At 66.5% G+C, this 56,163-nt stretch carries 54 protein-coding genes and 2 tRNA genes (2 of these 56 running past the window's edge); 16 read left to right on the top strand and 40 right to left on the bottom strand.

Annotated elements, in window-relative coordinates:
* The 4 genes in view from ASD71_RS03260 to ASD71_RS03275 are tightly spaced (at most 17 nt apart) and all read left to right on the top strand, a layout consistent with a single transcriptional unit that may run on beyond the window.
* On the top strand, positions 1–261 hold the final stretch of the coding sequence (locus tag ASD71_RS03260) for a tripartite tricarboxylate transporter substrate binding protein (RefSeq protein ID WP_056559820.1). 729 nt of this gene lie to the left of the window's left edge; the window shows 261 of its 990 coding nt (coding positions 730–990); the start codon falls outside the window, past its left edge; its stop codon occupies positions 259–261.
* 17 nt (positions 262–278) lie between these two features.
* Entirely contained in the window at positions 279–1,784 is a 1,506-nt protein-coding gene (locus tag ASD71_RS03265; protein ID WP_056559822.1) for a class I adenylate-forming enzyme family protein, read from the top strand.
* Positions 1,781–2,569, top strand: coding sequence for a citryl-CoA lyase (locus tag ASD71_RS03270; RefSeq protein WP_056559823.1), 789 nt, complete (start codon positions 1,781–1,783; stop codon positions 2,567–2,569). The genes ASD71_RS03265 and ASD71_RS03270 overlap by 4 nt, the downstream gene beginning before the upstream one ends.
* On the top strand, positions 2,566–3,393 hold the full coding sequence (locus ASD71_RS03275) for an SDR family NAD(P)-dependent oxidoreductase (protein ID WP_056559825.1): 828 nt from the start codon (positions 2,566–2,568) through the stop codon (positions 3,391–3,393). Before ASD71_RS03270 ends, ASD71_RS03275 begins: the two co-directional genes overlap by 4 nt.
* Positions 3,394–3,402: 9 nt before the next feature.
* On the opposite strand, the gene ASD71_RS03280 is transcribed toward ASD71_RS03275, so the two are convergent.
* Complete coding sequence (locus tag ASD71_RS03280; RefSeq protein WP_056559826.1) at positions 3,403–4,395, bottom strand: tripartite tricarboxylate transporter substrate binding protein; 993 nt, start codon at positions 4,393–4,395, stop codon at positions 3,403–3,405.
* A 52-nt stretch (positions 4,396–4,447) separates the two neighbouring features.
* The gene (locus ASD71_RS03285) at positions 4,448–5,545 is read right to left on the bottom strand and encodes a mandelate racemase/muconate lactonizing enzyme family protein (protein ID WP_056559828.1); all 1,098 of its coding nucleotides are present in this window, start codon (positions 5,543–5,545) and stop codon (positions 4,448–4,450) included.
* Positions 5,546–5,652: 107 nt separating this feature from the next.
* Here ASD71_RS03285 and ASD71_RS03290 point away from each other — a divergent pair, with 107 nt between their 5' ends.
* Complete coding sequence (locus tag ASD71_RS03290) at positions 5,653–6,609, top strand: LysR family transcriptional regulator (protein WP_056559830.1); 957 nt, start codon at positions 5,653–5,655, stop codon at positions 6,607–6,609.
* A gap of 5 nt (positions 6,610–6,614) precedes the next feature.
* Here ASD71_RS03290 and ASD71_RS03295 read toward each other — a convergent pair whose 3' ends face one another.
* A complete protein-coding gene (locus ASD71_RS03295) occupies positions 6,615–7,409 on the bottom strand; it encodes a MetQ/NlpA family ABC transporter substrate-binding protein (protein ID WP_056559832.1) in 795 nt (264 codons plus the stop codon).
* A 187-nt stretch (positions 7,410–7,596) separates the two neighbouring features.
* Between ASD71_RS03295 and ASD71_RS03300 the strand changes: the two genes are divergently transcribed.
* Complete coding sequence (locus ASD71_RS03300; RefSeq protein ID WP_056559833.1) at positions 7,597–8,670, top strand: DUF6817 domain-containing protein; 1,074 nt, start codon at positions 7,597–7,599, stop codon at positions 8,668–8,670.
* A 7-nt stretch (positions 8,671–8,677) separates the two neighbouring features.
* Here ASD71_RS03300 and ASD71_RS03305 read toward each other — a convergent pair whose 3' ends face one another.
* From ASD71_RS03305 to hemA, 5 genes are all read right to left on the bottom strand, one after another.
* Complete coding sequence (locus ASD71_RS03305; RefSeq protein ID WP_056559835.1) at positions 8,678–9,238, bottom strand: UbiX family flavin prenyltransferase; 561 nt, start codon at positions 9,236–9,238, stop codon at positions 8,678–8,680.
* A gap of 7 nt (positions 9,239–9,245) precedes the next feature.
* The gene (grxD, locus tag ASD71_RS03310) at positions 9,246–9,572 is read right to left on the bottom strand and encodes a Grx4 family monothiol glutaredoxin (protein ID WP_056319914.1); all 327 of its coding nucleotides are present in this window, start codon (positions 9,570–9,572) and stop codon (positions 9,246–9,248) included.
* A gap of 267 nt (positions 9,573–9,839) precedes the next feature.
* Entirely contained in the window at positions 9,840–10,673 is an 834-nt protein-coding gene (prmC, locus tag ASD71_RS03315; protein ID WP_056559837.1) for a peptide chain release factor N(5)-glutamine methyltransferase, read from the bottom strand.
* A gap of 10 nt (positions 10,674–10,683) precedes the next feature.
* The gene (gene prfA / locus ASD71_RS03320) at positions 10,684–11,766 is read right to left on the bottom strand and encodes a peptide chain release factor 1 (protein WP_056559838.1); all 1,083 of its coding nucleotides are present in this window, start codon (positions 11,764–11,766) and stop codon (positions 10,684–10,686) included.
* Between the two features lie 85 nt (positions 11,767–11,851).
* Positions 11,852–13,126, bottom strand: a complete 1,275-nt coding sequence (gene hemA / locus ASD71_RS03325; protein WP_056559840.1) for a glutamyl-tRNA reductase — start codon at positions 13,124–13,126, stop codon at positions 11,852–11,854.
* A gap of 335 nt (positions 13,127–13,461) precedes the next feature.
* Between hemA and ASD71_RS03330 the strand changes: the two genes are divergently transcribed.
* The 3 genes from ASD71_RS03330 to ASD71_RS03340 all read left to right on the top strand — a co-directional run bounded on the left by ASD71_RS03330 (position 13,462) and on the right by ASD71_RS03340 (position 16,508).
* A tRNA-Phe gene (locus ASD71_RS03330) sits at positions 13,462–13,537 on the top strand.
* A 186-nt stretch (positions 13,538–13,723) separates the two neighbouring features.
* Positions 13,724–13,799 (top strand) — tRNA-Phe (locus ASD71_RS03335).
* Between the two features lie 246 nt (positions 13,800–14,045).
* Complete coding sequence (locus ASD71_RS03340) at positions 14,046–16,508, top strand: mechanosensitive ion channel family protein (protein WP_056559841.1); 2,463 nt, start codon at positions 14,046–14,048, stop codon at positions 16,506–16,508.
* A gap of 16 nt (positions 16,509–16,524) precedes the next feature.
* On the opposite strand, the gene ASD71_RS03345 is transcribed toward ASD71_RS03340, so the two are convergent.
* The gene (locus tag ASD71_RS03345; protein WP_056559843.1) at positions 16,525–16,995 is read right to left on the bottom strand and encodes an Lrp/AsnC family transcriptional regulator; all 471 of its coding nucleotides are present in this window, start codon (positions 16,993–16,995) and stop codon (positions 16,525–16,527) included.
* Positions 16,996–17,199: 204 nt separating this feature from the next.
* Between ASD71_RS03345 and ASD71_RS03350 the strand changes: the two genes are divergently transcribed.
* Positions 17,200–17,844, top strand: coding sequence for a LysE family translocator (locus tag ASD71_RS03350; protein ID WP_082578768.1), 645 nt, complete (start codon positions 17,200–17,202; stop codon positions 17,842–17,844).
* A gap of 61 nt (positions 17,845–17,905) precedes the next feature.
* Positions 17,906–18,811: an EamA family transporter gene (locus ASD71_RS03355; protein ID WP_056559845.1), complete on the top strand. Its 906-nt coding sequence runs from the start codon at positions 17,906–17,908 to the stop codon at positions 18,809–18,811.
* 286 nt (positions 18,812–19,097) lie between these two features.
* On the opposite strand, the gene ASD71_RS03360 is transcribed toward ASD71_RS03355, so the two are convergent.
* The 13 genes from ASD71_RS03360 to ASD71_RS03420 all read right to left on the bottom strand — a co-directional run bounded on the left by ASD71_RS03360 (position 19,098) and on the right by ASD71_RS03420 (position 34,426).
* On the bottom strand, positions 19,098–19,673 hold the full coding sequence (locus ASD71_RS03360; protein ID WP_056559847.1) for a hypothetical protein: 576 nt from the start codon (positions 19,671–19,673) through the stop codon (positions 19,098–19,100).
* A gap of 124 nt (positions 19,674–19,797) precedes the next feature.
* Positions 19,798–20,769: a tripartite tricarboxylate transporter substrate binding protein gene (locus ASD71_RS03365; protein WP_056559849.1), complete on the bottom strand. Its 972-nt coding sequence runs from the start codon at positions 20,767–20,769 to the stop codon at positions 19,798–19,800.
* 44 nt (positions 20,770–20,813) lie between these two features.
* A complete protein-coding gene (otnI, locus tag ASD71_RS03370) occupies positions 20,814–21,599 on the bottom strand; it encodes a 2-oxo-tetronate isomerase (RefSeq protein ID WP_056559851.1) in 786 nt (261 codons plus the stop codon).
* Between the two features lie 81 nt (positions 21,600–21,680).
* Positions 21,681–23,693: a TonB-dependent receptor domain-containing protein gene (locus ASD71_RS03375; RefSeq protein WP_156395167.1), complete on the bottom strand. Its 2,013-nt coding sequence runs from the start codon at positions 23,691–23,693 to the stop codon at positions 21,681–21,683.
* 219 nt (positions 23,694–23,912) lie between these two features.
* Complete coding sequence (locus ASD71_RS03380) at positions 23,913–24,962, bottom strand: ABC transporter substrate-binding protein (RefSeq protein WP_056559855.1); 1,050 nt, start codon at positions 24,960–24,962, stop codon at positions 23,913–23,915.
* A gap of 90 nt (positions 24,963–25,052) precedes the next feature.
* Positions 25,053–26,036, bottom strand: coding sequence for a GTP-binding protein (locus ASD71_RS03385; protein WP_056559857.1), 984 nt, complete (start codon positions 26,034–26,036; stop codon positions 25,053–25,055).
* Entirely contained in the window at positions 26,036–27,694 is a 1,659-nt protein-coding gene (locus ASD71_RS03390) for an amidohydrolase family protein (protein WP_056559859.1), read from the bottom strand. Before ASD71_RS03390 ends, ASD71_RS03385 begins: the two co-directional genes overlap by 1 nt.
* A gap of 5 nt (positions 27,695–27,699) precedes the next feature.
* Complete coding sequence (locus ASD71_RS03395) at positions 27,700–28,947, bottom strand: amidohydrolase family protein (RefSeq protein ID WP_056559860.1); 1,248 nt, start codon at positions 28,945–28,947, stop codon at positions 27,700–27,702.
* Positions 28,948–28,974: 27 nt separating this feature from the next.
* The gene (locus ASD71_RS03400) at positions 28,975–29,856 is read right to left on the bottom strand and encodes an ABC transporter permease (protein ID WP_056559862.1); all 882 of its coding nucleotides are present in this window, start codon (positions 29,854–29,856) and stop codon (positions 28,975–28,977) included.
* Positions 29,857–29,864: 8 nt separating this feature from the next.
* On the bottom strand, positions 29,865–30,911 hold the full coding sequence (locus ASD71_RS03405; RefSeq protein WP_056559864.1) for an ABC transporter ATP-binding protein: 1,047 nt from the start codon (positions 30,909–30,911) through the stop codon (positions 29,865–29,867).
* Positions 30,912–30,914: 3 nt separating this feature from the next.
* Positions 30,915–31,724, bottom strand: a complete 810-nt coding sequence (locus tag ASD71_RS03410) for an ABC transporter permease (protein WP_156395064.1) — start codon at positions 31,722–31,724, stop codon at positions 30,915–30,917.
* A 277-nt stretch (positions 31,725–32,001) separates the two neighbouring features.
* A complete protein-coding gene (locus ASD71_RS03415) occupies positions 32,002–33,096 on the bottom strand; it encodes a M14 family metallopeptidase (protein WP_056559868.1) in 1,095 nt (364 codons plus the stop codon).
* Position 33,097: 1 nt separating this feature from the next.
* Entirely contained in the window at positions 33,098–34,426 is a 1,329-nt protein-coding gene (locus ASD71_RS03420) for an MFS transporter (RefSeq protein WP_056559870.1), read from the bottom strand.
* Between the two features lie 165 nt (positions 34,427–34,591).
* On the opposite strand from ASD71_RS03420, the gene ASD71_RS03425 reads away from it, so the two are divergent.
* Both ASD71_RS03425 and ASD71_RS03430 read left to right on the top strand, forming a co-directional pair.
* Positions 34,592–35,500 (top strand): LysR substrate-binding domain-containing protein, encoded by a 909-nt coding sequence (locus tag ASD71_RS03425; RefSeq protein WP_056559872.1) that lies wholly within the window; start codon positions 34,592–34,594, stop codon positions 35,498–35,500.
* 92 nt (positions 35,501–35,592) lie between these two features.
* Positions 35,593–36,300, top strand: coding sequence for a FadR/GntR family transcriptional regulator (locus ASD71_RS03430; RefSeq protein WP_056559874.1), 708 nt, complete (start codon positions 35,593–35,595; stop codon positions 36,298–36,300).
* Positions 36,301–36,333: 33 nt separating this feature from the next.
* Here ASD71_RS03430 and otnK read toward each other — a convergent pair whose 3' ends face one another.
* From otnK to ASD71_RS03495, 13 genes are all read right to left on the bottom strand, one after another.
* Entirely contained in the window at positions 36,334–37,587 is a 1,254-nt protein-coding gene (otnK, locus tag ASD71_RS03435) for a 3-oxo-tetronate kinase (RefSeq protein WP_056559876.1), read from the bottom strand.
* Complete coding sequence (ltnD, locus tag ASD71_RS03440; RefSeq protein WP_056559877.1) at positions 37,584–38,492, bottom strand: L-threonate dehydrogenase; 909 nt, start codon at positions 38,490–38,492, stop codon at positions 37,584–37,586. Before ltnD ends, otnK begins: the two co-directional genes overlap by 4 nt.
* Positions 38,493–38,538: 46 nt before the next feature.
* Entirely contained in the window at positions 38,539–39,513 is a 975-nt protein-coding gene (denD, locus tag ASD71_RS03445) for a D-erythronate dehydrogenase (RefSeq protein WP_056559880.1), read from the bottom strand.
* A 10-nt stretch (positions 39,514–39,523) separates the two neighbouring features.
* Positions 39,524–40,309 carry a 2-oxo-tetronate isomerase gene (gene otnI / locus ASD71_RS03450; protein WP_056559881.1) on the bottom strand — a complete coding sequence of 262 codons (786 nt, stop codon included), beginning with the start codon at positions 40,307–40,309 and terminating at the stop codon, positions 39,524–39,526.
* Between the two features lie 39 nt (positions 40,310–40,348).
* Positions 40,349–41,680: an MFS transporter gene (locus ASD71_RS03455; protein WP_056559884.1), complete on the bottom strand. Its 1,332-nt coding sequence runs from the start codon at positions 41,678–41,680 to the stop codon at positions 40,349–40,351.
* A 74-nt stretch (positions 41,681–41,754) separates the two neighbouring features.
* Complete coding sequence (locus ASD71_RS03460) at positions 41,755–42,393, bottom strand: aldolase (RefSeq protein WP_056559886.1); 639 nt, start codon at positions 42,391–42,393, stop codon at positions 41,755–41,757.
* Positions 42,394–42,540: 147 nt separating this feature from the next.
* The gene (locus ASD71_RS03465; RefSeq protein ID WP_056559888.1) at positions 42,541–43,695 is read right to left on the bottom strand and encodes a hypothetical protein; all 1,155 of its coding nucleotides are present in this window, start codon (positions 43,693–43,695) and stop codon (positions 42,541–42,543) included.
* The gene (locus tag ASD71_RS03470; protein ID WP_056559890.1) at positions 43,692–44,831 is read right to left on the bottom strand and encodes a hypothetical protein; all 1,140 of its coding nucleotides are present in this window, start codon (positions 44,829–44,831) and stop codon (positions 43,692–43,694) included. The genes ASD71_RS03465 and ASD71_RS03470 overlap by 4 nt, the downstream gene beginning before the upstream one ends.
* Before the next feature lie 12 nt (positions 44,832–44,843).
* Positions 44,844–45,182 (bottom strand): multidrug efflux SMR transporter, encoded by a 339-nt coding sequence (locus tag ASD71_RS03475; protein ID WP_056559891.1) that lies wholly within the window; start codon positions 45,180–45,182, stop codon positions 44,844–44,846.
* A gap of 2 nt (positions 45,183–45,184) precedes the next feature.
* Entirely contained in the window at positions 45,185–46,066 is an 882-nt protein-coding gene (locus ASD71_RS03480; protein WP_056559893.1) for a decaprenyl-phosphate phosphoribosyltransferase, read from the bottom strand.
* Positions 46,063–46,686: an HAD-IB family hydrolase gene (locus tag ASD71_RS03485; RefSeq protein ID WP_056559895.1), complete on the bottom strand. Its 624-nt coding sequence runs from the start codon at positions 46,684–46,686 to the stop codon at positions 46,063–46,065. Before ASD71_RS03485 ends, ASD71_RS03480 begins: the two co-directional genes overlap by 4 nt.
* A gap of 300 nt (positions 46,687–46,986) precedes the next feature.
* Positions 46,987–47,412 (bottom strand): carboxymuconolactone decarboxylase family protein, encoded by a 426-nt coding sequence (locus ASD71_RS03490; protein ID WP_056559897.1) that lies wholly within the window; start codon positions 47,410–47,412, stop codon positions 46,987–46,989.
* Positions 47,413–47,559: 147 nt separating this feature from the next.
* Positions 47,560–48,006 (bottom strand): hypothetical protein, encoded by a 447-nt coding sequence (locus ASD71_RS03495; protein WP_056559899.1) that lies wholly within the window; start codon positions 48,004–48,006, stop codon positions 47,560–47,562.
* Positions 48,007–48,133: 127 nt separating this feature from the next.
* Here ASD71_RS03495 and ASD71_RS03500 point away from each other — a divergent pair, with 127 nt between their 5' ends.
* Positions 48,134–48,529 carry a hypothetical protein gene (locus ASD71_RS03500; protein ID WP_056559901.1) on the top strand — a complete coding sequence of 132 codons (396 nt, stop codon included), beginning with the start codon at positions 48,134–48,136 and terminating at the stop codon, positions 48,527–48,529.
* Between the two features lie 177 nt (positions 48,530–48,706).
* A complete protein-coding gene (locus ASD71_RS03505) occupies positions 48,707–50,800 on the top strand; it encodes a PhoX family phosphatase (RefSeq protein WP_056559903.1) in 2,094 nt (697 codons plus the stop codon).
* Positions 50,801–50,894: 94 nt separating this feature from the next.
* On the opposite strand, the gene ASD71_RS03510 is transcribed toward ASD71_RS03505, so the two are convergent.
* Genes ASD71_RS03510 through ASD71_RS03530 form a run of 5 tightly spaced genes read right to left on the bottom strand, consistent with a single transcriptional unit; the run spans position 50,895 to position 55,851 of the window.
* The gene (locus ASD71_RS03510) at positions 50,895–51,677 is read right to left on the bottom strand and encodes an enoyl-CoA hydratase/isomerase family protein (RefSeq protein WP_056559905.1); all 783 of its coding nucleotides are present in this window, start codon (positions 51,675–51,677) and stop codon (positions 50,895–50,897) included.
* A gap of 17 nt (positions 51,678–51,694) precedes the next feature.
* Positions 51,695–52,927: a CaiB/BaiF CoA-transferase family protein gene (locus ASD71_RS03515; protein ID WP_056559908.1), complete on the bottom strand. Its 1,233-nt coding sequence runs from the start codon at positions 52,925–52,927 to the stop codon at positions 51,695–51,697.
* A gap of 21 nt (positions 52,928–52,948) precedes the next feature.
* Complete coding sequence (locus tag ASD71_RS03520) at positions 52,949–53,902, bottom strand: tripartite tricarboxylate transporter substrate binding protein (RefSeq protein ID WP_105241026.1); 954 nt, start codon at positions 53,900–53,902, stop codon at positions 52,949–52,951.
* Positions 53,903–53,943: 41 nt separating this feature from the next.
* Complete coding sequence (locus tag ASD71_RS03525; protein WP_056559910.1) at positions 53,944–54,894, bottom strand: LysR family transcriptional regulator; 951 nt, start codon at positions 54,892–54,894, stop codon at positions 53,944–53,946.
* A gap of 3 nt (positions 54,895–54,897) precedes the next feature.
* Positions 54,898–55,851: a tripartite tricarboxylate transporter substrate binding protein gene (locus ASD71_RS03530; RefSeq protein ID WP_235512014.1), complete on the bottom strand. Its 954-nt coding sequence runs from the start codon at positions 55,849–55,851 to the stop codon at positions 54,898–54,900.
* Between the two features lie 181 nt (positions 55,852–56,032).
* Here ASD71_RS03530 and ASD71_RS03535 point away from each other — a divergent pair, with 181 nt between their 5' ends.
* Positions 56,033–56,163, top strand: partial view of an acyl-CoA dehydrogenase gene (locus tag ASD71_RS03535; RefSeq protein WP_056559912.1) — the 5' end (the start) only. 2,194 nt of this gene lie beyond the right edge of the window; 131 of the gene's 2,325 nt are visible here — the first part of the coding sequence; its start codon is at positions 56,033–56,035; the stop codon falls past the right edge of the window.

Below are 56,163 nucleotides of genomic sequence, written 5' to 3' on the forward strand. Positions count from 1 at the left end.
GAATCCGGCCTGCCGGATTTCGACGTGGAGTCGTGGTTCGGCCTGGTGGCGCCCGCCGGCACGCCCCGACCCGTCATCGACCGCCTGAATCAGGCGCTGAACAAGGCGCTGGCCAGCCCCGCGCTTCAAACCTCCTACAAGCAGGGCGGCTTCTTTGCGCCGCAACAGCCCAACACGCCGGAGACCTTTGCCAAGAAGATCGCCAGCGAGATCGACAAGTGGGGCGCGGTCGTGAAGAACGCCAACCTCAAGGCCAATTAGCCAATCAAGGAGCACAGGTGTACCCGATTGATTTCTTCTTCCGCGCGGCCGGGGTGTATCCGGACCGCGTGGCGCTCGACGGCCCCGATGGGCAGGTCACTTACGCGCGGCTGGCGGCCGACACCCGCGCTCTGGCCGCCGCCCTGCAGGATCTGGACCCCGAGCCGCAGACGCGCGTGGCGATCTGCGCCGGCAACTCGGCGCGCCACATCCTGGCGCTGCTAGCGGTATTGGCCAGCGGCAAGGTCTGGGTGCCGCTGAACTACCGCAGCACCGCGCGAGAGATCGGCCGCATCCTGGATGCGACCGAGCCGACCATCGTGATCGTCGACGAGGTGGGCGCGCCGCTCGTGCCGGTGGGGTCCGAGCGTCGCATCGTGCTGGACGACGCGGCCGCTGACCTGGCGCTGGACGCGCTGCTCGCGCGCTTTGCAGACCACGTCCCCACGCGCCATGCGCTACCGCGCGACGCCACGCAGGCCATCAAGTTCACGGGCGGCACCACCGGCCTGCCCAAGGGCGTGATGCAGCCGTATCACGCGTGGAATGCGGGCATCGTCAACCAGATCCTCAACTGGGGCCTTACCGCCGAAGACCGCTACGTGGTGTCCGCGCCCATCACGCACGGCACGGGCACCTATCTGTTGCCGGTGCTGGCGCAGGGTGGCGCGCACCTGCTGCTGGACAGCGTGTCGCCCGCCACCATTACCAAGGCATTTCGCGAGCGCGGCGGCACGCTGAGCTTCATGCCGCCCACGCTGATCTACATGATCATGGCGCAGCCCGGCGTCACGCGCGCGGACTTTCCGCGGCTGCGCAACCTGATCTACGGCGGCGCGCCGATGCCGGTCGAAAAGATTGAGCGTGCGCGCGCCTTCTTCGGCCCGGTGCTGGGCACGACTTACGGCCAGACCGAGGCGCCGCAGATCGTCACGGTATTGCGGCCCGCCGACCTGGAAGTGCCGGAAAACCGCGCGTCGGTCGGCCGCGTCACGCCGCTGTCCGACGTGGCGATCATGGCGCCCGACGGCACGCTGCTGCCGCGCGGCGAGATCGGTGAAGTCGTGGTCCAGGGCGATCTGGTGATGACCGGGTACTGGCGCCTGCCCGAGAAGACCGCCGAAACCATCGTCGACGGCTGGCTGCACACCGGCGACACGGGCCTGATCGACGCGCGCGGCTATCTGTTTCTGAAGGACCGCCTGCGCGACGTCATCATCACCGGCGGATTCAACATCTATCCCGTGGACGTCGAGAACGCGCTGTCCGCCCACCCGGCCGTGTACGAATGCTCGGTGTTCGGCGTGCCCGATGACAAGTGGGGCGAAGCGGTTCACGCGGCCGTCCAGCTTGAACCCGGCGCGCAGGCCGATGGCGACGCGCTCAAGGCGCACGTGCGCGCGCTGCTGGGCCCGGTGGCCACACCCAAACACATCCATTTCCACGACAGCCTGCCGCGCTCGAGCGTGGGCAAGGTGCTGAAGAACGCGGTGCGCGACGCCGCATTGAAGGAGACGCCATGAACAAGCCCGAAACCCGCCTCTGCGCCCATCACCTCACCGGCATGTCGTATCGCGACGTCGATCTGGTTGAAGACCTGATCGGCAAGAAGTCCTTTACCGAAGTCATGATCATGCAGATCCTCGGCCGCGACGCGCGCCCCGTGGACATGCGCATCGTCGACGCGGTGCTGGTCACACTGATGGAGCACGGCATGACGCCCAGCGCGATCGCCACACGCCTGATCTACATGAGCGCACCCGAGAATCTGCAGGGCGCCGTGGCGTCCGGCCTGATGGCCGTGGGCAGCCAGTTCGTGGGCACCATGGAAAACTGCTCGCGTCTTCTGGACCGCATCCGGCACGCATCCGACGGCCCTGCGGAAGCCTTGGCGATTGCCCGCGAACACCGCGCGTCGCGCAGCCCGCTGCCCGGCTTTGGCCATCACCTGCACAAGCCGGACGATCCGCGCGCGATCAAGCTGCTGGCGCTGGCCGAAGCCGAGAACGAGCTGAGCGGCGAGTCTGTCCAGGCGCTGCGCTGGCTGGCCAGCGCCATTGACGAGACCTACGGCAAGCACATCACCATCAACGCGACCGGCGCCGTGGCCGCGCTGCTCAGCGAGATTGGCGTGCCGACCGATCTGATGCGCGGCTTTGCCGTGATTTCGCGCGCGGCGGGCCTGGTATCACACGTGGCCGAAGAGCAGCAAAGTCCTTCCGGGCGGTACATCTGGGAAACCATCGACCACGCCATTCCGTACGTGGGCAAGGGCAAGACCCACCAGCAAGACGGCGGGCAGTCGTGAGCGCGGGATCCGGCGCCTCCCATTCCCATGCGCGCCTCGCCGGCAAGGTGGCGCTGGTTGCAGGCGCGGGCGCGTCGGCGCCGGGCTGGAGCATCGGCAAGGCCAGCTGCGTGACGCTGGCGCGCCAAGGTGCGGCCATCATCGCGCTGGACGCCAACCTGACCGCCGCCGAAGAAGCCGCGCATGAAGTCGAATCGGCCGGCGGCAGCGCGCTGGCGGTGCAGGCCGACGTGGCTGATGCGGACGCGATGCAGGCGGCGGTCGATGCTGCGTTGAAGCGCTTTGGCCGCATCGACATCCTGCAGGCCAACGCGGGCATCGGCAAGGTCGGCGGCCCTGAAGACATCTCGATAGCGGACTGGGACCGCATCCAGCAGGTGAACGTGACCAGCCTGCTGATCGCCACGCGCCTGCTGGCGCCCGTCATGCGCGCCCAGGGCGGAGGCGCCATCGTGGCCGTCTCTTCCATTGCGGGCATCCGGTACACCGGCTATCCGCATCTGGCCTACAGCGTCAGCAAGGCTGCGGTCATTCACTTTGCGCGGATGGCCGCGCAGCAATACGCCGCTGACCGCATCCGCGTGAACACGGTCATTCCCGGACTGATCGATACGCCACGTGTCGCCGGCAACGTCGCCAAGATGTTCGATGCAAACGACCTGGACGCCGCGCGCGCGGCGCGCGACCGGCAGGTGCCGATGGGACGCATGGGTACGCCGTGGGAAGTCGCCAATGCGGTGGCCTTCCTGGCGTCGGACGAGGCGTCCTACATCACCGGCACCGAACTGCTCGTGGACGGCGGCCTGACGGGCAAGTACGCCTGATGCGCAGTCCTACTCGGCCTTGATGTTGCCGCGCTGGACGACGGCGGTCCACTTGGCCACGTCGTCGCGGATGCGCTTAGCGAACTCCGCCGGCGTGCTGCCGACCGGCTGAAAGCCCAGCCCGGCCAGCTTGTCGCGCAGCGCGCCGTTGCGCACGGACTCGCCCAACGTCTGCGACAGGCGTTCGATGATCGGCTCGGGCACGCCGGCCGGCGCAATCACGCCGAACAGCGGCGAGATATCCACACCCGGCAGCCCCGCCTCGGCAAACGTTGGCACGTCTGGCAACTGGCTGGTGCGTTGCGGACTGGTGACCGCCAGCGCGCGCAGCTTTCCGGCCTTGATGTGTTCGAGCAGCGTTGGCACGGTGGCAAAGCCAAACTGCACCTGGCCGCCCAAGAGGTCCGTGATCACGGTGCCGCCGCCGCGGTACGGCACGTGCAGCACATCCACGCCCGCCTGCTGGCGCAGTTGCTCGCCGGCCAGATGCGGCCCGCTGCCTACGCCGGCCGACCCGAACGACAACGTGCCCGGCTGCGACTTGGCCAGCGCCAGGAACGACGCAATGTCGGTCGCCTTGACCGACGGGTGCACCACCATCACGAAGGGCGCCGTCGCCATCAGCGAGATCGGCGCGAAGTCCTTGATAGCGTCGTACGGCTGGCGATCGCCCAGCAGCGCGGGATTGATGGTGAACGTGGAGTCGACCATGCCGATGGTGTAGCCGTCCGGCGCCGACACCGCCAGCGCACGCGTGCCGATCGTGGTGCCGCCACCGCCGCGATTTTCCACGACAAAGGGCTGGCCCAGCGCCTCGGCATACACCTGACCCGCCATCCGGCCCAGCGTGTCGGTCGCCGCGCCCGGCGGGTACGGGATATACAGACGGACCGCCTTGTCCGGGTACTGCGCGGCGCGTGCCGCGAAGGACCACGGCAACACGGCGGCGCCCGCTGCCATGGCGGCGTTGTTGATCAGAAACGCTCTGCGCGATGGGTGCATGTCTTTGTCTCCTGGTTCATGTTCTTTGCGGCCTCTGGGGGCCTGTGGTGTTTCAGGCGCTGTACCGGCCCTCGGCAAGTTCCGCCTCCGGATCCGCGCCCAGTCCCGGGCCGTCCGGCACGTTGACCCAACCGTTCTCGATCGGCACGCGCTTTCCGTACGGCACGTGCGCCAGCTCGACATATAGGCGTTCCAGCGATACCTCGGCCTGCTGCGCGGCGATCAGGTGCAGGCTGGCGAGATAGCCAGGGCCAAAAAACGCTACCTGCGGCGCGCAGATGACGCTTGAGTCCGAGCACTTCTGCGCAATCCGCCACGCGGCGGTCAAACCCAGTTTGATGACGCTGGGCTGCACGTATTGCGCCGCTTCCGTGTCCACTACGCGCTCCAGGTCGGTGGCGCTGCTGGCGTTCTCGCCCACGGCCAGGGGAATGCCGCAGGTCTGCTTCAAGCGGGCCAGCGCGCGATCGTCTTCCGGCGGCCACAAGGGTTCTTCGATCCAGAATGGATCATGCGGACGCATGGCCGCGATGGCGGCTTCGGCTTCGCCCGGCTGCCAGGCGCAGTTGGTGTCCACCATGATCGGCACGCCGGGTCCCGTGCTACGGCGCACGGCGGCCAGCGCGTCGGCGGTGCGCTCGTGCAGCTTGATCTCGGTATAGCCTTCGTTCAGCGCGCGCGTGGTCACGGCGTCCAGGCGTTCGGCGTTGCCGTAATACTGCAGCAAAGACGCATACACGCGCACCCGCTCGCGGCGCTTGCCGCCTAGCAACGCATACAACGGCACCCCCGCGCGCTTGGCGCGCAGGTCCCACAACGCGATGTCCAATCCGGCCAGCGCGTGCACCACCGGGCCGGACCGCCCCAGATTGTGCAGCGTGCGCTGCATGCCCGGCAGCAGGGTGTCGTCGTCCGCGTCGCGCCCGCAGGCCAGCGGCGCGATCAGCGTCTCGAAGATGGCGGGCAAGGCGCGCGGCTCCACGCAATACGACTCGCCCCAGGCCACCGTGCCGTCTTCGGTCTGCACCCGCACCAGCGCGCTGTCCAGCTTGTCGCGCGGGCGGCCAGCAAACAGGGGCGACGGGCTCCAGTGATGGAACGGCAGGCGCAAGGGAATGCAGGTGACGGAAACGATGGTGTTGGCGGGCATGGCAGTGTGGCGTCGAGATGCGGAATGCAGGATGCGATGGGCTATTCTGGCGGCCGCCCGTTCATATGGTCAAATAGATGAATTGACTATTTCCATATGAATTCCATATGTTCAATCGGCGAGAACTTCTGCTGCTGCGCGCCATGTACCGGCTCGACACCGTCACCGCCGCGGCCGCCTCGGTCAACATGACGCAGCCCGCCGCCAGCGCGCTCTTGCGCGACATGGAAACGCGGCTGGGGTTTGCGCTATTCAGCCGCGAGAACCGGCGGCTGCACCTGACCAGCCAGGGCCGCGCACTGATACCCGAGGTGCTCAATGCGCTGGCTGGCATCGAGGCCGTGGACCGGCTGGCCGTCGACATCCGCCAGGGCGCTCTGGCGCGATTGGACGTGGGCGCCGTCGCCATCGCCGCGTCCAGCCTGCTGCCCCCGGCCCTGGCCGGCGTGCGCCGCGCGCATCCGGCGGTGGCCGTTACCGTGCGCGCCGGCACCGCGCTGGAAATCATCGAGATGGCCGTGGACCACCGCATCGACCTGGGCATCATCATCGGCTCGCCCCCGGATATCGACCGCGTGTCCAGCCTGCGACTCGCCCCGTTGGGACTGCATGCGGTCATGTCCAAGGACCATCCGTGGGCGAAGAAAGCCACCCTGACGCTGGACGAGGTGGCCGAGGCGGGGCCGATCGTGCTGGCCCCCGCCCTGCCCGCCGGCCGCGCGACGCGCCAGGCGCTAGAGGCGCGCGGGCTGCCTTATCGGCCGATCATCGAAGCGGCGCAGTCGTCAGCCGCGTGTGCGCTCGCTGCAGAGGGGCTGGGCGTCGCCATCGTCGAAAGTCTGGGCGCGCATTACGCCGAACGCCAGGGCCTCGTGGCGCGCCAACTGCTGGCGCTGGAGGATCCGGTGCTGGCGGTGGTGTGGTCGCGCGACCGGGCCATGAGCGCGCCGGCGCAGTTGTTGCAGGCGGGCTTGGAGGAAGAGGTTCGGACGTGGCTCGCGCGCGCGGATGCGCGGGCTGACGGACGCCAGACGGCGCGCGACCGGCGTCGCAAACCTCGCTAGCAGGCTTACCAGGAGGTCGTGTAGGCGCCGGGGAACTGCTTGGCGACAAAGGCTTTCACCTCGTCGGACTGGTAGGCCTTGATGAAGCGCACAATGCGCGGATCGTTCTTGTTGTCCTCGCGCGCGGCGATGACGACGGGCGCGAACGGCGCGTCCTTGCTTTCCAGCACCAGCGCGTCCTTGGCGGGCGACAGGCCGGCGGGGATCGCGTACGCCGAGTTCACGGCCGCGGCGTCCACGTCCTTGAGCGAGTGCGGCAGTTGCGCGGCCTCGATTTCGACGAACTTCAGGTTCTTCGGGTTCTCGGCGATATCGAAGATCGACGCCGTCACCGTCACGCCGTCCTTCAGCTTGATCAGCTTGGCCGCCTGCAGCACCAGCAGCGCGCGGGCGCCGTTGGTCGGATCATTCGGAATGGCCACCTTGCCACCCTGCGGCAGGTCGTCCAGCGACTTCACGCGCTTGGAATAGATGCCCATCTGCTGCACCACCGCGGTCGCCACCGGCACCAGCTTGTACCCGCGCGCCTTGTTCTGCGACTCCAGGAAAGGCTTGTGCTGGTAGATGTTTACGTCCAGCTCCTTGGCGTCCAGCGCGGCGTTCGGCTGGATGAAGTCGCTGAACTCGATCAGCTTGACCTTCAGGCCCTGCTTGGCGGCGACCTGCTGCACGACTTCGCCGATCTGCGCGTGCGGGCCGACCGTGACGCCCACTTTCAGCTCGGCGTCCTGCGCCATCGCCGAGGTGCCGGCAAATCCAAGAATGGTGGCGAAAACGGCGAGGGAATGGCGAAGGCGCATGGAAGTCTCTACAGGTTTGAAAGATTGAGGGTTCGAACATTGCTCCCGGATTCTAGTAAGGCCGCTTCAAAACCGGAAGCGATCAATATTCATATTGATATGCGGATTTCGATATAAACACCGCGATGACAGCGCCGGCGCATGCGGACACAATAGAGCCTGCTTTCATCCACCCGACCCGCCAACCATGTCCACCACCCCCGAACTCCATCCGCACGCGCGCGCGCTGCTGGCCGATCACTACGCCGCCGTCGACGCCGACCTGCCCGTCCTGCTCGACCTGCTGTTCGCGCGCAGCGCGGGCGAAGACTGGCACAAGGCCGGCACGTTCAAGCATCACCTGCTGGGCGTCTACCGCACGCTTGCGCTGTGGAACCAGCCGCGCGAAGTGCGCCTCTTGGGCCTGTTCCATAGCGTCTACGGCAACGAATACGTGGACCTCACCTTGTTTGACCGCGAACGCGAGCGCAACACGCTGCGCGACGTGCTGGGCGCCGAAGCCGAGGAATGGGTCAGCCTTTTTTGCGCGATGCCGCGCACGCGATTCGTGCAGGCCATCCTGCAAGGCCAGGGCACGGGACCGGAAGGGCTGACGCTGGAAGGCGCCGATGGGCAGGTCTTTACCTTCACGCCGCGCCAGGTCGCGGCGTTCACCGTCGTGTCCGCCGCCGACATCGGCGAGCAATGGCATAGCTGGCAGGACGAGATTTTCGCGGGCTATCCGCAGCAGCAGCGCCGCGACCTGAAAACGAACTGGGCCTCGTCGTTGTGGCCCGGCCCGCTGAAACCGCCGTCGAACATCCTGTCGATGCTGTCGCATCTGCTGGCGCCGCTCTCGCGCATGCCGCAGGACACCGGCATTCCCATCCCGCCCGCCTTTGACAATTGCCGCGCCACGCTCAGCCCGCGCGACGAAGCGGCGGCCAGCGCGCTGTATTGGCAGGTCATCACCCGCATGCACCCTCTAACCGAAATGGACAGCGCGCGGCACATGCTGGAGGCGGCAGTCGAACACAACCCGTGGGTCGGCGAGCCGCGCCTGCTGCTGGCGCAACTGGCGCTGACGGCTGGCGACTTCGAGGCCGCGGAGCAGCACGCTGCCGCGGGACTGGCCGCGCTTCAGGCGTGGGGCACCGCGTGGGACAAACGGATTGAATGGGCCGGATGGATGGCCTGGGCGCGCATCGAACTGCAAAATGCCCGGGCGCGCAAATGGCCGGAAAACCTGGCCGCACTGAACGGAATGGGCCTGGTGGAATAACGCCCGCCTACGTCCCTTCCCAGTGCGGACCGGGCACGACGATGTCGAACAATTCCAGGACGCGGGCCACGGTGTGGTCCACCATTTCCTCGATGGACGCGGGCCGGTGATAGAACGCCGGCAGCGGCGGAAACACGATGCCGCCCATTTCGGTCACGGCCGTCATGTTGCGCAGGTGAGCCAGATTGAATGGCGTCTCGCGCACCATCATCACCAGGCGGCGGCGCTCTTTGAGCGTGACGTCGGCGGCGCGCGTGATGAGGTTGTCGGACAGGCCATGCGCCACCGCCGCCAGCGTGCGCATGGAACACGGCACGATCACCATGCCCGCGGTCTGAAACGCGCCGCTAGCCAGCGTGGCGCCCACGTCGCGCACGCTGTGCACGTGGTCTGCCAGCGCATAGACGTCCTGGCGGCTGACATCGAGCTCATGCTTGATGTTCAGCACGCCAGAGGCGGACACCACCAGATGCGTCTCGACGTCTTCGACGTTGCGTAGCGCCTGCAGCATGCGCACCGCGTAGAGCGCGCCGGTGGCGCCCGTGATGCCGACGACGAGCCGCCGCATGATGGCGTTAAGCCGTGGCGCCGGATTGCTCCAGCAGCGTCTTCAGTTCGCCGGACTCGTTCATTTCATTCATGATGTCCGAGCCGCCGATGAACTCGCCCGACACGTACAACTGCGGAATGGTGGGCCAGCTGGAGAATTCCTTGATGCCCTGGCGGACTTCGTCGTCCTCGAGCACGTTGACCGTGACCAGCTTCTTCACGCCACAGCCTTTCAGGATTTGAATGGCCTTGCCGGAGAACCCGCATTGCGGGAACTGGGCGGTGCCCTTCATGAACAGCACGACGGGGTGCTGGGTAACGGTTTCGCGGATGAATTCTTGAACGTCGCTCATGGTGGTCTCTTGGACAGGCAAAACGGAATGGGTCAATTATAGGTACAGCCGGGAAAAGCGCCCGATTACCCGGGCGCGGCGCCGGTATATCCGGGGCAAACGCAACAACACGTGTCGGACCGGGCGAGCCGCGCGGGAAGGTGTCAGACACCCGGGTGACGGCGCGGCAACCTGAACGGGCATATCCAGGGTGTCAGACACCAGAGGCCCGGGTGTCTGACACCCCGACGAGAGGTTCTATGCCTTGAACGGGCGCATCGCGGGGTGTCAGACACCTGCGATCGGCAAACGCCCGCCCGAGATCCGCTCGATCCCCGCCAAATCCTGCCGGCTGTGCACGTCTGCAAACCCGGCCTGGCGCAGCATGTCGCGTACCTGCTCCGCTTGATCCCAGCCGTGTTCCATCCACAGCGAGCCGCCGGGCTTCAGGTGGGCGCCGGCGCCTTCGACAATGCGCGCCAGATCCTCCAGCCCGCCCGCGCCATCGGTCAGCGCGCCGCGCGGCTCAAAGCGCAGGTCGCCCCGGTCCAGATGCGGATCGTCGCTGGCCACGTAGGGCGGATTGGAGACGATCAGGTCAAAGCCCTCGCCGGCGGGCACGGCCTCGTACCAGCTTCCTTCCACAAAGCGCACCGCAGCCGTCAGATCCCAGGCGTTGGCGGCGGCCACGGCCAGCGCGGCCGGGCTGACGTCCGACGCCATGACCCGCGCGTCGCGCCGCGCCAGCGCAATCGACACCGCGATCGCGCCGCTGCCCGTGCCCAGGTCCAGCACCATCGGCCCGGTCAGGCCATCGATGCATTCCAGCGCGGTTTCCACCAGCACCTCGGTATCGGGCCGCGGAATCAGCACGTCGGGCGTCACCCGGAACCGGTGCCCCATGAATTCGCGATGGCCCAGCAGGTAGGCCATGGGTTCGCCCGCTAGCCGGCGCTGCGCCAAGGCCTCATACGCCGCCGCCACCTCCGGCGCCAGCGCATCGGTGTCGTGCGCCAGCAGCCACGCGCGCGGCTTGTTCAGCACGTGCTCCAGCAGCATGCGGACCTCCAGGCGCGGCAGCCGCGCGTCGAGCAGCAGACTCTTGATCTGAAGCGCGGTCATGGCGTCGGCCTTAAATATCGTCGCCCAGCGCGGCAAGCTGCTCGGCCTGATGCTCGGCGATCAGCGCGCCGGTCAGTTCCTCGAGGTCGCCTTCCATGATCTGCTGCAGCTTGTACAGCGTCAGGTTGATGCGGTGATCGGTCACGCGGCCCTGCGGATAGTTGTAGGTGCGGATGCGCTCGGACCGGTCGCCCGAGCCGATCAGGCTCTTGCGCTCGGCCGCTTCCTTGCTCTGGCGCTCGCGCTCTTCCTTGTCCTTCAAGCGCGCAGCAAGCACCTGCATGGCCTTGTCCTTGTTGCGGTGCTGCGAACGGTCGTCCTGGCATTCCACCACCAGCCCCGTCGGCAAGTGGGTGATGCGCACGGCCGAATCGGTCTTGTTGATGTGCTGGCCGCCCGCGCCGCTGGCGCGGAAGGTGTCGATGCGCAGGTCGCTGGGATTGATGACGATCTCCGACATCGCGTCGGCTTCGGCCATGATGGCCACCGTGCAGGCCGACGTGTGGATGCGGCCTTGCGCCTCGGTCGCCGGCACGCGCTGCACGCGGTGCGCCCCCGATTCGAACTTCAGCCGGCCATACGCGCCGTCGCCGTCGATGCGCGCGATCACTTCCTTGTAGCCGCCCAGCTCGGACGCGCTTTCCGACATCAGCTCGACGCGCCAGCCGCGCTGTTCGGCGTAGCGCGTGTACATGCGCAAGAGGTCGCCGGAGAACAGCGCGCTTTCGTCGCCACCCGTGCCCGCGCGAATTTCCAGGAACACGCTGCGCCCATCGTTGGGGTCGCGCGGCAGCAGCAAAAGCTGCAGCGCCGCTTCCAGCGTTTCCAGCTTGCCGCGCCCTGACTTGATCTCTTCCTCGGCCATGGCCTTCATGTCGGGCTCGGACAACATCTCCTGCGCGGTCGCGATGTCTTCCTCGGTGCGGGCGAACGCGGTGAAGGCTTCGACCACCGGGTCCAGTTCGGCGCGCTCGCGGGAAAGCTTGCGGAAGCGGTCCATGTCGGACGCGGTTTCCGGTTCGGCGAGCAGGGCATCGACCTCGATCAGGCGATGGCACAAATGCTCCAGCCGGCTGCGCATGGAAGATTTCATGAGGGGAAGACCAAGAGAGAAAACAGAAAAAGCGGGCGCCCACAAAGCGAACGCCCGCCATGAGGCGGGACGTGGGGCAACGCCGCTAACGGCGGGAGTCGCGGCCGGGGAAGAGGCGCGGCATCCAGGCAAGCAGTTGCTTGCGATCGTCGCCTTCGCTGCGGTTCAGCGCCGCAAGCGGGCCGTGCAGGTACTTTTGGGTCAGGCCGTGCGCCAGTTGCTCGAGCACGGCTTCGGGCGATTCGCCCCGCGCCAGCAGACGGCGGGCGCGTTCGAGTTCAGCGGCACGGACGTCTTCGGCGGCCTGGTGCAGGTCGCGGATGACGGGCACCACTTCGCGGGACTGCATCCAGTGCATGAAGCCCTGGACGCGGGTTTCGATGATGGCCTCGGCCTGCACCACCGCGGCGCGGCGCGCGTCGGTGCCAGTCTGCACCAGCCGGCCCAGGTCATCCACCGAATACAGGTAGACGTCGTCCAGGCGGCCGACTTCGGGCTCGATGTCGCGCGGCACGGCCAGATCGATCATGACCATCGGGCGGTGACGGCGCAGGCGCGTAGCCCGTTCAACCATCCCCAGGCCGAGGATGGGCAGGGAGCTTGCCGTACAGGAAACGATGACGTCGAACTCGGACAGCCGCTCGGTCAGGTCGGACAGCTTCATCGTGCTGGCCGAGAAGCGGTTGGCCAGCAGTTCGGCGCGCTCGGCCGTGCGGTTGGCCACCACCATGCTGCGCGGACGTTGCGCGGCAAAGTGCGTGGCGCACAATTCGATCATTTCGCCCGCGCCGATGAACAGCGTGCGGGCCTGGTCCAGATTGCCGAACACACGCTCGGCCAGGCGCACCGCGGCGGCGGCCATGGACACGGATTCGGCGCCGATGGCGGTCTGCGACCGGACTTCCTTGGCGACCGAGAAGGTGCGCTGGAACATCTGGTGCAGCAGCGTGCCGAGCGATCCGGCTTCGCCGGCGGCGCGCACTGCATCCTTCATCTGGCCCACGATCTGGGTTTCGCCCAGCACCATGGAATCGAGGCCGCTTGCCACGCGGAAGGCGTGACGCACGGCGTCGTCTTGATGATGGCGATAGAGGTGCGGGCGCAGCGTGCCGGCGTCCAGACGGTTGTGTTCAGCCAGCCAGGCGGGCAACTGATCCGCCACGTGGCCGTCGGCCGCGCAGTAGATCTCGGTGCGATTACAGGTGGACAGGATGGCGGCTTCGCGGACAGAGCCGCCAAATGCCGAACGCAAGCCTTCGAGGGCGGGCTTGACCAGATCGACGGGCATGGACACGCGTTCGCGGACCGACACCGGCGCGGACGTGTGATTCAGACCGAAGGCAAGGACAGCTACCGACATGTGTGAGGGATGGCGGAAAGCCACCCGCGGCTAAGCGTTAAGTACTGCCACTATAAGATCAATGCGTCGCAGCCCGCTTGTCGCGCATCAAAGGTGCGAAAGCATCCGGCTGTAACAACAAAACCGCTGGTGATTATACTCCTGCGGGTTATCCCCAGGCCATTCCCGGCCCCAATTGCGGCCAGATGGCGTCCATTCGTGCCCTGGAGCCAACAGTCGGGGGCTTTGCTGCCCGTCCGCCGCCCAGTGTCGTGCTCGGGCGCGAAAAAAAGAGACGCGTCACCCAGCCCGGCTGGCACAACCGAAAAAAATTGTGTATAGTTGCGGACTTCGTTGGCCTGGTAGCTCAGTCGGTAGAGCAGAGGATTGAAAATCCTTGTGTCGGTGGTTCGATTCCGCCCCAGGCCACCAAAAGAATTTCCGGGAGCTTCGGTTCCCACAAAAAGCCCAGCCTTGCGCTGGGTTTTTTGTTGGTGGCGGCGCTGCGCCGCACGTGTTTTATTGGTGGCGGCGCTGCTCCGCTACGAGTTTTGTTGTTGGTGGCGGCGCTGCGCCGCCACGTGTCCCGACATTTTGTGTATAGTGGCGGGCTTCGTTGGCCTGGTAGCTCAGTCGGTAGAGCAGAGGATTGAAAATCCTTGTGTCGGTGGTTCGATTCCGCCCCAGGCCACCAAAAGATTCAAGCACTTAGCCCCGCCCGGTTCTGCCAAGGCGGGGCTTTTTGTTTGGCGCGCCCGTCTGGCAACGCTTCTTACGTTCGCTTTTGCCGTTGGCGGTCTTGCAGCCATTCGCGAAATGCGAATGACGCCCCTCCCGCACCGCCCCCTTCTTGCCCGCCGCATTTCGCGATATCGTGACATGCCGTCCCGCAGCTGAATCCCCGTAACCGCACGCCCGTCCCCCACCACGGAGTCGCGATATGCGCGCCCGCGCACGAATAGTCTTCTGCCTCTTTGGCCTGGCCCTGGGATGGGCGGGCGCGGCGCTTGGGGCGGAGCCGCCGGCGCCCGCCACGCAAACGCCGGCCGCCATCCAGATGGCCGAGATTCCCCTGCGGGCCGACACCGATTTGCGCTACGCCGAAGGCGTCCTGCAGCGCGCCTCCACGGCGGATCCCGTTTCCGCGCTGATGCCGCCGCTGGACGCCATCGCCAAATCCGCCGACGAAAAGCTCTACGAATTCCAGCCGGCGCAGCTTCGCAACTTTCCGATCATGCGGCTCGAAAGCCTGGAGCGGCACTGGATTTTTGATGTGCGGCGGCTGGCGCGGTGGCAGGTCGAGATGCGGCAGGCGACAGCGTGGTACGCCAGCGATGCGGCCGAGTTGCTGCGGCGGCGCACGGCTTGGCAGGCGATCAAGGATGCGCCGGGGGCATCTGGGCTGCCTGCCGCGTTGGCTGAGCGCATCGACGCGGTGATCGCGCAACTGGCGGCGGCCAGTCAGGCGCTGTCCGGGCCGCTGTCGCGCCAGGTCGAGCTGGAGCAGCGGGCCAGCGCGATCGAGGAACAGATCAAGGCAGGTCAGCGCCAGGTGATGGACGCGATCGATTATGTCGACGCGCGGCTGCTGCGTGTGGATTCGCCGCCGCTTTGGGCGTTGGACTGGTCCGGAAGATCCGACCAGGACACCATGAATCTCCTGCGCGAAGGCCTGGACATCGAAGTCCGGTTTGCGCGCGACTACGGCGCCGCCGGCGCCAGCAATCAGCGCGCCCTGCACACCTTGCAACTGCTGCTGCTGCCGCTCCTGCTGTGGCTGGCGCGCAAGAGCCGCAACGCCATCCGCACTGGCGTCATGAGCGAAACGGCCGCCGGCGTGCTCGGCCGGCCCATCTCCACCTGGGTTTTGCTGTCCATGATGGGCGTGCTCGCCCTTGAGCCGGACGCGCCGTTGATGGTCCAGCAGATCGCTTTGGTGCTGGCAGCGGTGCCGGTGATGCGCCTGCTTCCGCCCGCCAGCCGCCGATATCTGGATCACTGGCCGCGCGTCATCACCGCCCTGTTCCTGGCCGAAAGGCTGGGATTCCTGTTTCTGGCCAACACCCTGTTCTACCGGTTGTCGACCGTGGCAGCGGCGTTGGCGGCCCTGGCGGCCATCCTCTGGCTGCTGGCGCGCGGGCGCCGCCAGACCTATCCGCCCGGATCCGAGCGACTGGTGCGCGCCTTGCGCGGCGTGGCCTGGGGCGCCGCTGCGTTGCTGTGCATGTCGCTGGGTGCGAACCTGATCGGCAATGTGTCGCTGTCCGAAATGCTGACCAGCGGCATCATCGGTAGCGGCTACTTCGGGCTAGTGCTGTACGCGGGCGTCACCGTCATCATCACCCTCCTGCAGCTATTGCTGGCGCGCCAGGGCATCTCGCGCTTCCGGCTCGCGCGCGAGCACGCGCCGCCGCTGGTCCAGCTGCTGATCCGTTTATTGAGCGCTGCCGCGGTCGTGGGCTGGGCGGTGTACACGATGGATCGCTTCCGCGTGCTGCGCTCGACTTACGCCTTCGTGACGCAAGTGCTGTCCTACACGCTGGAAGTCGGCGAGGTCTCGATCAGCCTGGGCAACATCCTTGTCTTCGCGATCTCGGTGCTGATCGCCTTTTGGGCCGCCCGCGCCGTCCGCATCATCCTGCACGACGAGGTGCTGACCCGCATGTCGCTGCCGCGTGGCGTCGGCAACAGCATTGCCTCGCTGTCGTACTACCTGGTGCTGCTGCTGGGGCTGGGCATCGCACTGTCCGCTGCGGGGTTTCAGACCAGCCAGCTCACCATCGTGTTCGGCGCCCTGGGTGTGGGCATCGGCTTCGGCCTGCAGGGTGTGGTGAACAACTTCGTGTCCGGGCTGATCCTGATGTTCGAGCGGCCGATCCAGCCGGGCGACGTGGTGGAGATCAGCGGCACGTCGGGTCAGGTGCGCGACATCGGCATGCGCGCCACGCGCATCAAGACCTTTGAAGGCGCCGACGTGATCGTGCCGAACGGCACGCTGCTGTCCGAGAAGCTCACCAACTGGACCATGCTGGACCGCAGCCGCCGTATAGAGGTCAGCATCGGACTGGCCTACGGCACCGATCCGAGGCAGGTGCTGGAACTGCTGGATGGCGTGGCGCGGCAGACGCCGGGCGTGGTGACCGAGCCCGCGCCGATGGTGCTGTTCATGGGATTCGGCGCCAGCACGCTGGATTTCAGCTTGCGGGCGTGGACGTACGACTTTGACCGCTGGATCGAGATCCGCAGCGACATGATGGCGCGGATGTACGACGCGCTGCGGGAGGCGGGCATCCAGATTCCCTTTCCGCAGCGGGATCTGCATTTGCGCAGCGTGTCGGAGGAGGCGAGCCGAACCTTATTCGACGCCAGGCCGCCTGGACCGGACGCCCCGCATCCGGGGTGAACCGGCACTCCCGCCGTCAGGCGGGAACCATCACCGGCACCGTCAGCCCATTCTTCACCCGGCTCATCACCACCAGCGTCGAAAACCGCTTCACATTCGGATTGCCCCAGAAATGGCGCTGCGCAAACACTTCATACTCGGCCATGTCGCGCATGGTGAGCGTCAGCACGAAATCGACTTCGCCCGTCACCGACAGGCACTGCATGATTTCGGGCGCGGTCTGCATGGCGCGTTTGAAATGGTCGAGCTTGTCGGCGCGCTCGCTTTCCAGCGATACCAGCACCACCATCGTGATTCCGCGCCCGACCGCGGCGGGATCGACCACCGACACGTCCGCCGTCACCACCTTGGATTCGCGCAGCCGCTTCATGCGCCGCAGGCAGGACACCGGCGACAGGTTCACGCGTTGCGCGACGTACTGGCTGGTGCGCTGGTTGTCTTCCTGCAGGCTTTGCAGGATCTGCAGGTCGAAATCGTCTAGTTCCATAAGGCGCTCGGAACGCGTGTGCGGATGGAGAGTGGCGCGGAAGGCGGGTATCGGTTGATTCTAATCGCGGCCGCGATGCGAACCGTCGCGAATTCGACGGGAAACTTCATTTCGAGCGTGCCGGACGCAGGAATTATTCAAGCGGCTTGCTTACACTGGGAGCCCTCAGCCCGCGCCGCCGGGAATTTCCACGCTGCACCCGCAATGCCCTCACTCCAGCTTTTCCTGCTTTTCCTGGCCGCCGATGCGGCCTTGAAGCTCACGCCCGGCCCCGACATGGCCCTCACGCTGTCGCGCGGCATGACGCAAGGGTTTCGTCCCGCCTTCCATAGCGTGCTGGGCAACGTGGCCGCCGGTTTCATCCAGGTTCCGGCCGTCGTGCTGGGACTGGCCTCCGTGCTGCGGACCTTCCCCACGCTTTTCGTGGGCATCAAAGCCGCGGGCGGCCTGTATCTGGGTTACCTGGGCGTCAAGGCGATGATCCGGTGCGCGAACGCCGCCGAAGTGTCGCTGGCGGCCCGGCCGGGCGACGCGCGCGACGCCTTCTGGCAGGGATTCATCACCAACCTGCTCAATCCGAAGGTGCTGCTATTCATGATCGCCTTCCTGCCGCAGTTCACTTCGCCGGACAATGGCCCGGTCTGGATCCAGATGCTGGTACTGGGCGTGACGATGAAGGCGCTCAGCCTGCCCTACGGCAGTTGCTTTGCGTACGGCGCGTCACGCATCCGCGGCTGGGTCGCGCGCAATCCGTGGTTCCTGCGCGCGCAGCAAGGCATTCTGGGCGCGATCATGCTGGGGCTGGCGATCTACGTGCTGGTATCCACGGCGATGAATCCGCAACCCTGACCGTCCGCCCCCGCGCCGAATCACCCCAGCACAAGCGTTATTTCACAAGCCCCGTCCTTCCATGACTGCCGCCACCTTGAACAACGGACACAACAGCGCCGCGTCCACCCTGCTTCCCACCTTGTCGCTGATCGGCGCCATGGCCTCGCTGTGCGTGGGCACGTCGTTCGCGAAATCGCTGTTTCCGGAAGTGGGCGCGCAGGGCACCACCGCGTATCGCATCGTCATCGGCGCCATCATCCTGCTGGCCTTCTGGCGGCCGTGGCGCTTTCCGCTGACGCGCCGCAACGCCGCGAAGATCGCCCTGTACGGCGTGACGCTGGCGTGCATGAACCTGCTGTTCTACATGGCGCTCAAGACCCTGCCGCTGGGTATTGCCATCGCCATCGAATTCACGGGACCGCTGACGCTGGCTGTCGTGCTGTCGCGGCGGGCCATCGACTTTGTGTGGATCGCCTGCGCGCTGGCCGGCCTGATTCTGCTCATCCCCACCGGCCAGTCCGTCCACGACCTCGATCCGCAGGGCATCGCGTACGCGCTGGGCGCTGCCGTGTGCTGGGCGCTGTACATCATCTTCGGCAAGATGGCCGGCAACGTTCACGGCGGCCAGGCCACGTCGCTGGGCCTGCTGGCGGCCGCGATGGTCGCCCTGCCCGTCGGCGCAGCCCACGCGGGCATGGCGCTGTTGGATCCCAAGCTGATCCTGGCCGGCGTGGCCGTCGGCATCCTGTCCAGCGCACTGCCGTATTCGCTGGAAATGGTGGCGCTGCGGCGGCTGCCCCAAAAGACCTTCGGGGTGCTGCTCAGCATGGAGCCCGCAATGGGCGCGCTGGCCGGTGTCGTGGTCTTGAACGAACACCTGTCGCAGACGCAGTGGCTGGCGATTCTCGGCATCATCGTCGCGTCCGCCGGCTGCGCCGCGACGGCGCAGCGCAGCCGCAAGGCGCCGGTCCCCGCGCCAGATTGATCAGACGGACGGTGTCTCACCAGGTGTCTGACACCCTGGGGAGAGGCTCGTCAGTTTGCAGCAGCATCTCAAAGGGTGTCAGACACCTTCGCAAAAGGTTTCTCATCAAGTGTCTGACACCCCGGGGAGAGGCACGTCAGTTCGCAGCAGCGTCTCAAAGGGTGTCAGACACCTTCGCAAAAGGTGTCTCATCAGGTGTCTGACACCCTGGGAAGAGGCTCGTCAGTTCGCAGCAGCGTCTCAAAGGGTGTCAGACACCTTCGCAGCAAATCTCGCCAGCTCGCCATTAACCAAAGCCCGCCTCGCGCTGCGGCAGCGATAGCGGGTCGAAGTCTTCCCAATGGTTGTTGCGCCAGCGGCCGTTGGCATGTTCCACGTCGGCGCCGCCGGCATCGCGCAGGATGCGGCATGCCAGCAACTCGCGCTGCGGCCGGACCCGCACGGCGACCATGACGCCGGCCTGGCGGACCTCGGCATGGGAATCGGGATTGAAGTGGCCGTGCTGCGTGGTGCCGTGACCCGTCACCCAGAGCGCGCCAAACAGCGACCCGAGATACGCACCGACACCCGCCGCGGCCAGGATTGCGGCCGTGGAGTCGCTGAGTTCCGCCGCGACGAATCCGCCGAACACCGCAAATACGGCCCCCACGCCGCCGGCGCCCAGATAGGCGCCCATGTCGGCGCGCCCCGCGTCCGGATCGGAACGCCGGTCGCCGCCATACGGAAAGCGGCCGTGCTCGCCGGCGGGATTGACGTAGAAGGTATGGATATCCCAGTCGGGAAAGCCGCTGGTGGCAAGGCGGCTGGCGGCGGCCTTGGCGGCTTCGAAGCCCTCGAAGCGGGCAGCTACGATCAAAGACATGGCAGTCTCCTCGCCCGCGGTCCGGGCCGGATGCGCATTGTTTTATCGTACGCCCGCGCAGCCGCCGTGCACGCCCGCGTTACACCTTGCCGCCGCTGTTACCCGGCCGCTGTTACCCGGCGCCCTATTCCGCGGAAAGCCCCTTGCCCTGGATGACCGCGCCCCAACGCTGGTGCTCCTGCCGCGCATAGGCACGAAAGGCGTCGGGCGTGCTGCCGGCCGGCTCCATGCCCTGCAGCGTCAGTTGCTTGACGACGTCCGGCGATTCCAGCGCTTGCCGGATCGCCTGGCTGAGCTGTTCAACGATGGGTGCGGGCGTCCCGGCCGGCGCGACCACGCCCTGCCAGGCCGCCGCCTCGAAGATCGGACCGCCCGCCTCGGCAAAGGTCGGCACGCCCGGCAATTGCGCGGACCTGTTGGCGGACGGCACGGCAATCGCGCGCAGCCTGCCCGCCTGGATCAGCGGGCGGGCGGCGGCAAGGTCCGCCATCATCAGCGGCACCACGCCAGCGGCCACATCCTGGAGCGCGGGCGGCGACCCTTTGTACGGCACCGCCGTCGCACGGCCACCAACGGTTTCCATGAACAGTTCCATCGCCAGATGATGCGGACTGCCCACGCCAAGCGATGCATAGCTGCCGCGCGGCTCGCGTTTCAGGTACGTCTTGACGTCGTCCAGCGTGTGCAGACCCGAGTCCGGCGCGGCCACCAGCACGATGGGAAGCGCCACCAGCGTGGACACCGGCGTCAGGTTTTTCTGCGGATCGTAAGGCAGATCGTTGTACAGCCACGGGTTGAGCGCCAGCGTGCTCATACCCGCGGTCAGCACCGTGTAACCGTCCGGCTGGGCGCGCGCGGCCTCTTGCGCGGCGACGATGGTGGCGGCACCCGGACGGTTCTCGACCACCACCGGCTGCCCCAGCGTCTCGCCGACATGGCGGGCCACGATGCGGGTCGCCAGATCGCTCCCGCCCCCCGCGCTGAACGGCACCAGCCACCGGATGGGCCGATCGGGATAGTCGGCCGCCCACGACGCGGCTGGCATGGCCGCGGCCAGCGCCGCCGAAAACAGCATGCGCAGCATGCCCTGGAACATGACGCTCACTCCTTTTGAACTTCAAATACGCCGATTGTTGCCGATCAGGCGCGCGCCGCGCTCAGCCAGCGCAAGCCGGCTGACGTGGAACCTGCGGGACGGTACTCGCAACCGATCCAGCCGGTGTACTGCAATTCGCGCAGCACGCCGAAGATCCAGCCATAGTCGAGTTCGCCCCGGTCCGGCTCCTGGCGCAGCGGCACACCGGCGATCTGCAGGTGGCCCACGCGCCCGGTGGGCAGGTACTCGCGCAGTTTGGCGGTGACGTCGCCCTCGACAATCTGGCAGTGGTACAGGTCCATCTGCACCTTCAGGTTGGGCGCGTTGACCGCCTGCACGACGGCATGTGCGTCCTCTTGGCGGTTCAGAAAATAGCCGGGGATGTCGCGCGTGTTGATCGGCTCGATCAGCAGCGTGACGCCGGCAGAGCGCGCCTCACGGGCGGCCCAGTCGAGATTGGCGTGATAGTAGTCCAGCATCGCCTCGCGCGATGCATCGGGCGGCGCAACGCCCGCCATCACATGCACATTGGAACAAGATAAAGCGGTGGCATACGAGAGCGCCTGCTCGATGCCGGCCTGGAACTCGGCCTGCCGGCCCGGCAGCGCCGCCAGCCCGCGATCGCCCTGCGCGGTGATGCCGGGCGGCGCGTTGAACAGCACCTGCGCCACCCCGGCGGCATCCATGCGCTCGCGCACGAACGCCGCGGGCGCTTCATACGGAAACATGCACTCCACGCCCGCGTAGCCGTCGGCCGCGGCCGCCGCATAACGGTCCAGGAACGCATGTTCCGTGTACATCATCGACAGATTGGCGGCGAACTTCAGCATGACGGGCTCCTGGCGCGAGGTGCCGCCGCGGACGGCGGCACCTGCCGAAAATAGCACAGGCCAGCGCCGCCCCCAACCCGATCAGTACGTCATGCGCACGCCCAGCAGCACGCTGCGGCCGGGCAGCGGCGCAACCGTCGAGATGAACGAGGCGTGGTTGTAAGCCAGCTTGTTCAGCAGGTTGGTGCCGCGCAGGAAGACCTCGTAGCCGGTGGCGCCGTACTGGCCGCGATACGCGACCACCGCGTTGACCATGTTGTAGCCCGGCGTGGTGTCTTCATAGGCCGCGATGTCCTTCTGCGCGAACACGCGTGCGTATTCGACGCCGCCCGACCACTGCTGCCACTTGAAGTTGCCCCGCACGCCCGCGCGCCCGGCCGGAATGCGCGGCAGATTGCCGTCGCCACCCGTCAGCTTGCCGCGCACGTAGTCGCCGAACACCGCCGCCGAGAAGATCGGCGTGAACTGGTGCCGCAGCTCGCCTTCCACACCCGTGAACTCCGCGTCCTGCTGCGTGTATTCGATCAGGCGGAAGTCCTCGTAGCGGTCCAGCGTGTTGGCGTAGATGTAGTTCTTCACGCGGTTGTGGAACACGCTGGCCGAGAACGTCGTGTCGCCCGAATGCTTGCGCAGGGTCAGGTCGATGTTGTGCGACGTTTCACGCGTCAGGTCCGGGTTGCCCAGTTCATACGTATTGGTGGCGATGTGGATACCATCCGCATACAGCTCCTGCGCGTTGGGCAGGCGCTGCGAGCGCGACAGCGACAGCGCCACGGAATACTGCGGCGCAAAGTCCCAGATCGCGGCGGCCGACAGCGACGTGCCCGACAGGCTGCTGCGCGACGCGCCACCCGACGGCGACACGCGCTGCCAATCCTGGCGCGCGCCCAGTTCGAAGCGCCAATCGTTCAACTGGTATTCCTCCAGCAGGAACACCCCGGTCGAGCGGGTCTTGCTGGGCGGCAGGAACGCTTCTTCGCCTTCGGCGCTGAAATCGCTGTACGCGTTCTGCAGGCCGATCACGCCGCGCCAGCCGGCGATGGGCTTGTGCTGCAGCTCCACCCGCATGTCGTAGCCCTTGTTCTTGAAGCGCGTGCCGACCTCGCCGCCCTCGATCTCGTCGTGCTGGTAATCCGTCAGGCCGCCGCGGAAGCGGATCTTCTCGAAGCCGGCAAACGGATCCTGATACTCGGCGCGCAGATCCATCCGGTTGCTGCGCAACTTCACGTAGGGAACGCCGCCATGCTCGTGATCGTGGTCGTGGCCTTCCTCGCCTTCGTCCCCATGATCATGGTCATGGCCGCCGCAGTGCAGATGCGTGCCGTGCGGGTGGCAGCCTTCGTATTCGTGGTTGTGGCCGGGCAGACCGTATTCGCTTTGCAGATGCGTGAACGCCACGCCCACATAGCCGCGCGGCGTGATCCACGACATGCCCACCGAGCCCTGCGTCGACTCGCTGTACGAGCCTTCCAGCTTGCCGCCGGGCCAATCGGGAACGTCGTAGTCGCTGGTGCGCCGCTTCATGCCTTCGACCCGCACCGCGAACTGGCCTTCGCCCGCCGTGATGCCCACCGCGCCGGCGCGCTCCTTGGTGCCGGTGGCGCCGCGCAGTTCCGCTTCGGCCGCGATGCCCTTTTCCGGCACTTCGGTCGGGATCTTTTTGTCCACCACGTTCACCACGCCGCCGATCGCGCCGCCGCCGTACAGCAGCGTGGCCGGGCCGCGCAGCACTTCGATGCGGTCGGCCAGCAGGGGCTCGACGGTGACCGCATGGTCGGGGGAGATGGCCGAGGCGTCCATCACTTCGGACCCATCGGACAGCACCTTCACGCGCGGCGCGGTCTGTCCGCGGATTACCGGCCGGCTGGCGCCGCCGCCGAACGTGTCGCTATTGACGCCCGGCAGGTTCTTCAGCGTTTCGCCCAGCGTGCCGTTGCGCTGCTCGATCAACGCATCGCCTTCCAGCACCGAGGCCGGCAGCGTGGTGCTGTTCAGGTCCAGACCCAGCGGATTCGCGGAGACCGTGATCGGCGCCACGGTCTGCGTGCGTGCCTCGCCTTCGGTCTGCGCCTGGGCGACGGGCGCCATCAGCATCAACGAGCACACTAGCGGCGCTTTCCCCATCCCCAGCTTCTTACTGTTCATCTTTACTCTCTCGGATGTTATATCATTACAAACCAGCAGCCGGATGATATAACATTTCATAGCCCATGCACCGTCATCCAGAAACGACAAAGCGCGATTCCCCAGCAGGAATCGCGCTTCGGTGACGCGGTCACTGGTGCAATGCGGGGCACGGCGCCCCGCCCGCGATCATCCCGCCTTGAACTCCTTGTTCCAGAACTCCAGCATGTCCGCCTTCTTTTCGGTCAGCGCCTTCAGGTCGTATGCGTGCAGCAGCTTGACCTCGGCGTCCGAGAAGCCCACGCGCTTCAACGCCTCCGGCAGCGACGCGTTGGTCACGGTAGGCGCATAGCCCATCTTTTCGGCAAAGCCGATCTGGCCCTGGGGATCGAGCATGGCGTTCAGGTAGGCCCACGCCGCATCCTTGTTGCGGCTGTTCTTGGCAACGGCGGCTTCAAACGACACCGGCACCGACCCTTCCTTCGGGATAACGAAGCCCAGCGGCAGCCCGCTGTCCTTCCATTGCAGCGCGCGCGCCTTCCACATGACGGCGATCGCGATCTCGCCGGACTTGAAGGCGGCCGCGACGGCTTCATTGGACGGGTAGATGCGGGGCGCGTTGGGCTTGAGCTTGGCCAGGAACCGCTTGCCGCCCTCAAAATCCTTGGTGGTGCCGTCCGCGCCCAGGCCCACGAAGACCGAGTTGTAGAGGTAGAGAATGTCGGAAAAGCCGACCTGGCCCTTCCACTTGGGATCCAGCAACACCTGCAGCGAATCGGGCGGCGTCGGGAATTTCTCGGTGTTGTAGACCAGCGTCATCGCGCTGAAGATGTGCGGAATCGAGTACGGCGTCTTCAGCGTGTCGATGGCATTGGCCAGGTTGGGCAGCTTCTTGACGTCCACGGGCTCCAGCGTGCCGGAGCGCTCGGCGTCATACATGTCGACTTCACCCAGCAGCGCCACATCCATGCTGCCGCGGCGCGAGTTCTTTTCGGCGCGCAGTTTGGTGACCCGGCCCACGGCATTGCCCGTGTCGTAGACCACCTTCACGTCCTGCTTGGCGACGATGGGGTTGATGATCTGCTGCAGCAGATTTTGGTAATCGCCGCCCCAGGTGCCGACCACGATTTCCTTTTCGGCGGCGTGGGCCATGCCGGGCAGCCAGCCCAGGGCGGGCGCAAGCGCCAGGCCGGAGGCGGTCTTGATGAAGCCACGGCGATTCAGGTTTTTCTCTTGCATGACAACCTCGTATCGAAGGGAACTGACGACTAGCTACGATGCACCGCGCGGCAGGCCAGTCTGGCCGCGCGACCTTGGGTTCAAAGGAATTCAGACCAGCATGTCGATCAGCGCATGCGGCGCGGAGGCGCGGATTTCTTCGGCCTCGATGTCGCGCGCAATCACGATGATCGCGTCGCGCGCGTCGGGCTGCCGCGTCAGCCGCTGCGGCAGGCTGAAGGTCGAGCCGACCGACTGGATCAAGATGGGTTCCTCGCAATCGCTGACGCGCACCACGGCCTTCACGCGAAGCAGGCGGTCGCCGCACAGGCCGGCCAGGTTGTCCAGCCATTCGGAAAAATCGGTCCAGCTGATGCCGGCCTGCGCGCGCGCCGCCATCACGCGGATGCGCGGATGCGCCGCCCCCTGCCCGCCTGCCGTCAACATCCGCGCCGCCAGCCCCGCCAGATCGGACGTGCCTTGCGATGGCGCGAAGGCGGCCTGCACGGCGCGGCTGCGATCCGGCTCCGCGACAACGGCGGCCAGCGGATTCAGCGCCTCGGCGCGCGCCGCGCGAGCGCCCAGCGCACCGGGAACGGCCGGCAGCAGATCGGTCTTGGTCAACACGATGCGATGCGCCGCGCCGAACTGCGCCATGGCCTCGTCCATCTCGGCCAGCGCATCGGGATCGCGCGCGCAATCGTCGGTGCAGACCACCGTCAGCCGCAGGCCACGGCTGGCCAGCTCGGGGTCCGCCAGCGACGCGATGATCGGGCCCGGCCGCGACAGCCCGCTGCATTCCAGGATGACGCGTTGCAAGGGGCCCTCGCCCTCGGGCCGGGGCGCGTCCAGCAACGCGCTCAGCGTGTAGACCAGGTCGCTGCGCAGCGAGCAGCACACGCAGCCATTGGCCATCAAGGTCATCGGCACGTTGTCGCTGTCGTTGGCCACGATGGCCCCATCAACGCCGACCTCGCCGGCCTCATTGACAATCACGCCCGTGTCCCGCGATGCCGGATCGCGCAGGTAGTCCACCAGCAGCGTGGTCTTGCCGCTGCCCAGAAACCCGCACAACAGGAACAGGTCGATGGCCATCAGCTTGCATCCTCGCCCGTGTCGCACGGCGATCCCGACGGTGCGCCGCCGGTCGGCGGACGCTCGCCGTCCGGGTCGTCGGCCCAGCTGTCGCGGACCATCGCGCGCACGTCGGCCAGCAGCTCGGCGGTGTCGTACACCACGCCCGACTTGATGGTGGTCTGCAGGCAGCGCTGCCACTCGACCTTCGCGGTGTCGTCGTTCAGGCGCATGGCGCCCGTGCCGAACAGCAGCTTGAAGTCGGTCAGCGGATTCTGGTCGTGGATCAGCAGGTCGGCGCGCTTTTGCACGTCGATGGAGCCGGTATCGTCATCGATGCCCAGCAGCGCCGCGCTGTGCGACGTGGCCGCGCGCAGGACCTCGATGGGATGAAAGCCCGCTTCCTGCAGCAGTTCCAGTTCGCGGACGAAGCCAAAACCGTAGATCTGATAGATAAAGCCCGAATCGCTACCCGCGCAGACGCGTCCGCCCAGGTTCTTGTATTCGTTGATGAACTGCATCCACAGCCGGTAGTTCTGCTTCCACTCGATCTCGTTGGTGGTGCTCCAGCGATACCAGTAGGCGCCGTGGCCGCCGCGCTGCGGCTGAAAGTAGCGCCACACGGCCTTCCAGGTGTATTCGTCGTGCCAGTCCGCGCGGCGCGCGCGCATCAGGTCGCGGTTGGCGTCGTAGATGTTGAAGGTCGGCACGAAGGTGTGGCCCAGTTCCAGGAACTCGTCCATGACCTGACGCCACTTGGCCGAACCCGGCTGCGCGGCCTGCATGAAGGTCTGGCCCGCCACCGCAAAGCGGTAATACTCGTCGCTGTAGTTGTAGTCCGTGGGAAAGGACTGCACGACGCGGTCTTCAAACAGGGCTTCTGGCAGGCCGTAATAGTGCTCGGAGCTGGTCAGCCCCCACCGCGCGGACTTCATCGCGTTCACGCGCGTCACCGCCATCTGGGCGTGATGGCAGCCCGAGCGCAGGCCCACCTTGGCCGCCTCGTCCAGCGCCGCTTCCATGATGGCGGGCGGCGCGCCAAAGAACTTGATGCCGTCCGCGCCGCGCGCGGCCAGCTTGCGCACCCACTCGCGGCCCTGTTCGGGCGTGTGGATGGTCTTGACGCGATCGTTCACCGCCGGGAACACGGAATGCACGATCATGCGCGGCGCGGCGATCTGGTTGGAGGCGGACAGCTCGCGCTGTTCCATCGTCCAGCCCAGGCCGCCCATCGCGCCCATCTCGCGCACGGTGGTGACGCCATGCGCCAGCCACAGCTTGTAGATGTAGTCGGCGGGCGGCACGATGCCGCTCATGGCGTGATACGGCGTGCCAATGTGCGCGTGCGCGTCCACAAAGCCCGGCGTGACGAACTTGCCGTGGCAGTCGATCTCGTGGTCGCCCGGGCCGGGCCGGCGCTTCGGGTCGATGGCCTTGTGCGGCGTGCCCACATTGACCAGCGCCGTGATGCGATCGTTCTCGATCACGATGTCGACCGGCCCCCAGGGCGGCGCGCCGGTGCCGTCGATGATCGTGGCCCCGCGCAGGATCAGCCGCGGAAACGGCCCGAGCCCCCGGTCACGCGGCGCGGGCGCCGAGGGCGGATGCCAGCCCTTGGCCGCGTTGACGTCGCGCGATTCTTCGCCAACTTCCGATTGCGAAAACGTGGGATCGCTCATGGCCCCTAGACTCCCAGCTCGTTGTGTTCGATGACGCCGCCCTTCATGATCAGGCCGATGTGCTCGCCCTGACCCAGCAGGCACGACAGGTCGCGGTACGGATTGCCGTCCACCAGCAGCACGTCCGCCAGCGCGCCTTCCTGGATGCGGCCCAGTTGGCCCACCTGGTTCAGCACTTCGGCCGCCGTCGTGGTGGCGCACTGGATGACTTCCTGGGCGGACAGCACCTCGCGGCGGATGCGGAACTCGTCGCTTTGCAGGCGCTGGGACGGCCCCAGCAGGTCGGAACCGTAGCCGATCTTCACGCCAGCCTTCTTGTAGATTTCCAGCGAATGCAGGCCGGCGGTGCGCACCGTCGCAATCTTGGCGACGGAGTCCGCGGGCAGGCCGTAATCGGCGCCTTCGTTTGCCAGGGCCTCGTAGGTCACCAGCGTCGGCACCACGAACGCGCCCTTCTCGGCCATGAAGCGCGCCACGCGCTCGTCGACCAGGTTGCCGTGCTCGATGGTGCGCACGCCGTTGCGGATGGCGCGCTCGATCGCGTCGGCGGTATAGGAATGCGCCATGACGTAGGTCTGGCGGCTTGCCGCCTCGTCGACGATGACGCGAATCTCTTCTTCCGAATAGCCGAAGGACGCGATGGGATCCGTAGGCGACGCCACGCCGCCCGAGGCCATCATCTTGATCTGGTCCGCGCCCATCTGCAGTTCCTGGCGCACGGCCTTGCGCACGTCGTCGATGCCATCCGCCACACGGCCGATGTCGCCGGCGCGGAAGCAGCAGCCGCAGAAGCTCATGGGACGCAGGTGGTCCGAGCGCGGACGCGGATCGCCGTGGCCGCCCGTCTGGCTGATGGCGCGGCCCGAGATGAAGAGGCGCGGCCCCTTGACCGTGCCTTCGTTGACCGCGCACTTCAGGCCCCAGCCCGCGCCGCCCGCATCGCGCACCGTGGTAAAGCCCCGGCGCAGCATGGCGGCCATGATGGGCACCGCGCGCATCATCACCAGCGCGTCGGGCAGGACGCCCTGCGTGCTCAGGTTCAACTGCGTGGCCAGCACGTGCACGTGCAGGTCGATCAGACCCGGCATCAGCGTGCGGCCCGCGGCGTCGATCACGCGCGCCGAGGACGCGCTGATCGGCTTGTCCGACACTTCCTTGATGACGCCCTCCTCCACCAGCACATGGTGTCCCTCCAGCAGCTCGGACTGCAGGGGATCGAGCAGGTTCGCGTTTTTGAACAGCACAGCGGACATGAGAATTTCCTTGGAAGGATGTCTAGATCAGGAGGCCATGGTCTTGATGTAGCGCCGATGGATCAGCCAGTTGGAGAGCAGCGCGATGATGAGCGTGCCGCAGACCAGAATGACGGCCAGCGCGGCGCCGAACGGCCAGTTCGAGGCCTTGGTGATCTGGTCGTACAGCGCGGGCGCCATCATGGTCAGGCCGGAACCGCCCAGCAGCACCGGCGTGGCGTACGCATTCATGCACAGAATGAACACCAGCATCGTGCCCGCCGCCACGCCGGGCGCGGCGATCGGCAGCACGATGCGGCGGAAGGTGGTGAAGAAGCTGGCGCCCACGTTGCGCGCGGCTTCTTCCACCGACAGGTCCATGCCTTCCAGCACGCTTTGCAGCGTCAGGATCAGGTACGGCATGACCACCGCAGTGGTGCCTATCACCACCGCCGTCGGCGTGTACATCAGCGTCAGCGGCTTGTCGATGATGCCCAGTCCCTGCAACACGGCGTTGACCACGCCCGCGTTGCCCAGCGCCACCATCCAGCCGGCGGCGCGCACCACGTTGCCCACCATCAGCGGAAACACGAGCAGGATCACGAACAGGCTCTTGTACCGGCTTTGCGTGCGCGCCAGGAAGTACGCAACCGGAAAGCCCAGCACCAGCGCCAGCACCGTGCACAGCGCCGCAATACCCAGCGTGGTGAAGAAGATGTCGCGGTAATAGGGGTCGCCAAAGAACTTGGCGTAGTTCTCGAACGTGAAGGCGGTCTGCATCATCTCGACCGGGTCGAAATGATTGAAGCTGTAGCGCGCCAGCTGAAGGATGGGGATCATGATGATCACCAGCACCACCAGCGAGGCCGGAAAGGCCAGTCCCGGGCCCAGCCAGCGGCTGGGGCGTCCGTCCTGCGTTGCGGTCGTCATCGCGCCTCCTATTGCGTGAAGGCGACGCAGTCGTCGGGTTCGAAACACGCATACACGCGCTCGCCGGCGGCGGGCGGCGCGGCGCGCGTGCCGGCATTGACGATCTGGCTGATCATGCGGTCGCCGCCATCGAGCTGCACCCGCACCTCCAGCACCGATCCCAGGTACAACGACGACTCGATCACGCCGGGCAGCGCATTGCCGCCCGAGGGCTGCGCCTGCAGACGCACGCGCTCCGGCCGCACGCCCACGTGGGTGGCATTGCCGCCGCCCGGCGCCGCGATGCGCTGGCCGGCCTTGGTTTCAAACTGATCGTCGGCCTGGCCGCGACCCGTGAAGACATTCATCTTGCCCAGGAAGTCCGCGACGAACAGATTGGCGGGCCGTTCGTACAGCGTGTCGGGCGCGCCGACCTGCTGCACGATGCCGTCGTGCATGATGGCCATGCGGTCCGCGATCGCCAGCGCCTCTTCCTGATCGTGCGTCACGAACACGGTGGTCAAGCCCAGGCGACGCTGAAGCGCACGGATCTCCTCGCGCACTTCCAGGCGCAACTTGGCATCCAGGTTGGACAACGGTTCATCCAGCAGGAACACCTTGGGTTCGATCGCCAGCGCGCGCGCAATCGCCACGCGCTGCTGCTGGCCGCCGGACAACTGGCGCGGATAGCGGTCGCGCAATTCCGTCATGCGCACCATGTCCAGCACGCGCCGGATCTTCGCATCGCGGTCGGCCTTGGGCACCTTGTGCATTTCCAGGCCGAACGCCACGTTCTCGGCCACCGTCATGTGCGGAAACAGCGCGTAGCGCTGGAACACCATGCCGGTGTCGCGCTTGTGCACCGGCAGCCGCGTCACGTCGGTTTCGCCAATGCGGATGCGTCCCGACGTCGGCGTGATGAAGCCGGCAATCATGCGCAGCGTGGTCGTCTTGCCGCAGCCGCTGGGTCCCAGAAAGGTGACCAGTTCGCCTTCGGCAATCTCCAGGGAAAAATCCGACACCGCGACCGCCGCGCCGAACTGCTTGCGGATGTTTTCGATTGAGACCTTCGCCATTTCTTACACCACCTGACTGAGTTTCACATAGCGGTCGGTCACAAGCATGATGATGCCCAACAGCAGGATTTGCACCGAGGCGACCGACGCGATGGTCGGGTCCAGGTTGAATTCGAGGTACTGCATGATCGCGATCGGCAGCGTGGTGCGCCCCGGCCCGACCAGAGACAGGGACAGCTCCAGGTTCTCGAACGACACGACAAAACTGAACAGCGCCGCGGCGACGATGGACGGGCGCAGCATCGGCAGCGTCACGCGCATGAAGGCCTTGGGCGCGCTTGCTCCCAGGTTGCGCGCGGCTTCCTCGATGGAGCCGTCCAGCCCGGCCATGCCCGCCGTCACAAGCCGCACGGTCCATGGAATGGTGAGACACACGTGCGCAATGACGAGGCCCCCGAACGTGCCGACGAGGTCCTGATCCAGCACGTTTTCAGCGCGCAGGTAAAAGAGATAGACGGCCACGCCCGCGACGATCCCCGGGATCAGCAGCGGCGACAGCAGCAGCGTATTGACGCCCTTGCTGCCGGTAAAGCGGTAGCGCGCAATCGCAACCGCCGCCAGCACGCCCATCGTCACGCCGATGAACGCGGCCACCAGCGACACCTGCAGGCTGAAGATGAAGCCGTTGGCGAACGCGGGGTTCTCCCAGGCCTTGACGTACCAGGAGAGCGTGTAGCCCGAGGGCGGGAAATAGAGGATGGCGTCCTTGAAGAAGCTCAGCCAGACCACCAGCACGATGGGGCTGAGCATGAACGCATACATGAGAACCACGAAAACGCGGTGCAGCCACGTGGCCCACGGGATCACGCGCAATGGCTTTTCCCGCGAGGCTGCGACGGCTGAGTCCAAAGGAGGCGCATTATGCAAATCCGGTTCCTTTCAGCAACTGCCGGCTTGGTTTGAAACTCCTCCGAAGACTCTGCGGTCTCTACGGTTAACCAAAGCATATCGGCCGGTTGCTGCCCGGCTCAACTAGGGATAACCCACGGCGCGCCGGAACTCGCGGGTTATCCCTGCGGTAGCCCTATCAGCGGTGCAACCCACCGTGGCGCAACGCTGCGGCAGGTGCAACCCATCGCGCCGCGCGCAGCTACCCGGCGGCCTGCAGGCCGCACACCGCTTGCAGCACCGCGACCCGGCTCTGCCCCAGCACCATGCCTTGCCAATCTTCCTGCCCGCAATAGAACGCGTCGCGCGTGGCCTGCAGGATGTCCTGTTGCAAGGCATCGCGGGCGTCGGGATGCGCACGCAGCCAATTGCGTCCCCGCAGCGCGTGCACCACCTCCTCCCACGGCTTGGTCCCGAACTCCAGCGCCATCAGCGTGGGTTCAGACTTGGGGCAGGCGTCGTAGATAAGGCCGGCGAGATGGCCGGTGATGTCCACCGAGGCCGAGCTGCCCTGATACGGCACGGCGATATCGCTGCCCCACCACCGCCGCGCGCGCGCCACTTCCGCGTCGTCGCGCCGGCCGGCGTAGATCTTTTCGCCGTGACCGCGCGGCCCGAGGCCCGTGTGCACGTCGATCCAGCCGATGTGCGCGTGGCGGCTGGCGTGGGTGCGCAGGATGTCGCGCAATGTCAGCAGCGACGGCGAATGGCGCGCGCCCCCATAAAACAGGCCATCCGGATGCGTGTACTGTCCGCGCGATACCGCCTGCGTCGTGGCCGCCAGGCCGTGCGTTTCAATGTGGCGGGCGATGGCCTGACGGTTCTGCTCGGTGGGCGGCCAGTCCCGCGGCAACAGCAACTCGTGGATCTCGCCATAGCCGGGATTGGCCCGTAGCGCGCGGCCGTCGAAGGGCTGGGCATTGCGGTTCAGGTCGACGTTGCCCTCGTCGGTGCGTGCGATCCACGAAAAGCCGTAGGGGTTCACGGCATGCACCAGCAGCAGCGCCACGCCCGCCTGCCGCGCGCGGTCCAGCATGGGAGCGTCATCCAGCAGCGCAAGCTGGCAACCCGAACCGCAGAAGCCTTCAACGCCATGCGTGGCCGACGTCACGATCAAGAGCCGCTGCGCACCGGCATCGCCGATCAGCGCCACATCGGTGGCCAGCGGCTCGCCCTGGCTGCCCACGGCATCGATGCCGTACGACTCAACCAGCGTGGCCAGCAGCGCGGCGGCCGCCAGGAAGCGTTCGCGCGCCTGGACGTAGCTGCTGGAAAAGTAGCGTTCAACGGATTGCATGTCAGGGCTCCTGGCTGTCGATGTCATGGCCGGTGCGGTCCTGAATCCAGAACAGCACCACGGTGGAAAGCGTCACGGTGACCATCAGATACCACGCGGGCGCCATCGGGTTTCCTGTCACGTGCAGCAGCCAGGTCACGAAGAATTGCGCGAAGCCGCCGAAGACCGAGATGCCCAGCCCGTACACCACGGACATGCCCGTGGTGCGCACGGCCTTCGGAAACAACTCAGGCAGCATCGTGATGACGGGCGCGGTCTGCAACGCCAGCAGCACGGCCAGCAAGGCGATGACCGTCATCAGCCGCCCGGTGCTGGGCGCCGACACCAGCCACTGGAAGCACGGCAGCAGCACGCAGACCGTCACGGCGCGCGACCAGAAGATCACGCGCTTGCGCCCCACCCGGTCCGCCAGCATGCCGACGAACGGCGCCAGCGCGAACCCGATCGCACCCAGCACCACGCTGGCAAACAGCGTGGACGTGGCCGGCAGGCCGAGTTCCTTGGTGGCGTAAGCCGGCATGTAAAAGCCGATGATCTGCGCGCACACCATGCCGCCGATCACGAGCAGGATGCCCTTGACGATCGTGAGCTTGTACTCGGCAAAGACGCGGCGCAGCGGCTGGTGGCCGGCGGCGGCCCTTCTGGCGCCGGCGACAGGGGCGGGTTCCAGCGTTTCCTCCAGATTGCGGCGGATGTAGGCGCCCACCGGCACCGTCAGAATGCCGATGACGAACGGCACCCGCCAACCCCAGGCCTGCATTTCTTCGCGGGTCAACGCCGCGGTCAGGATCGCCACGGTCAACGCGCCCAGCATCACGCCGAGCGATTGGCTGCCGAACTGCCAGCTCGAATAGAAGCCGCGCTTGCCGGGCGGCGCGTGTTCCACCAGCAGCGTCGTCGAGGCGCCAACCTCGCCGCCCGCCGCAAAGCCCTGGATCAGCCGCGCCAGCACCATCAGCACGGGTCCAACCACGCCCATCTGCGCATGGGTCGGCGCTACGGCGATGAGCGCACAGCCCAGACCCATCAGCCACAGCGTCAGCGTCATTGCCGCACGGCGGCCGTGCCGGTCCGCATACGAGCCGATCAGCATGCCGCCCACCGGCCGCATCAGAAAGCCCACGCCGAAGGTGGCGGTGGTCAGCAACAGCTGGCCGTAGCCGGAAGCCGCGGGAAAAAACAGCGGCCCGATGACCAGCATCAGGAAGGTGAAGACGGTGAAGTCGAAGAATTCCAGCGCGTTGCCGATGGTGGTGCCGGCAATGACGCGGCGCCGCATCGACGGCGTGTACAACCCTGGGCCGCCGGCTGCGGCGATGGCAATAGACATTTTTTCCCCTTGATGTCCGGTGCGGGGCCGCCGGTCCGTGCGTCCGGATCGCTGTGCCCCATCGCCGTGAATATACGGATGGCGCACGATAAGCAAAAGACAGTATTTTTGTCGCGATGAGCACTTTTTCTTATAGCCCTTCCCGCCCACCGGAACGCCTTGCCCATGAACCTGCGCCAACTTCGCGCCTTTGTACTGATTGCCGAGCATCGCAGCATCCGTGCCGCGGCGCGGGCGCTCTTTGTCACCCAGCCCGCCGCCACCCGCAGTCTGCGCGAGCTGGAGCAGAGCGTGGGCGCGGAGCTGGTGCGCCGCAGCGTCAAGGGGGTGGAACTCACCCCGTATGGCGAAGCGCTGTACAAGCGCGCCGTGCTGATCCTGCAGGAAGCGCGCCGCGCGCAGGAAGAGATCGGCCAGATGCGCGACGGCGAAGGCGGCACGCTGAACCTGGCCATCAGTTCCGCGGCGCTGACCGTGCTGCCCGCGGCGCTGGCCGCGTTTCGCGCACGCATGCCGCGCGTCTCGGTGGCCTTCAATGAAGTCGCGCCGCCTTACAGCCACGAGCAACTGGAATCCGGCCGCTACGACTTCCTGGTGCAGACCGAGTACGACGGCGACATCGACGACGGTTTTGCGCGAACCACGCTGTTCACGCTGCCGCTGGCGGTGGGCGCGCGCGCAGGCCACCCGCTGCGCGGTGCGCGCACGCTGGCCGAGCTGCACGATGCGCTATGGCTGCTGCCGGGCAATATCCAGGCGCCCGCGAACCTGCTGCGGCTGGCGTTCGACGCGCACGGGCTGCCGGCCCCGCGTGACGTGATTCCCTGCCAGTCCATCGCGGTGGCGTTGGCGATCATTGCGGAGAGCGACGCGCTGGGCATCTTCGTGCGCAACTTGTTCGACCATCAATTGCTGCCGCGCGCGCTGCGCATGGTGCGTCTGGACCATCCGCTGCCCGCGGCCCGCGTGTCGGTCCTGACGCGTGCCGACTCGCCGCCGACGCCGGCCGCGCAGTGCTTCATGGATTGCCTCCTGACCGCGCAGGCAGCGTCTTCCCATGCCCGCGACACCTAGGCGAACCCGCTGAAAGACCGGGTTACTATTGCCGATGGCCCCCGCCGATGACGTCGAGACGGGCCTTTTTGCTTCTCCCCCAATCCCCGTCCATGGCGTTTCCCCGACTTCCCGCTGTTCCCACCTTGACCGACACGGTCGCCAAGCGTCTACTCGCCGAAATCGACGAAGGACGCGTGCTGCCCGGTGAAAAGCTGCCCACGGAAATCGCCCTGGCCGAACAGTTCGGCGTCAGCCGCACGGTGATCCGCGAAGCCGTCTCGCGGCTACGCCAGGACGGCGTGGTCGAAGCCCGGCAAGGCAGCGGCGTCTTCGTCACGGGGCACACCGGCAACCGGGCGCTGCGGATCGACGCAGCCGAACTCTCCTCGCTGGAAGCCGTGCTGCACATCGTGGATTTGCGCCGGGCCCTGGAAACCGAAGTGGCGGCGCAAGCCGCTGCCTGCCGCAAGAAGCAGGACATGGTCGAGATCGACGCGGCGCTAGCTGCGATCTCTCAGGCCGTGGACAACGGCGGAGATGGCGTGAAGGAAGATGTGGCCTTTCACCGCAGCATCGCGCGCGCCACCGGCAACCCGTACTTTCTGACCACACTTGCGTTCGTCAGCCAGTTCCTGGAAGCCGCCACGCGCGTCACACGCGGCAACGAGGCGCGCCACGCGAACCTGATGCGCGACGTCATGCAGGAACACATCGCCATCGTCGAAGCCATTCGGCGCAAGGACGTGGACGGCGCCCGAGAGGCCGCCCGCGTTCACATGCTCAACGCCGCCAAGCGGTTGAGCCAGGCGCACCGCTAAGCCGGACTGAAGCGCCGCGGCCTGCACACGCCGTTAGCGAAATGCCTTCGTGAAAAAATCCCGGCTGCCGAAGTTGCCGGATTTCAGCGCGATGCTGATGCCGGCCTGCGCCACGGGCGCGTAACCGGCGCACCACGGCACGCCCGGATCAATCTGGTCGCCGATCGTGATCTGCTCCAGGCCCAGCGCCTGCACCACCGCGCCCGATGTCTCGCCGCCAGCCACGATCAATTGCCGCACACCGCGTTCCACCAGCCCGGCGGCAATGCGCGCGATTGCCGCTTCGATCATGGCGCCCGCCTCGCTCGCGCCCAGCGCGCCCTGCGTTTGCCGCACGGCGTCAGGCTGGGCCGTTGAATAGATGAGCACTGGGCCGTCCTGCATGCGCGGCTCGGCCCAGGCCAGCGCCTGGCCGGCCACGTCCTCGCCGGCGGCCAGCTTCATGGGATCGAGCGCCAGCGCGGGCCGGCCGCTTTCAATGAAGGCCGCCACCTGCGCGTTCGTCGCGGCGGAGCAACTGCCCGCCACGACCGCCTGCAAGCCTTGCGCGCGGTCCACGCCGGCGGAGCCAGCGGACGCGAGCCCCCAGTTTCCCGGCAGGCCGATGGCCACGCCGGAGCCTGCCGTCACCAACGGCATGCCTTGCAGCGCCGGGCCCAGCGCCAGCAGGTCGTCATTGGACACGGCGTCGACGATGGCGATCTCGATACCCTGCGACATCAATTCCTGGATGCGGTCGCGAATGGCGGCGGTGCCGAGAGCGACCACGCTGTAATCAATCAGACCCACCCGGCGCGACGTTTGCGCCGCCAGCACCCGCACAAGGTTGGGATCGGTCATCGGCGTCAGCGGATGGTGCTGCATGCCGGATTCGTTCAGCAACACGTCGCCCGCGAACAGATAGCCCTTGAAGACGGTGCGCTTGTTGTCGGGAAACGCCGGTGTGGCAATGGTGAAAGCAGTACCCAGGCTCGTCATCAGCGCATCGGTGACCGGCCCGATATTGCCCTGCGGCGTGCTGTCGAAGGTGGAGCAGTACTTGAAGTAGATCTGTTCCGCTCCCCGCCCGCGCAGCCACTGCAGCGCTGCCAGCGACTGCGCCACGGCCTCGCCGGCGGGGAGCGTGCGGGTCTTCAAGGCGACCACCACGGCATCCGCATCGTCGCGCAATGGCGCGCCCGGCGTTCCGATGGTCTGCACTGTGCGCATGCCCGCGCGGACCAGATTGTTCGCCAGATCGGTGGCGCCCGTGAAATCGTCGGCGATGCAGCCCAGCTTGATCGTCATTTGGCCTCCGGCAGGGAAATGCCCGGGAAAATCTTGATCACCGCGCTGTCGTCTTCCCGGCCATGGCCGGCCGACGACGCCTGCATGAACATCTGGTGCGCGGTGGATGCGAGTGGCAGCGGGAACCGGGTGTGTCTTGCGGTATCCAGCACCAACCCCAGGTCTTTCACGAAGATGTCCACCGCGGACAACGGCGTGTAGTCGCCCGCCAGCACGTGCGGCATGCGGTTCTCGAACATCCAGCTGTTGCCCGCGCTATGCGTGATGACCTCATACAAGGCATCGGCATCCACGCCTTCGCGCAGGCCCAGCGCCATGGCCTCGGCGGCGGCCGCGATGTGCACGCCGGCCAGCAGTTGGTTGATGATCTTGACCTTGCTGCCCGCGCCCGCGCAGTCGCCCAGGCGATAGACCTTGCCCGCCATCGATTCCAGCACCGTCCCGCAGGCCTCGTACGCGGCCGCGCTGCCGGCGGTCATCATGGTCATCTGGCCGGCGGCCGCCTTGGCCGCGCCGCCGGAGATGGGCGCATCCAGATACAGGATGCCCTGCTCGGCCAGGCGCCCCTCCAACGCCACGGACCAGTTGGGATCCACGGTGGAGCACATGACGAATACCGATCCCGGCCGCAACGCGGCGGCAATGCCGCCGTCGCCAAACAGTACCGACTCGGTCTGCTGTGCGTTGACGACCACGCTGACCACGATCTCGCAGGCCTGCGCCATGTCCGCCAGGCTGGCGCAGGCCACGCCGCCCTGCGCCGCGAAGGCCGTCGCGGCGTCGTGGCGAATGTCGTAAACGTGGACCGCGTGCCCGGCGCGCCGCAGGCTTTGGGCAATGCCCGCGCCCATCGCGCCCAGGCCAATGACGCCAACGGGGCGCGGTGTTTCTGTGGGTTTGCTCATGTCTTTGTCGTCCGGCAGCGAAATGAAATGGTGTGGAGACCGCGCATCAACGCTTCAGGTCGTCGGCCATGTAGGCGCGAACGATGTCCGCAAAGCTGCCATCGCCGGTCAAGCCCAGACGGGCGGCGCGCGACGTGTCCCAACGCCCCGGCCAGCTGCCGACGATGCGCTCGACGCGCGCGTCCGCCTGCCAGCTGATGCGGTCGGCAACCTCGTCGCCCGCGACCTCGCGCAGAGCCTGCGCCATCTCGGCGACCGTGACCGACACGCCAGGCAGATTGATGGGCGCCCGGTCCGCCACCGCGTCGGCATCCAGCTCGCAGCCCGCGATCAAGGCCTGGATCGCGCCGCGCGGCGACAACAGCCACAGCCGCGTGTCCGCGCCAACCGGGCACACGGCCGGTTCGCCATTCAGAGGCTCGCGAATGATGCCGCTGGCGAACGACGACGCCGCCGCATTCGGGCGGCCGGGACGCACGCTGATGGTCGGCAGGCGCAACACACGGCCGTCGACGAAGCCGCGCCGCGTGTAGTCGGCCAGCAGCAGTTCGGCGATGGCCTTCTGCGTGCCGTAGGACGATTGCGGATTGAGCGCGGTATCGTCGCGCACGGTGTCGGGCAGGTTGCCGCCGTACACCGCCACGGAACTGGTGAAAATGACGCGCGGCTTGTGGCCCAACGCGCGGCACGTCTCCAGTAACGCGCGCGAGGCGTCCAGATTGATGCGCATGCCCAGGTCGAAGTCTGCCTCCGCCTGTCCGCTGACGATGGCCGCCAGATGGAAAATGGCCCGCGTCTCGATATCGATGGCTTGCCGCAACACCGCCGGATCGGCAATGTCGCCCTCCAGCGAGCGCACGCGCGGGTCCTGCAGGGCGTCCGCCTTCACGACGTCCAGCAGATCGATTTGCGTGATGGCCTGAGGCTTGCCGCCTTCCAGCGACAGCGTGCCGCGTTCGAGCAGTTTGCGCGCCAGCCGCTGGCCCAGGAATCCGGCGCCGCCGGTGATCAGTATCTTCATGATGGAATGCTCAACGATGGGTGAGATAGGGTTTGGCCCAGCCCAGGCCTTCGGACGTTCCGGCGCGCGGGCGGTATTCGCAGCCGATCCAGCCTTGATAGCCCAGCGCGTCGATACGCTGAAACAGGTAGGGATAGTTCAGCTCGCCCAGATCGGGCTCGTGCCGGTCCGGCACGCCCGCCACCTGGACGTGGCCGATGCCGGCCATGTCGCGCTCGAGCTTCACGGCGATGTCGCCTTCGACGATCTGGCAGTGGTAGATGTCGAACTGCACCTTCAGGTTGTCCGCGCCCACCTCGTTGCGTATGGCCTGCGCATCGTCCTGCCGGTTCAGGAAGAAGCCCGGGATGTCGCGCGTGTTGATGGGTTCGATCACTACGGTCATGCCAGCCGTGGCGGCCATGCGCGCGGCAAGCGCCAGGTTCTTGACGTACACCTCCCGGTGCGCGGCGCGATCCTGGCTGGGTTGGATGAGTCCCGCCATCACGTGCAGATGGCGGTTGCCCAGCACTGCTGCGTATTCCAGCGCCTGGTCCAGTCCACGCTGGAACTCATCTTCGCGTCCAGGCAGCGATGCGATGCCGCGCTCACCCGCTGCCCAGTCGCCCGGCGGCGCATTGAACAGCGCCTGCGTCAGTCCGTGGGCGTCCAGGCGCGACTTGATCTCGGCCGCCGGGACGTCGTACGGAAACAGGAATTCCACCCCTCGGAACCCGTCGTGCGCCGCGGCGGCGAAGCGTTCCAGGAAGGCGTGTTCCGTGTACATCATGCTTAGGTTTGCAGCCAGGCGCGGCATGTCGGTTCCTTTGGTGCTCGGTTAAGTTCGGTCGGCGTGCTAGCGGTTCACCAGCTTGGCCGGCGTGAACCAGACCGCGATGGCGCCAATGACCAGCACGCCCGCCAGCACGTACATGCCGGACGCGGTGGAACTGGTCAGGTCCTTCAGGTAGCCGATCATGTACGGGCTGGCGAAACCTGCCAGGTTGCCCACGGAGTTGACGATCGCAATGCCGGCGGCGGCGGCCGTGCCGGACAGGAACGCGGTCGGCAGCGACCAGAACAGCGGCGCGCAGGTCAGCACGCCTGCGGCCGCCATGGACAGGAACACCAGCGACACCACGGTGTTGTCGGCAAACGAAGCCGCCGCGGTGAAGCCCACGGCGCCTGCCAGCGCCGGCACGATCAGGTGCCAGCGGCGCTCACGCCGCCGGTCCGCGGAGTGGCCCAGCAGGTTCATCACGACGATGGCGCACAGGAAGGGAATGGCGCTGAGCAGGCCGATGTTGAACGCCCCCGTCACGCCGGTGGACTTGATCAGCGTGGGCATCCAGAACGTCAGCCCATACTGGCCGGCGACGAAGGCAAAGTAGATCAGGCACATCCACCACACGCGCTTGTCGGCGAACACCGCGCGCAACGAGTGCTTCTGCGTGCCGGTCTGCTTCTGGTCCTGCTCGATCTCGCGCGTCAGCAGCTTCTTTTCGTCGTCGCTCAGCCATTTGGCGCTGGCGATGCCATTGTCCAGATACATGACGGTGACCACGCCGATCACCAGCGCGGGCACGGCCTCGATCAGGAACATCCATTGCCAGCCCTGCAGGCCGTGCGTGCCGTGAAAGGCCTCCATGATCCAGCCGGACAGCGGGTTGCCGAAAATACCTGCCACCGGAATGGCCGACATGAACAGCGCGATGATCTTCGCGCGGCGGTGGGCCGGGTACCAGTAGGTCAGATACAGGATCACGCCGGGATAGAACCCCGCTTCGGCCAGCCCCAGCAGAAAGCGCAGGATGTAGAAGCCCGTCGGGGTTTCGACGAACATGAACATGCCCGACAGGATGCCCCAGGTGATCATGATGCGCGCGATCCAGATGCGCGCCCCCAGCCGGTGCATCAGCAAGTTGCTGGGCACTTCGAACAGGAAATAGCCAATAAAGAAAACGCCGGCGCCCAGGCCAAAAACGGTTTCGCTAAAGCCCAGGTCCTGCGACATCTGCAGCTTGGCGAAGCCGACGTTGACGCGGTCCAGGTAGGCAATGACATAACAAAGCATCAGGAACGGCACCAGCCGCCAGAACACCTTGGCATACGCGCGAGCGGTTTCGCGGGACTCGGGCGGCGAAGAAGCCGCGGGCGCGGCGTTAGACGCCAATTCCATCGGGGGCATTGCAAGTCTCCATCAAGATTGCGCCGCCTGGATCCGCGATGCCGCGGCCGGCAGGCTTTGTGCGAAAAAGCGGATCAGTAGCGCGCGCCGAACGTGGCGCGCAGGGCCTCGATGGCCTCGTCCGGCAGCGGCTCGGGGCGCGGCTGGGTCATCAGCCAGAGACGGGCGGTTTCTTCCAGTTCCTCAAGCGCATAGGACGCGTGGGACACAGACCGTTCCCAGACCACCGGGCCCAGCCGCTCGAACAAGGCGCCGCGCACGTGAGCCGCCACGGCGGCGACCTCGGCGGCAGCTTGCGGGTCGCCCGGACGGCGATAGCCGATCAACGGGATGCGTCCCACCTTCATGACCTGGTAGGGCGTGATCGGCGGCAATACCTCGTCCGGCCGCCACACGCCCGCGAGCGTCAGCGCAACCAGATGGGTGGAATGCGTGTGCACGATGCCGCGGGATTCCGGGCTGGCGCGGTAGATGCCCTGATGCAGCAGCAAGGTCTTGGACGGCTTGCCGCCGGCGACCCAGTTGCCGCCCTGATCGACCTTGGAAAGCGAGGCGGGATCCAGCCGGCCGAGGCACGCGTCGGTGGGCGTGATGAGCCACCCGTCATCCAGCCGGGCGCTGATGTTGCCGGCCGCGCCGACGGTATAGCCACGCGCGTAAAGGCTGGCGCCGATGGTGCAGATTTCTTCGCGGACGCGGGCTTCTTCAGTCATGAAACGTCCCCGGGCGGCAGGGACGGGCAACGAACAGCGGGCGCGGCGAAGCATGCATGACGACGATGTCTCTTGAATAGAAGTTATCGGGTCATCATACAAATTTCGGCGGCGAGCGGGTACGGGGTAAACCCGCGTACCCGCCGTTTACGCTTGCGCGCGATCAACGCTCGCCGCGGTTGGCGGCGCGGCGACGTTCATCCAGGCGGTCAAGGCCATCGCCATCAGCACCAGCAGCGATGGATACAGCATGCTCAAGTTACGCGCCTCGCCCTCGGCGGCGAACAGCAGGAAGAGCGGCACATTGACCGCCAGCGCCATCAGCACGTGCAGCCGGAACGGCGCGGGCAGCAGGCGCCAGCCGGTGACGGCCACGCCCGCGATCATCAGCACCATCACGGCGCTCAGCCCCTTGGGCAGCGCGACGCCGTAGGTGCTTTCGGTGCGGAACCAGTTGCCCGGGTCCAGAAAGTAGAAGAAGTTCGCGCCCGGCTGGAAGCTCACCGCGCCGCCGGGGTTGCCCGCGTAGCGCAGGCGCAGCGCCAGATACACGCAGCCGCAAACGAACACCAGCCCCGCCACCACGCCTGCTGCCTTGAGGCGCGGCAGGCTGAGGCGAAGGAAGGGATACAGCGTCACGACATAGAAGAAGAACGCCTCCTTGTTCCAGGTTGCCATCGCCGCGACGACGGCAAGCAGGCCCAGCCGTCCCGCGGCGCGCACCGGGCGTCCGACGGGAATGCGCCAGGCCAGCAGGATCGCGCACGCCATGAACAGCACTTCGAAGAAGTCGTAGAAGAAACCGCCCTCGGTCAGAAAGAACGGCAGCAGCAACGCAATGACCAGCGGCGCCGCGGTGGCGGCGGCTGCGCTGGCGCCCGCCGCGAGGCACACCGACCGCATCGCGAACAGCGAGCCGAGCAGCGCCAGGAAGGTCAGGTAATAGACGATGTGATAGCGCAGCGTCACGGGCGCCTGCATCGCCTCCGAGGCGGGAAAGCGCATGGCCAGCCCCGACCGGCTGTTCACGCGGCGCGGGTCGGTCAGCCGCTCGGACAGGCGCTCGACCGTCGCGGCCGGCATCAGGTCTTGAATACCGTTGGCGATGGCGGGCGCGAACTGGCGGTACACGTAGGGGCGGTGGGCAGTGCCCTCGACCATGGACGCGAGCGAATGCGGACCATGCCCGTCGTTCAGGCGCCACTTGGTGTAGAAACCATTGAAGGCCGCTGCGGCGACCATGACATAGAGCATCGCCAGGAGGAATCGGCGGTAGCCCACGCTATTGAAGAAACGGATCATCGGACTTCCAGGGTGACGGCCGGTTGGGGTGCGGTGTGCGGCCCCAGCCACTTTGCCAGCGCAAGCGCCAGGAGACACAGCAGCGTTGGATACAGCATGCTGAGATTGCGCATTTCGCCGGGCGAACAGAACAGCAGGAAGAGAGGCACGTTGATGGCCAGCGCCAGCTTTGCGTGGTTGCGCAGCGCCTGCGGCAGCCGCGGCCAGCCATTGACGGCGATGCCGGCGAAGGCCAGGACGCTGATGAGGCTGAAGCCGCGCGGAAGCAGGACGCCATAGGTGTTTTCGGTGCGCAGCCAGTTGCCGGGATCAACGTAGTAGCGCAGGTTGTCCCACAACTGGTAGTCCACCGTCGAACCGGGATTGCCCGCATAACGCATGCGCAACGCCAGATAGACGCAGCCGCTCACCAGCAGCAGCCCGGCCACCATGCCCGCCGCCGGCAGGCGCGGCAGGTTTCGCCGCAAGAGCGGGTACAGGGCGGGCGTGAAAAAGAAGAAGGCTTCCTTGTTCCAGGTCGCCAGCCCGGCCAGCACCGCCAGCGCGCACAACCGCACCGGCGTCTGGCGCGAGGCGCCCAGCGCCAGCAGCACCGCGCTCATGATGAACAGCAGCTCGACGAAATCGTAGAAGTAGCCGCCCTCGGTCAGGAAAAACGGCACCATCATCGCCAGCACCGCGGGCGCGGCCGTCGCGGCCACCCCGCTCGCCCCCGCCTGCAACGCCACGCGGCGCATGACGAAAAGCGAAGCCAGCAGCGCCGCGAAGGTCAGGTAGTAGACCAGGTGATAGCGCAGGGTGACTGCCGGCAACAGGGCCTCGGACGCCGGATAGCGCATCGCCAGCCCCGACCGGCTGTTCACCCGCCGCGGTTCGGCCAGACGCTCCGACAGGCGCGCCACGGTCGCGGGCGGCAGCAACGACTGGATGCCGTTGGCCAACGCGGGCACGAACTGGCGATACACGTAGGGACGGTAGGCCGTGCCTTCGACCATCTGCGACAGCCCCAGCGCCGCATGCCCATCGTTGAGCCGCCACTTGGTGTAGAACCCGTTCATCACGGCGGCCGCCACCACGATGTAGGCGCAACACAGCAGGAACCCGCGATACCACGCGCGTTGGAACAATCGATGCATGGCTGTCCGCGCCTACTTTGAAATGAGGAAGACGCCGATGGCGATGAAGGCCGCGCCCGCCATCCGCATGGCCGTGATCGTCTCCGTGCCGGACAGCAGGCCGTAGGCAAACACGCCCGCAATCGCGCAGGCCACCATCAACGGGTAGGCAAGCGTCAGATCCAGCTGGCGCAGCGCCAGCGCGTAAAAGCCAAAGCCCAATCCGTACGCGCCGATGGCGCCCACATAAGGCAGCGCCTGCGAGAGCAGAGACGGCGCCCCCGCCTGTGCGGAAGCGGACCCCGCGGCCTTGAGCGCCACACTGGCCGCCACGCTGCAAGCCCCGCTGAGTATCAGCCAAAGATATGCCATGTCTACGTCCTTACCAGCAAAACCACCACCGCCACCCAGGCCAGCACCGCAAGGCGGATCTGGTTGTCGGCGAGCAGATCGCGGCCCGGCTCTTCGCCCGATCCGCCCTTGTACAGCAGGTAGATATACCGAAAGACGCCGAACGTGACGATGGGCAGCGTGACAATCAGATGCTGCGTGCCGTGCAGCGCGGCGGTGTCTGCGTCCACCGTATAGAGGCCATACGCCAGCAGCGTCGTGCTGGCGGTGATGGCCACCAGGATGTCTAGCAATTGCGTCGAATAGTGGCGCAGCACGGTGCGCGTGCTGCCTTGCGACGCCGGGGCATCCAGGGGCGCCGACGCGATCTCGGCGCGCCGTTTGGCAAAGCCCAGGAACAGGGTCAGCATGAAGCTGCACAGCAGCATCCAGCGCGACGGGATGATGCCCACCGCAAAGGTACCGCAAGCCAGGCGGATCATGAAGCCCGCCGCAATACAGAAAACATCGACCAGCACCTTGTGCTTCAGGCTAAGGGTGTAGGCAATGTTCAGGGTCAGGTAGCCGGCCACGGCCAGCGCCACCGGCCACAGTCCGCACACCAGCGGCAGGCCCAGCGCCAAGCCGAACAGCACGACGATCAGCGCGCGCGCGGCGGGCAAGCCGATGCGCCCGCTGGCAATGGCGCGCAGCCGCTTCTTGGGATGGGCCGCATCGGCGGCGCGGTCGTGATAGTCGTTCAGGACATAGACGGCGCTGGACGCCAGGCAGAACGCCACGAAGCCCACACCCACGGCAAACACCAGCGCCGGATCCGTCCATCCGTGGCTGAAGATCAGCCCGATCAGCACGAAGCCGTTCTTCAACCATTGCTGCGGACGCAGCAGCGAGATAAGCGCGCTCATGGTTTGACCGCCTGCCCGCGATACCAGGCATGCTGGGCCGCGTCGATGAGCCACTGGTCGCCGCGGCTGTCGCCGTAGGCGTGCAGTTCATATTGGTCCGGACCGCCGTAGCGCTCGGTCAGGCGCCGCAGCTTTTCGGGGCCCCAGCAGTTGGGACCGTCGAAGTCGCCGGTCAGGCGGCCCTGCGCGTCGACCGCCATGCGCGTGCAGATGAGGTCGTCGAAGCCGAGGTATCGGGCCGCGTCTTCAAGGTAGATGTCGGGCGAGGCGCTGACCAGCACGCAGCGGTCGCCGCGCTGCTGGTGCCACCGCAGCCGCTCGATGAGCGCCGGCCGCAGCGGAATGGTGTGCACCCAGGCGCGGGCGATGCGGGCCAGCTCGGTGCGCGAGCGTCCCCGCAGCGCGGCGCGGCAGAGCGATTGCTTGGCGTCTTCGTTGCTGCGCAGGCGAAGCGCGAACGCGGTCAGCGCGGGCGCGGTCCGCACGAATGCCGTCAGCAGGCGAACCCATGAAAGATGAGCCAGGAAGGGAACGAAAGTGTCGCGCTGAGTGAGCGTGCCGTCGAAGTCGAAGGCCGCAATGACGCGCGTGGAAACGGGAGACTGCGTTTGTGTAGCCATACTGCTTTCGCGACGGAACCCGGCCGGGCCTTGCCGTCACAAACTATGCCGGAAAATACGTCAGCGCCCAAGGCGCGTACGCGTGATGTCAGACGCAGTCTTGTCGTGACGCAAGCCTGCGGTGAAACGTGCGCTTTCTATTTCAAAATTTGTGTATTTGTAACACATTGGATTACAAGTCATCATAGCCCGCCTTCGGTGCCGGCAAGCCGGGAAGAACCGCGTGAAACCCGCCGTTCTTCCCGCCGCTTTTCCGTTTTCCCAGGTTTCAGGGTCACGCCCGCCAGGGGTTCGGTCGCGTTACGCCTGCTGCGCCTTGAACGCGCCTTCCTCTTCCAGCACCTGGTTGGCCACCTTGAACGCGTCCAGGCCTGCGGGAATGCCGCAGTAGACCGTCGCCTGCAGCAGGATCTCCTTGATCTCCTCGACCGTCACGCCGTTGTTCAGCGCTCCCTTGACGTGCAGCTTGATCTCGGCGGGCCGGTTCAGCGCCGTCAGCATGGCCAGGTTGAGCATGCTGCGCGTCTTCTTCTCAAGGCCGGGGCGGCTCCAGGTGTAGCCCCAGCACCACTCGGTGGTGATGTGCTGGAACGCCATCATGAAATCGTTGGCGCGCGCGATCGAGCCATCGACGTAGTCGGCGCCGAGCACATCGCGGCGCAATTCCAGGCCTTGTTCGAACAGCGCCTGGGTTTCGGTTTGGGCTTTGGACTGAGCGTCGGCCATGGGTTGTTCCTCCGGGATGGTGGCGGCGGGACTCGAAGGCCCGCCTGCGGGTTGTCGTCCGGCCGATTGTGGGCGTGCGGCATCCCGCCCGTCAAATATGGCGCTTGCGCGACGCGGTGGAGGGGCGATTAGCCCGGCGCACAGGGCCTACAGCGAATACCGGTAGTCGCAGTTCAGCGTGGCCTGCAGCGGCGCGGGATAGCCGCTGGCCGCCTTGCCGCCCGGGCGCGGACCCAGCAGCCGCGCCTGGAAGGTGCCGGCCACATCGCCATTGGCCGTCTTCTTCACGGCCACCGTGGACGGCAGCGCATACAACGTCAACGCCTGCCCGTCGGCCGGCGCGACCAGCGTGAAAACCGACTGCGGGAAATTGGCGACCACATACCCGGGCGCATCATCCGACGTGAACGACAGCGTGGCCGTCGTATAGGTCAGCGTCAGCGACAGTTCGTCGGAAGACGGCGAGGGAATGTCACCCTTCAACGCCACCTTGCCGCTGTCGGACACGCAGGACAGCGACGCGGGCGCGGAGCCGGCCTGCGCGTTGCCGGCCAGCAGGGCGATGGACAAGAGACAGGTGGCGCGTGCAATCATGGTTGTTCCTCACCAGCGCCGGTGTGGCGCATGCCGGCAAAATTTCGTCAGGAATATATCAGACGGTCATCCTCGTCCGACGCGATCCGTATAGGATGGAACATCGCCCATCAGAAGGAGCGTTCACATGCCATCAATGCGACATCCTATCCTGGCCAGCGCACTGGCCGCGACGCTTGCCGTCGCCCTGCCCTTCGCCGCCCACGCCGAATCGGTCACCCTGCAGGTCGAGCAGGTCACGCCCGGCGCCGATCCGCACACCAACGCCCGCGTCGTCGACATCAAGCTCAAGCCCGACAGCGTCAAGACGCTGGCGAACTTCACGCGCGAGCGCGTGGGCCAGCGCGTGCAGTTCCGCGCGAACGGCATCCTGCTGTCCTCGGCCACGTTGATGAGTCCGCTTGATGGCGACAGCCTGCGCATCACCGCCGGCGAGCACGGCTTTGCCGGCAAGTCCGCCGAAGAAATCGCGCAAGGCATCATGAAGGACGGCGCGCTGACCATGGACGACGAAAACCGGTAAGCGCGCCGCCACCCCTTGCATCAAAAGGCTGACGCCCGCGCATGCGGCGTCAGCCTTCTGTTTTTGACAAGATGGCGCAAGCGCCGCGGGTTTCAGTCATCTGTCATTAACCTTTCATTTCGGACTTCTAGTATTGCTCGTCCCCATCGGGCATCAGACCCAAAGCCAGGAGTTCAAATGAGCAAGTCCATCTCCGACAAGACCGTCCGCAATCCCAGCCAGAGCACCCCGTTCAGCGAGATCCTTGAAAAGAACATGTCCCGCCGCATGGTGATGCGCGGCGGTATCGCGGCCGCGTTCGCGACGATGACCAGCCTGGGCCTTGCCGGCTGTAATGGCAGCGACGACGATGACGACGATGCCGGCAATGGCCAGAACCCCGCGCCGGAAGTGCCCGGCACCGAGCCGCCTCCCGCGCCGGCCCCGATCAAGCTGGGCTTCGAGTCGCTGCCCACCTCCATGACCGACGCCTGTGTCGTGCCGGCCGGCTACATCGCCCATGTGTTCGCACCCTGGGGCACGCCGTTCAACGACAACGCGAATCCGTGGGACCGCAACGGCAACAACAGCTCGACGGACTTGCTGAACTCCACCGGCATGCACCACGACGGCATGCACTTCTTCCCGATCAACGGCAGCTCCACGGAAGGCCTGCTTGCGGTCAACCACGAGTACATCGACCAGAAGGCGCTGCACCCGCTGGGCGCGACCACCGTGGCCGGCAAGCGCCCCATCGAGGAAATCCGCAAGGAGATCAACGCGCACGGCGTGGCGATCCTCCATGTGCGCCTTGAGAACGGCCGCTGGAACATCGTTCACAACTCGCGCTACAACCGCCGCTTCACGTCGGCCACGCCGATGAAGCTGTCCGGCCCGGTCGGCGGCACGGATTGGGTCAAAACCCCGTACTCGCCCAACGGCACGATGGTGCGCGGCACCAACAACAACTGCGGCAACGGCTACACCCCGTGGGGCACGTACATCACGGCCGAAGAAAACTGGGCCGCCTGCTTCGTCAACACCGGCACGCGCCCCGCGCACCAGCAGCGCGTCGGCGTGCCCGACGACAAGGGCCGCTACGAATGGGAAACCGGCGCCAACGATCCGCTGGAAGTCCAGGGCGAATTTGCGCGCTTCAACATCACCGAGACCGGCGCCGACTTCACGCAGGACTACCGCAACGAGGTCAACGGTTTCGGCTACCTGGTCGAAATCGATCCCTTCAACGAAAACAGCATCGCCACCAAGCGCACCGCGATGGGCCGCTTCGCGCACGAAGGCTGCGCCTACGCGCTGCCCGAGGCCGGCAAGCCGCTCGCTTTCTATAGCGGCGACGACTCGCGCTTTGAGTACATCTATCGCTTCGTGTCGGAAGCCGTGTGGGATCCGAAGGACGCCGAGCGCACCGACCGTCTCGCGGTGGGCGCAAAGTACCTGGACAAGGGCACGCTGTACGTTGCGCGCTTTGACGCCGATGGCACGGGCCAATGGATCCCGCTCGTCGGCACGACCGTGGGCGCCGGCGGCCGCACGCTGGCCGATGAGTTCGGCGGCATCGAGGACATCATCATCAACACCCGCGGCGCCGCGGACTTCGTCGGCGCGACGCCGATGGACCGCCCGGAATGGACGGCCACGCACCCGACCAACGGTGACATCTACCTGACGCTGACGAACAACTCCAGCCGCAACGCCGGCAGGGGCACCAACCCGCCCAACCCGCGCCTGAACAACGTCAACGGCCACATCGTGCGCTGGCACGACGAGCCGGGCTCGACCAAGTTCAAGTGGGACATCTTCGTGTTTGGCTCCGACGCCGGCGCCGACGCCGACACCAACCGCTCCGGCCTGACTACGCTGAACCAGCTGGCCAGCCCGGACGGCATCGGCATCGATCCGCGCGGCATCCTGTGGATCCAGACCGACAACGGCATCGACGGCGGCCGCAACAACAACGTGGCCAAGGCGACCAACGACCAGATGCTGGCCGTGATCCCGGGCGCGCTGGCCGACAGCACCGGCACGGGGCCGGCGATCAACGCGTCCAACCAGGCCGACCTGCGCCGCTTCTTTGTCGGCCCGAACGAAGCCGAGGTCACCGGCTTTGCCTTCACGCCTGACTACACCAGCATCTTCCTGAACATCCAGCACCCGGTGAACTGGCCGGCCTACGATACGGAAGATGCGACCACCGCCACCACGGGCGTCGTCCGCCCGCGCTCGTCCACGGTGGTGATCCGCCGCGCTGACGGCGGTCCGATCGGCGTGTGATGACTCGCAGGGTGACGCGCTCACCCTGCACGCAGCAAAAACAAGGCCACCCTCGGGTGGCCTTGCCATGTCCGGAGAATCCGGGCGCTTGCCGTCACGTTCCCGTGAACACCGGCGCGCGCTTTTCCAGGAACGCCCGGCGCGCTTCCTGCGCGTCGTTCGTCTTAGCCACCTGCGCGGTCATGTCCTGCTCGTAGCGGTAGCCGTCGCGCAGGCTCATGTCTTCGATGGCGTTGGCGGTCTGGATCATCAGGCGCACCGACGCCGGGCTCTTCCCGGCGATCTGGTCAGCGATGACGCGCGCTTCTTCCATCAGCTTGTCCCCCGGCACGCAGGCTTCGACGATGCCAAGGCGGTACAGCTCCGCTGCCGTCACGCGCATGCCGGTGAGCATCATGCGGCGCAGGCGCGAATGGCCGAACAGGCGCTGCGCGTGCTTGACGCCGCCCAGCAGGCCGACATCGACTTCCGGCAAGGCGAGGCACGCGCTTTCGGCCGCGATCAGGATGTCGCAGGAGGCCGCAATGCCCAGCCCGGCGCCCAGCGCGGGTCCGTTCAGCGCCGCGATGACGGGTTTGGGGCATTCGCGAATGGCGTGAAAGAGCTCGCGCGTGCGACGCGAATGCTGGGGCAGGCCGCCCGGCTGATCCAGCATCTGCCCGCGGTTCTTCAGATCGGCGCCGGCGCAGAAGACGCGTCCCTCGCCCGTCAGGACCACGCAACGCACCTGCGGATCCTCGCCAAAGCGGTCCATCGCCAACGTCAGGTCCTGCAGCAGTTGGGTATTGACCGCGTTGACGGGCGGATGCGCCAGCCACACAGTGGCGACGTGGTTCTGCAGGTCGACGCGCAGCGTCTCAAAACGGTAGTCGGACATGATGTTCCTGTGCGGGGTCAGAGGGTTTGGTCGGCGCGCAGCTCGGCGATCTCGGCCGCGGACAGGCCCAGTTCGCCCAGCACCTCGTCCGTGTGCTGGCCCAGCGTGGGCGGGCCATCCTCCAGGCGCAGCAAGGAATTGCGAAAGCGAAACGGGCTGCGGATCTGCGGCATGTCCATCCCATCCGGATGCGGCGCGGAAAACTGCATCTCTCGGTGCACGACCTGTGGTTCGCGCAGGGCCTCGCCGATGTTGTTGATGGGCGCGCAGGGCACGCCCTCACGGTCCAGCGCCGCCAGCAGGGCCGCCTTGTCGTGCTTGATGACCTGCTCGTCCAGCCACGGGTCCAGGATGGCCAGGTTGACGACCCGCCCCGCGTTGGTCTGAAAGCGCTCGTCCTGCGCCATCTCGGGGTGGCCCAGCACGCGGCACAACTTGGCGAATTGCGCGTCCGAGCCCACCGCCATGATGATGTGCCCGTCGCGGCACGGATACACGCGCTGCGGCTGGATGTTGGGATGACGGTTGCCGCGGCGCGGCGGCACGACGTCGGTCAGCAGATAGTTCATGGCCTGGTTGGCCAGCAGCGTCACGCCGACGTCCAGCATGGCCATGTCGATGTGGTCGCCCTGCCCCGTCACTTCACGCCGCGCCAGCGCGGCCAGGATGGCGTTGCTGGCATACAGCCCGGTGATGAGATCCACCATGGGCACGCCAATCTTCATCGGACCGCCGCCGGGGCGGTCGTCCGATTCGCCGGTGATGCTCATGAGGCCGCTCATGGCCTGGATCATGAAGTCGTAGGCCGGCTGTTGCGCGCGCGGACCCGTCTGCCCAAAACCCGTGATCGAGCAATAGACCAGCCGCGGATTCTCCTTGCTCAGTTGCTCGTAACCCAGGCCCAGCCGATCCAGCGTGCCGACCTTGAAATTTTCCAGCACCACGTCCGCCTCGCGCGCCATCTTCCGGATCAGCGCCTGGCCGCGCGGAGACTTCAGGTTCACCGTGACGCTGCGCTTGCCGCGGTTGCAGATCAGGTAATAGCCGGATTCGTTGGTCCGGGTCCCGTCTTCCTGCGTCAGGAACGGCGGACCCCAGGCGCGGGTGTCGTCGCCCGCCCCGGGCTGCTCGATCTTGATGACCGATGCGCCCAGGTCCGCCAGCGTCTGGCTGGCCCACGGGCCGGCCAGGACGCGGCTCAGGTCCAGCACGCGGATATGGGAAAGAGGATGAGACTGCTGTGATGACATGATGCTTATGACTCCAACCGGCTATTTCTCGGCAATGCCCGCTTTGTTGATGACGTCGCGCCAACGGGCCTGTTCCTTCTTGAGCAGATCCGCCATTTCCTGCGGCGAGTTGGAAATGGCCAGGATGCCCTGCTCAAGCATCTTTTCCTTGACGCTCGGTTCGGCGATCGTGGCCTGCAGCGCCTCGGCCAACTGCTGCACGATGGCCTCCGGCGTGGCCTTGGGCACCGAGATGTAATTCACGGGCGACGCGTCATAGCCGGGCAGCGTCTTGGAGATCGGCGGCACGCCGGGCAGGATCGGCACTTCGAACGGCGTCGTCACACCCAGCGGAATCAGGCGCTTGTCCTTGATGAAGGCGGTATAGATGCCCACGGTGTCGATCGCGATATCGCCGTTGCCGCCGACCAGATCCTTCACCGCTTCGCCCGTGCCCTTGTACGGCACGTGCTGCAGGCGCACGCCGGCCAGAATCTGCAGCAGCTCGCCATTCAGATGGCTGCTGGCGCCGATACCGGCACTGACGTAATTCAGTTCGCCCGGCCGCTTCTTGGCGAGCGCGATCAGTTCCTCAAGCGAGTTCACGCCCAACTGCTTGTTGACGACCAGCACGCTGGGCGCCAGCGACACCTGCGACACCGGACGCAGATCGTCGGGGTCGTACGGCATGTTCTTCATGAGGAACGGCAGCGTCATCTGCTGGCCCGGCGTGGTGTAGAGCAAGGTGTATCCGTCCGGATCGGCACGCGCCACGGCGGCTGCGCCGATGACACCGCCCGCGCCCGCCTTGTTTTCCACAATGACCGACTGCTTGAGTTTTTTCGAGAGCGTCTCGGCCACGACCCGTGCGGTCAGGTCGGCGCCGCCGCCGGGGGCAAACGGCACCACCAGCTTGATGGGCTTGTCGGGATAGGCTGCCAGCGCGGAACTGGCCACCAGCGCAAGTGCGCAGGCGCGTGTGATGAAGCGGATCAAGGTTTGTCTCCTGTTGGCCGGCCGGGGCGGCTGGCTCGTTGTTATCGGCTCGCGCCCGGAGGCCGGGCGTCAAGCTGGGTCAATGATTCACTGACGATCTCGCGCAGCAGGCCGGTGACCACCTTCACGGCCTGCGTCGGCCGGTCGGTGATCATGAGCGACACGATGCGCAAAACGGAAGGCTGGACGATTTCGGACGCTTGCAACTCGCCTCGTTCGACCTCCGCGGCCACGAAATGCCACGGCAGCAGGGTGTAGCCGGCGCGCCGGACCACCATCTGCTTCTGGATGAAGCCCGAGTCAGCCTCCACCGACACGCTGATGTTCACGTTGTGCCGCCGGCCCATTTCGTCCAGCATCATCCGCACCGAAGACGGCTTGCGCGACAGCACCAGCGGCAGGCCATCGAGCTTGGCGAACGGCACCTCGCGATCCGCGGTGATGCGGTCGCCCGGCGGGCCGATCAGATAGGACGGCAGGCGCAGCAGCACGTCCTCGTCGCTGCCCAGCGCGTCGTGGCTGCGGTACGGCAGGCCGATGTCGATCTCGTGATGCGCAAGCCAGCTCTCGATCTGTCCCGCCGCGCTTTCCACGATCTGCACCTGAATCGCCGAATACTCGCGCTGCAGCCGCAACAAGAGCGGAATGATCAGCGCGTTGCTGAGCGAAGGCAGCGTGCCGATGCGCACCGTGCCCGTCACCTGGCCGTGCGCGGCCGCGACCACGTCGTTCAGTCCGGCGGCGCTTTCCAGCACCTGCTCGATCGCGGGCTGGACCTGCCGGCCCAGTTCGGTCAGGCCCATGCCGCGGCCATTGCGCGTGAACAGATAGCCGCCGCATTGCTTTTCAAGCAGGGACAGGTAGCGGCTGACGGCGGGCTGGCTTACGCCCAGGTCAATGGCAACCTTGGTGATGCTGCCGCTGCGCGCCACCAACGAGAAGATGCGCAGCGCGCGCAGGTCCCACCCTGCGGAATCAGACGGTTTGGCCATGGATCACTGGCCCGAGAGTTTTTCGGCCGCGATGATCTCGCTCCAGCGCGTCACCTCGCTGTCGAAGAACTGCTGGAAAGCCGCCTGATCGCGAAACAGGGCGACGGCGCCCATTTCACGCGCGCGCTGCTGCACGATGGGCTCGCCCACCACCTTGCGCAGCCGCACCTGAAGATCCTTGATCTGGTCCTGCGGCGTGCGGGCCGGCACGAAGATGCCCCACCAGCTGGACGCATGCACGCCGGGCACGCCCAATTCATCCAGCGTGGGCAGGTCCGGCGCCTGTTCCAGACGCTCGGGCGCCGCCACCGCAAGCGCGCGGATGCGGCCAGACTTCACGTGCGGCATCGCCTGCAAGGTGTCGAAGTACGCGTCCACCTGCCCGCCGAGCAGGTCATTGATGGCCGCGGATGTACCCCGATAGCTGACGTGCGTCACGGGCAGGTTGATCTGCCGCGCAAACAGCGCCGCTGCCAGGTTGGGGCTGGATCCGACTCCGGAATTGGCAAACGACAGGCCGCCGGGCGCCTTGCGCGCATGGTCCAGCAGCTGCGGCACGTCCTGCGCCAGATCGGCGCGTACATACAGGACAAGCGGGCTGGTTGCCACCTGGGCCACGGGCACGATGTCACGCGGGTCGTACGGCATGCTTTTGATCATCGCGGGATTGGTCGCCGTGCCGACGCTGCCCAGCAGCACGGTGCGTCCGTCCGCCGTGCTCTTGGCGACATAGGCGGTGCCGATGGCCGCGCCGCCGCCCGGCCGGTTATCCACCAGGACGGGGCTGGCCTGGTCCGCCTGCAGGCGTTCGGCCAGCACCCGTCCGTACAGGTCCGTCACGCCGCCGACCGCATACGGCACGACGATGCGCTCAACGGGCGCTCCAGCCGCCCACGCCGGCGCCGTCACGCCCGCGGCGGTTATGCATGCCGCAATGCACGCCATCAGTACACGCATTTTCCTGTCTCCTCGCCGTTGTGGCTGTCTTGATTTAGGGCCAATTCTAGGAAGGATCCCGCCGTTGCACCCCTGCAGTTTTGTAATAGCAGCTCTCAACAACCCGTTATGAATGCGCCACGGCGCCGCCCCTAGAATTTGCTGCTCCCATTTCAAGCTGTGCCGTCACAGAAGGACCACGATGAACGCACTGGATTCTTTTTCGATTTTTGGCCCTCTGCCGCGGCATGCCGAGTTCATGGAAGCCGCGGCCGGCACGCTGGCGCAGGTTTCGCCGCTGGCAAGGCTGCGCGAGCTGCGCGGCGCAGCGCC

Origin of the sequence: Achromobacter sp. Root565, from assembly GCF_001427425.1 — a bacterium.
In the GTDB taxonomy this organism is placed as follows: Bacteria; Pseudomonadota; Gammaproteobacteria; order Burkholderiales; family Burkholderiaceae_B; genus Achromobacter; species Achromobacter spanius_D.

Excerpts from the sequence above, each read along its gene's own strand:
- prfA (WP_056559838.1), bottom strand. The coding sequence starts at position 11,766 with ATGAAATCTTCCATGCGCAGCCGGCTGGAGCATTTGTGCCATCGCCTG.
- ASD71_RS03360 (WP_056559847.1), bottom strand. The coding sequence starts at position 19,673 with ATGTCTTTGATCGTAGCTGCCCGCTTCGAGGGCTTCGAAGCCGCCAAG.
- ASD71_RS03500 (WP_056559901.1), top strand. The coding sequence starts at position 48,134 with ATGCCATCAATGCGACATCCTATCCTGGCCAGCGCACTGGCCGCGACG.
- ASD71_RS03365 (WP_056559849.1), bottom strand. The coding sequence starts at position 20,769 with ATGTTCCAGGGCATGCTGCGCATGCTGTTTTCGGCGGCGCTGGCCGCG.
- ASD71_RS03375 (WP_156395167.1), bottom strand. The coding sequence starts at position 23,693 with ATGCTGATGGCGCCCGTCGCCCAGGCGCAGACCGAAGGCGAGGCACGC.
- otnI (WP_056559881.1), bottom strand. The coding sequence starts at position 40,309 with ATGCCGCGCCTGGCTGCAAACCTAAGCATGATGTACACGGAACACGCC.
- ASD71_RS03270 (WP_056559823.1), top strand. The coding sequence starts at position 1,781 with ATGAACAAGCCCGAAACCCGCCTCTGCGCCCATCACCTCACCGGCATG.
- ASD71_RS03350 (WP_082578768.1), top strand. The coding sequence starts at position 17,200 with ATGCCCTCACTCCAGCTTTTCCTGCTTTTCCTGGCCGCCGATGCGGCC.
- ASD71_RS03465 (WP_056559888.1), bottom strand. The coding sequence starts at position 43,695 with ATGATCCGTTTCTTCAATAGCGTGGGCTACCGCCGATTCCTCCTGGCG.
- ASD71_RS03485 (WP_056559895.1), bottom strand. The coding sequence starts at position 46,686 with ATGGCTACACAAACGCAGTCTCCCGTTTCCACGCGCGTCATTGCGGCC.
- grxD (WP_056319914.1), bottom strand. The coding sequence starts at position 9,572 with ATGAGCGACGTTCAAGAATTCATCCGCGAAACCGTTACCCAGCACCCC.
- ASD71_RS03400 (WP_056559862.1), bottom strand. The coding sequence starts at position 29,856 with ATGACGACCGCAACGCAGGACGGACGCCCCAGCCGCTGGCTGGGCCCG.
- ASD71_RS03460 (WP_056559886.1), bottom strand. The coding sequence starts at position 42,393 with ATGACTGAAGAAGCCCGCGTCCGCGAAGAAATCTGCACCATCGGCGCC.
- ASD71_RS03510 (WP_056559905.1), bottom strand. The coding sequence starts at position 51,677 with ATGTCCGACTACCGTTTTGAGACGCTGCGCGTCGACCTGCAGAACCAC.
- ASD71_RS03380 (WP_056559855.1), bottom strand. The coding sequence starts at position 24,962 with ATGCAAGAGAAAAACCTGAATCGCCGTGGCTTCATCAAGACCGCCTCC.
- ASD71_RS03530 (WP_235512014.1), bottom strand. The coding sequence starts at position 55,851 with ATGCGTGTACTGATGGCGTGCATTGCGGCATGCATAACCGCCGCGGGC.
- ASD71_RS03390 (WP_056559859.1), bottom strand. The coding sequence starts at position 27,694 with ATGAGCGATCCCACGTTTTCGCAATCGGAAGTTGGCGAAGAATCGCGC.
- ASD71_RS03290 (WP_056559830.1), top strand. The coding sequence starts at position 5,653 with ATGTTCAATCGGCGAGAACTTCTGCTGCTGCGCGCCATGTACCGGCTC.
- ASD71_RS03285 (WP_056559828.1), bottom strand. The coding sequence starts at position 5,545 with ATGCCCGCCAACACCATCGTTTCCGTCACCTGCATTCCCTTGCGCCTG.
- ASD71_RS03475 (WP_056559891.1), bottom strand. The coding sequence starts at position 45,182 with ATGGCATATCTTTGGCTGATACTCAGCGGGGCTTGCAGCGTGGCGGCC.
- ASD71_RS03345 (WP_056559843.1), bottom strand. The coding sequence starts at position 16,995 with ATGGAACTAGACGATTTCGACCTGCAGATCCTGCAAAGCCTGCAGGAA.
- ASD71_RS03525 (WP_056559910.1), bottom strand. The coding sequence starts at position 54,894 with ATGGCCAAACCGTCTGATTCCGCAGGGTGGGACCTGCGCGCGCTGCGC.
- ASD71_RS03495 (WP_056559899.1), bottom strand. The coding sequence starts at position 48,006 with ATGATTGCACGCGCCACCTGTCTCTTGTCCATCGCCCTGCTGGCCGGC.
- ASD71_RS03300 (WP_056559833.1), top strand. The coding sequence starts at position 7,597 with ATGTCCACCACCCCCGAACTCCATCCGCACGCGCGCGCGCTGCTGGCC.
- denD (WP_056559880.1), bottom strand. The coding sequence starts at position 39,513 with ATGAAGATACTGATCACCGGCGGCGCCGGATTCCTGGGCCAGCGGCTG.
- ASD71_RS03455 (WP_056559884.1), bottom strand. The coding sequence starts at position 41,680 with ATGCCCCCGATGGAATTGGCGTCTAACGCCGCGCCCGCGGCTTCTTCG.
- ASD71_RS03395 (WP_056559860.1), bottom strand. The coding sequence starts at position 28,947 with ATGTCCGCTGTGCTGTTCAAAAACGCGAACCTGCTCGATCCCCTGCAG.
- ASD71_RS03490 (WP_056559897.1), bottom strand. The coding sequence starts at position 47,412 with ATGGCCGACGCTCAGTCCAAAGCCCAAACCGAAACCCAGGCGCTGTTC.
- ASD71_RS03470 (WP_056559890.1), bottom strand. The coding sequence starts at position 44,831 with ATGCATCGATTGTTCCAACGCGCGTGGTATCGCGGGTTCCTGCTGTGT.
- ASD71_RS03340 (WP_056559841.1), top strand. The coding sequence starts at position 14,046 with ATGCGCGCCCGCGCACGAATAGTCTTCTGCCTCTTTGGCCTGGCCCTG.
- ASD71_RS03280 (WP_056559826.1), bottom strand. The coding sequence starts at position 4,395 with ATGCACCCATCGCGCAGAGCGTTTCTGATCAACAACGCCGCCATGGCA.
- ASD71_RS03425 (WP_056559872.1), top strand. The coding sequence starts at position 34,592 with ATGAACCTGCGCCAACTTCGCGCCTTTGTACTGATTGCCGAGCATCGC.
- otnK (WP_056559876.1), bottom strand. The coding sequence starts at position 37,587 with ATGACGATCAAGCTGGGCTGCATCGCCGACGATTTCACGGGCGCCACC.
- ltnD (WP_056559877.1), bottom strand. The coding sequence starts at position 38,492 with ATGAGCAAACCCACAGAAACACCGCGCCCCGTTGGCGTCATTGGCCTG.
- ASD71_RS03405 (WP_056559864.1), bottom strand. The coding sequence starts at position 30,911 with ATGGCGAAGGTCTCAATCGAAAACATCCGCAAGCAGTTCGGCGCGGCG.
- ASD71_RS03295 (WP_056559832.1), bottom strand. The coding sequence starts at position 7,409 with ATGCGCCTTCGCCATTCCCTCGCCGTTTTCGCCACCATTCTTGGATTT.
- ASD71_RS03480 (WP_056559893.1), bottom strand. The coding sequence starts at position 46,066 with ATGAGCGCGCTTATCTCGCTGCTGCGTCCGCAGCAATGGTTGAAGAAC.
- ASD71_RS03505 (WP_056559903.1), top strand. The coding sequence starts at position 48,707 with ATGAGCAAGTCCATCTCCGACAAGACCGTCCGCAATCCCAGCCAGAGC.
- ASD71_RS03415 (WP_056559868.1), bottom strand. The coding sequence starts at position 33,096 with ATGCAATCCGTTGAACGCTACTTTTCCAGCAGCTACGTCCAGGCGCGC.
- ASD71_RS03355 (WP_056559845.1), top strand. The coding sequence starts at position 17,906 with ATGACTGCCGCCACCTTGAACAACGGACACAACAGCGCCGCGTCCACC.
- ASD71_RS03305 (WP_056559835.1), bottom strand. The coding sequence starts at position 9,238 with ATGCGGCGGCTCGTCGTCGGCATCACGGGCGCCACCGGCGCGCTCTAC.
- hemA (WP_056559840.1), bottom strand. The coding sequence starts at position 13,126 with ATGTCGGTAGCTGTCCTTGCCTTCGGTCTGAATCACACGTCCGCGCCG.
- prmC (WP_056559837.1), bottom strand. The coding sequence starts at position 10,673 with ATGACCGCGCTTCAGATCAAGAGTCTGCTGCTCGACGCGCGGCTGCCG.
- ASD71_RS03385 (WP_056559857.1), bottom strand. The coding sequence starts at position 26,036 with ATGGCCATCGACCTGTTCCTGTTGTGCGGGTTTCTGGGCAGCGGCAAG.
- ASD71_RS03420 (WP_056559870.1), bottom strand. The coding sequence starts at position 34,426 with ATGTCTATTGCCATCGCCGCAGCCGGCGGCCCAGGGTTGTACACGCCG.
- ASD71_RS03430 (WP_056559874.1), top strand. The coding sequence starts at position 35,593 with ATGGCGTTTCCCCGACTTCCCGCTGTTCCCACCTTGACCGACACGGTC.
- otnI (WP_056559851.1), bottom strand. The coding sequence starts at position 21,599 with ATGCTGAAGTTCGCCGCCAATCTGTCGATGATGTACACGGAACATGCG.
- ASD71_RS03515 (WP_056559908.1), bottom strand. The coding sequence starts at position 52,927 with ATGTCATCACAGCAGTCTCATCCTCTTTCCCATATCCGCGTGCTGGAC.